At 43.0% G+C, this 56,463-nt stretch carries 71 protein-coding genes and 2 other annotated features (1 of these 73 only partly in view); of the genes, 70 read left to right on the forward strand and 1 reads right to left on the reverse strand.

The genetic code is table 11. From position 1 onward, the window contains the following. Window positions 1-349 precede the first annotated feature (349 nt). From KR50_RS02950 to KR50_RS03290, 70 genes are all read left to right on the forward strand, one after another. Complete coding sequence (locus KR50_RS02950) at window positions 350-811, forward strand: CtsR family transcriptional regulator (protein ID WP_041054608.1); 462 nt, start codon at window positions 350-352, stop codon at window positions 809-811. A 14-nt stretch (window positions 812-825) separates the two neighbouring features. Further along, a complete protein-coding gene (locus tag KR50_RS02955) occupies window positions 826-1,374 on the forward strand; it encodes a UvrB/UvrC motif-containing protein (RefSeq protein ID WP_041054610.1) in 549 nt (182 codons plus the stop codon). Then, complete coding sequence (locus KR50_RS02960; RefSeq protein WP_041054613.1) at window positions 1,371-2,450, forward strand: protein arginine kinase; 1,080 nt, start codon at window positions 1,371-1,373, stop codon at window positions 2,448-2,450. The genes KR50_RS02955 and KR50_RS02960 overlap by 4 nt, the downstream gene beginning before the upstream one ends. Next, complete coding sequence (gene clpC / locus KR50_RS02965; RefSeq protein ID WP_041054616.1) at window positions 2,447-4,891, forward strand: ATP-dependent protease ATP-binding subunit ClpC; 2,445 nt, start codon at window positions 2,447-2,449, stop codon at window positions 4,889-4,891. Before KR50_RS02960 ends, clpC begins: the two co-directional genes overlap by 4 nt. Before the next feature lie 103 nt (window positions 4,892-4,994). Continuing rightward, window positions 4,995-6,371, forward strand: coding sequence for a DNA repair protein RadA (gene radA / locus KR50_RS02970; protein WP_041054617.1), 1,377 nt, complete (start codon window positions 4,995-4,997; stop codon window positions 6,369-6,371). 3 nt (window positions 6,372-6,374) lie between these two features. Continuing rightward, window positions 6,375-7,445, forward strand: coding sequence for a DNA integrity scanning diadenylate cyclase DisA (gene disA / locus KR50_RS02975; protein ID WP_041054619.1), 1,071 nt, complete (start codon window positions 6,375-6,377; stop codon window positions 7,443-7,445). A gap of 198 nt (window positions 7,446-7,643) precedes the next feature. Beyond that, window positions 7,644-8,744 (forward strand): PIN/TRAM domain-containing protein, encoded by a 1,101-nt coding sequence (locus KR50_RS02980; protein WP_041054621.1) that lies wholly within the window; start codon window positions 7,644-7,646, stop codon window positions 8,742-8,744. 24 nt (window positions 8,745-8,768) lie between these two features. Continuing rightward, window positions 8,769-9,461 carry a 2-C-methyl-D-erythritol 4-phosphate cytidylyltransferase gene (gene ispD / locus KR50_RS02985; protein ID WP_041054623.1) on the forward strand — a complete coding sequence of 231 codons (693 nt, stop codon included), beginning with the start codon at window positions 8,769-8,771 and terminating at the stop codon, window positions 9,459-9,461. A gap of 46 nt (window positions 9,462-9,507) precedes the next feature. Further along, complete coding sequence (gene ispF, locus KR50_RS02990) at window positions 9,508-9,984, forward strand: 2-C-methyl-D-erythritol 2,4-cyclodiphosphate synthase (RefSeq protein WP_041054625.1); 477 nt, start codon at window positions 9,508-9,510, stop codon at window positions 9,982-9,984. Between the two features lie 28 nt (window positions 9,985-10,012). Continuing rightward, the gene (gene gltX, locus KR50_RS02995; protein ID WP_041054627.1) at window positions 10,013-11,470 is read left to right on the forward strand and encodes a glutamate--tRNA ligase; all 1,458 of its coding nucleotides are present in this window, start codon (window positions 10,013-10,015) and stop codon (window positions 11,468-11,470) included. Window positions 11,471-11,536: 66 nt separating this feature from the next. Then, window positions 11,537-11,757, forward strand: a binding site (T-box leader). Window positions 11,758-11,860: 103 nt separating this feature from the next. Further along, a complete protein-coding gene (gene cysE / locus KR50_RS03000; protein ID WP_041054629.1) occupies window positions 11,861-12,526 on the forward strand; it encodes a serine O-acetyltransferase in 666 nt (221 codons plus the stop codon). Beyond that, window positions 12,507-13,907, forward strand: a complete 1,401-nt coding sequence (cysS, locus tag KR50_RS03005) for a cysteine--tRNA ligase (RefSeq protein ID WP_041054631.1) — start codon at window positions 12,507-12,509, stop codon at window positions 13,905-13,907. The genes cysE and cysS overlap by 20 nt, the downstream gene beginning before the upstream one ends. Window positions 13,908-13,910: 3 nt before the next feature. Then, window positions 13,911-14,339: a Mini-ribonuclease 3 gene (locus KR50_RS03010; RefSeq protein ID WP_041054633.1), complete on the forward strand. Its 429-nt coding sequence runs from the start codon at window positions 13,911-13,913 to the stop codon at window positions 14,337-14,339. Beyond that, window positions 14,336-15,079, forward strand: coding sequence for a 23S rRNA (guanosine(2251)-2'-O)-methyltransferase RlmB (gene rlmB, locus KR50_RS03015; RefSeq protein WP_041054635.1), 744 nt, complete (start codon window positions 14,336-14,338; stop codon window positions 15,077-15,079). The genes KR50_RS03010 and rlmB overlap by 4 nt, the downstream gene beginning before the upstream one ends. A gap of 4 nt (window positions 15,080-15,083) precedes the next feature. Next, window positions 15,084-15,596, forward strand: a complete 513-nt coding sequence (locus KR50_RS03020) for an NYN domain-containing protein (protein ID WP_041054636.1) — start codon at window positions 15,084-15,086, stop codon at window positions 15,594-15,596. 105 nt (window positions 15,597-15,701) lie between these two features. Next, a complete protein-coding gene (gene sigH, locus KR50_RS03025) occupies window positions 15,702-16,322 on the forward strand; it encodes an RNA polymerase sporulation sigma factor SigH (RefSeq protein WP_052476733.1) in 621 nt (206 codons plus the stop codon). A gap of 208 nt (window positions 16,323-16,530) precedes the next feature. Beyond that, entirely contained in the window at window positions 16,531-16,680 is a 150-nt protein-coding gene (rpmG, locus tag KR50_RS18175) for a 50S ribosomal protein L33 (protein WP_198134223.1), read from the forward strand. Between the two features lie 71 nt (window positions 16,681-16,751). After that, window positions 16,752-16,931, forward strand: a complete 180-nt coding sequence (gene secE, locus KR50_RS03030; RefSeq protein ID WP_041054639.1) for a preprotein translocase subunit SecE — start codon at window positions 16,752-16,754, stop codon at window positions 16,929-16,931. Window positions 16,932-17,381: 450 nt separating this feature from the next. Beyond that, window positions 17,382-17,915, forward strand: a complete 534-nt coding sequence (gene nusG, locus KR50_RS03035) for a transcription termination/antitermination protein NusG (RefSeq protein ID WP_041054640.1) — start codon at window positions 17,382-17,384, stop codon at window positions 17,913-17,915. 170 nt (window positions 17,916-18,085) lie between these two features. Beyond that, window positions 18,086-18,511 (forward strand): 50S ribosomal protein L11, encoded by a 426-nt coding sequence (gene rplK, locus KR50_RS03040; RefSeq protein ID WP_041054642.1) that lies wholly within the window; start codon window positions 18,086-18,088, stop codon window positions 18,509-18,511. Window positions 18,512-18,620: 109 nt separating this feature from the next. Continuing rightward, the gene (gene rplA, locus KR50_RS03045; protein ID WP_041054643.1) at window positions 18,621-19,319 is read left to right on the forward strand and encodes a 50S ribosomal protein L1; all 699 of its coding nucleotides are present in this window, start codon (window positions 18,621-18,623) and stop codon (window positions 19,317-19,319) included. 62 nt (window positions 19,320-19,381) lie between these two features. Next, window positions 19,382-19,526: a sequence feature (ribosomal protein L10 leader region), on the forward strand. Window positions 19,527-19,570: 44 nt separating this feature from the next. Then, window positions 19,571-20,071: a 50S ribosomal protein L10 gene (gene rplJ, locus KR50_RS03050; protein WP_041054645.1), complete on the forward strand. Its 501-nt coding sequence runs from the start codon at window positions 19,571-19,573 to the stop codon at window positions 20,069-20,071. A gap of 73 nt (window positions 20,072-20,144) precedes the next feature. After that, a complete protein-coding gene (gene rplL, locus KR50_RS03055) occupies window positions 20,145-20,507 on the forward strand; it encodes a 50S ribosomal protein L7/L12 (RefSeq protein ID WP_041054647.1) in 363 nt (120 codons plus the stop codon). A gap of 105 nt (window positions 20,508-20,612) precedes the next feature. After that, window positions 20,613-21,215, forward strand: a complete 603-nt coding sequence (locus KR50_RS03060) for a class I SAM-dependent methyltransferase (RefSeq protein ID WP_041054649.1) — start codon at window positions 20,613-20,615, stop codon at window positions 21,213-21,215. Between the two features lie 228 nt (window positions 21,216-21,443). Beyond that, entirely contained in the window at window positions 21,444-25,004 is a 3,561-nt protein-coding gene (rpoB, locus tag KR50_RS03065) for a DNA-directed RNA polymerase subunit beta (RefSeq protein WP_041054651.1), read from the forward strand. Window positions 25,005-25,070: 66 nt separating this feature from the next. After that, complete coding sequence (gene rpoC / locus KR50_RS03070; RefSeq protein WP_041054652.1) at window positions 25,071-28,670, forward strand: DNA-directed RNA polymerase subunit beta'; 3,600 nt, start codon at window positions 25,071-25,073, stop codon at window positions 28,668-28,670. Between the two features lie 192 nt (window positions 28,671-28,862). Beyond that, entirely contained in the window at window positions 28,863-29,111 is a 249-nt protein-coding gene (locus KR50_RS03075; protein WP_041054653.1) for a 50S ribosomal protein L7ae-like protein, read from the forward strand. Between the two features lie 102 nt (window positions 29,112-29,213). Beyond that, window positions 29,214-29,636, forward strand: coding sequence for a 30S ribosomal protein S12 (gene rpsL, locus KR50_RS03080; protein WP_041054655.1), 423 nt, complete (start codon window positions 29,214-29,216; stop codon window positions 29,634-29,636). Between the two features lie 41 nt (window positions 29,637-29,677). Continuing rightward, on the forward strand, window positions 29,678-30,148 hold the full coding sequence (rpsG, locus tag KR50_RS03085) for a 30S ribosomal protein S7 (protein WP_041054656.1): 471 nt from the start codon (window positions 29,678-29,680) through the stop codon (window positions 30,146-30,148). 50 nt (window positions 30,149-30,198) lie between these two features. Next, window positions 30,199-32,277 (forward strand): elongation factor G, encoded by a 2,079-nt coding sequence (fusA, locus tag KR50_RS03090; protein ID WP_041054657.1) that lies wholly within the window; start codon window positions 30,199-30,201, stop codon window positions 32,275-32,277. 126 nt (window positions 32,278-32,403) lie between these two features. Next, window positions 32,404-33,594 carry an elongation factor Tu gene (gene tuf / locus KR50_RS03095; protein ID WP_041054659.1) on the forward strand — a complete coding sequence of 397 codons (1,191 nt, stop codon included), beginning with the start codon at window positions 32,404-32,406 and terminating at the stop codon, window positions 33,592-33,594. 706 nt (window positions 33,595-34,300) lie between these two features. After that, window positions 34,301-34,609, forward strand: a complete 309-nt coding sequence (rpsJ, locus tag KR50_RS03100; protein WP_041054661.1) for a 30S ribosomal protein S10 — start codon at window positions 34,301-34,303, stop codon at window positions 34,607-34,609. A 43-nt stretch (window positions 34,610-34,652) separates the two neighbouring features. Continuing rightward, a complete protein-coding gene (gene rplC, locus KR50_RS03105; RefSeq protein ID WP_041054664.1) occupies window positions 34,653-35,282 on the forward strand; it encodes a 50S ribosomal protein L3 in 630 nt (209 codons plus the stop codon). A gap of 29 nt (window positions 35,283-35,311) precedes the next feature. Next, window positions 35,312-35,935: a 50S ribosomal protein L4 gene (rplD, locus tag KR50_RS03110; RefSeq protein WP_041054666.1), complete on the forward strand. Its 624-nt coding sequence runs from the start codon at window positions 35,312-35,314 to the stop codon at window positions 35,933-35,935. Then, on the forward strand, window positions 35,935-36,219 hold the full coding sequence (gene rplW / locus KR50_RS03115) for a 50S ribosomal protein L23 (protein ID WP_041054668.1): 285 nt from the start codon (window positions 35,935-35,937) through the stop codon (window positions 36,217-36,219). The genes rplD and rplW overlap by 1 nt, the downstream gene beginning before the upstream one ends. A 33-nt stretch (window positions 36,220-36,252) precedes the next feature. Beyond that, a complete protein-coding gene (gene rplB / locus KR50_RS03120; protein WP_041054671.1) occupies window positions 36,253-37,083 on the forward strand; it encodes a 50S ribosomal protein L2 in 831 nt (276 codons plus the stop codon). Between the two features lie 60 nt (window positions 37,084-37,143). Beyond that, the gene (gene rpsS, locus KR50_RS03125; RefSeq protein ID WP_041054675.1) at window positions 37,144-37,422 is read left to right on the forward strand and encodes a 30S ribosomal protein S19; all 279 of its coding nucleotides are present in this window, start codon (window positions 37,144-37,146) and stop codon (window positions 37,420-37,422) included. 19 nt (window positions 37,423-37,441) lie between these two features. Then, window positions 37,442-37,783, forward strand: a complete 342-nt coding sequence (rplV, locus tag KR50_RS03130) for a 50S ribosomal protein L22 (protein WP_041054677.1) — start codon at window positions 37,442-37,444, stop codon at window positions 37,781-37,783. A 3-nt stretch (window positions 37,784-37,786) separates the two neighbouring features. Continuing rightward, entirely contained in the window at window positions 37,787-38,449 is a 663-nt protein-coding gene (gene rpsC, locus KR50_RS03135; RefSeq protein ID WP_041054682.1) for a 30S ribosomal protein S3, read from the forward strand. A gap of 2 nt (window positions 38,450-38,451) precedes the next feature. Next, window positions 38,452-38,886 carry a 50S ribosomal protein L16 gene (rplP, locus tag KR50_RS03140; protein WP_041054687.1) on the forward strand — a complete coding sequence of 145 codons (435 nt, stop codon included), beginning with the start codon at window positions 38,452-38,454 and terminating at the stop codon, window positions 38,884-38,886. Next, window positions 38,876-39,076 (forward strand): 50S ribosomal protein L29, encoded by a 201-nt coding sequence (gene rpmC / locus KR50_RS03145; protein WP_041054688.1) that lies wholly within the window; start codon window positions 38,876-38,878, stop codon window positions 39,074-39,076. Before rplP ends, rpmC begins: the two co-directional genes overlap by 11 nt. Window positions 39,077-39,098: 22 nt before the next feature. Further along, window positions 39,099-39,362 (forward strand): 30S ribosomal protein S17, encoded by a 264-nt coding sequence (gene rpsQ / locus KR50_RS03150; RefSeq protein WP_041054695.1) that lies wholly within the window; start codon window positions 39,099-39,101, stop codon window positions 39,360-39,362. Between the two features lie 42 nt (window positions 39,363-39,404). Beyond that, entirely contained in the window at window positions 39,405-39,773 is a 369-nt protein-coding gene (gene rplN, locus KR50_RS03155; protein ID WP_041054699.1) for a 50S ribosomal protein L14, read from the forward strand. 37 nt (window positions 39,774-39,810) lie between these two features. Then, window positions 39,811-40,122 (forward strand): 50S ribosomal protein L24, encoded by a 312-nt coding sequence (rplX, locus tag KR50_RS03160; RefSeq protein ID WP_041054703.1) that lies wholly within the window; start codon window positions 39,811-39,813, stop codon window positions 40,120-40,122. 26 nt (window positions 40,123-40,148) lie between these two features. Next, window positions 40,149-40,688, forward strand: a complete 540-nt coding sequence (rplE, locus tag KR50_RS03165) for a 50S ribosomal protein L5 (RefSeq protein ID WP_041054706.1) — start codon at window positions 40,149-40,151, stop codon at window positions 40,686-40,688. Between the two features lie 24 nt (window positions 40,689-40,712). Next, window positions 40,713-40,898 carry a 30S ribosomal protein S14 gene (gene rpsN / locus KR50_RS03170; RefSeq protein ID WP_010285078.1) on the forward strand — a complete coding sequence of 62 codons (186 nt, stop codon included), beginning with the start codon at window positions 40,713-40,715 and terminating at the stop codon, window positions 40,896-40,898. 30 nt (window positions 40,899-40,928) lie between these two features. After that, window positions 40,929-41,327 carry a 30S ribosomal protein S8 gene (rpsH, locus tag KR50_RS03175; protein WP_041054714.1) on the forward strand — a complete coding sequence of 133 codons (399 nt, stop codon included), beginning with the start codon at window positions 40,929-40,931 and terminating at the stop codon, window positions 41,325-41,327. Between the two features lie 30 nt (window positions 41,328-41,357). Next, a complete protein-coding gene (gene rplF, locus KR50_RS03180) occupies window positions 41,358-41,894 on the forward strand; it encodes a 50S ribosomal protein L6 (RefSeq protein ID WP_041054717.1) in 537 nt (178 codons plus the stop codon). Window positions 41,895-41,927: 33 nt separating this feature from the next. After that, window positions 41,928-42,290, forward strand: coding sequence for a 50S ribosomal protein L18 (gene rplR, locus KR50_RS03185; RefSeq protein WP_041054719.1), 363 nt, complete (start codon window positions 41,928-41,930; stop codon window positions 42,288-42,290). Window positions 42,291-42,313: 23 nt separating this feature from the next. After that, window positions 42,314-42,814, forward strand: a complete 501-nt coding sequence (rpsE, locus tag KR50_RS03190) for a 30S ribosomal protein S5 (RefSeq protein WP_041054722.1) — start codon at window positions 42,314-42,316, stop codon at window positions 42,812-42,814. Window positions 42,815-42,827: 13 nt separating this feature from the next. Then, a complete protein-coding gene (rpmD, locus tag KR50_RS03195) occupies window positions 42,828-43,010 on the forward strand; it encodes a 50S ribosomal protein L30 (protein WP_041054725.1) in 183 nt (60 codons plus the stop codon). A 30-nt stretch (window positions 43,011-43,040) separates the two neighbouring features. Continuing rightward, window positions 43,041-43,481 (forward strand): 50S ribosomal protein L15, encoded by a 441-nt coding sequence (gene rplO / locus KR50_RS03200; protein WP_041054727.1) that lies wholly within the window; start codon window positions 43,041-43,043, stop codon window positions 43,479-43,481. Then, on the forward strand, window positions 43,481-44,779 hold the full coding sequence (gene secY, locus KR50_RS03205; protein ID WP_041054729.1) for a preprotein translocase subunit SecY: 1,299 nt from the start codon (window positions 43,481-43,483) through the stop codon (window positions 44,777-44,779). The genes rplO and secY overlap by 1 nt, the downstream gene beginning before the upstream one ends. 55 nt (window positions 44,780-44,834) lie before the next feature. Continuing rightward, complete coding sequence (locus tag KR50_RS03210) at window positions 44,835-45,485, forward strand: adenylate kinase (protein ID WP_041054732.1); 651 nt, start codon at window positions 44,835-44,837, stop codon at window positions 45,483-45,485. Then, entirely contained in the window at window positions 45,485-46,231 is a 747-nt protein-coding gene (map, locus tag KR50_RS03215; protein WP_041054735.1) for a type I methionyl aminopeptidase, read from the forward strand. The genes KR50_RS03210 and map overlap by 1 nt, the downstream gene beginning before the upstream one ends. Before the next feature lie 16 nt (window positions 46,232-46,247). Then, entirely contained in the window at window positions 46,248-46,541 is a 294-nt protein-coding gene (locus KR50_RS03220; RefSeq protein WP_041054737.1) for a KOW domain-containing RNA-binding protein, read from the forward strand. Window positions 46,542-46,562: 21 nt separating this feature from the next. Continuing rightward, complete coding sequence (gene infA, locus KR50_RS03225; RefSeq protein ID WP_041054740.1) at window positions 46,563-46,781, forward strand: translation initiation factor IF-1; 219 nt, start codon at window positions 46,563-46,565, stop codon at window positions 46,779-46,781. Window positions 46,782-46,819: 38 nt separating this feature from the next. Then, window positions 46,820-46,933 carry a 50S ribosomal protein L36 gene (rpmJ, locus tag KR50_RS03230; protein WP_000868344.1) on the forward strand — a complete coding sequence of 38 codons (114 nt, stop codon included), beginning with the start codon at window positions 46,820-46,822 and terminating at the stop codon, window positions 46,931-46,933. A 22-nt stretch (window positions 46,934-46,955) separates the two neighbouring features. Then, window positions 46,956-47,321, forward strand: coding sequence for a 30S ribosomal protein S13 (rpsM, locus tag KR50_RS03235; RefSeq protein WP_041054866.1), 366 nt, complete (start codon window positions 46,956-46,958; stop codon window positions 47,319-47,321). 25 nt (window positions 47,322-47,346) lie between these two features. Then, on the forward strand, window positions 47,347-47,736 hold the full coding sequence (rpsK, locus tag KR50_RS03240; RefSeq protein ID WP_041054868.1) for a 30S ribosomal protein S11: 390 nt from the start codon (window positions 47,347-47,349) through the stop codon (window positions 47,734-47,736). A 171-nt stretch (window positions 47,737-47,907) separates the two neighbouring features. After that, window positions 47,908-48,852, forward strand: a complete 945-nt coding sequence (locus KR50_RS03245; protein WP_041054869.1) for a DNA-directed RNA polymerase subunit alpha — start codon at window positions 47,908-47,910, stop codon at window positions 48,850-48,852. 62 nt (window positions 48,853-48,914) lie between these two features. Continuing rightward, window positions 48,915-49,307, forward strand: a complete 393-nt coding sequence (gene rplQ / locus KR50_RS03250) for a 50S ribosomal protein L17 (RefSeq protein WP_041054870.1) — start codon at window positions 48,915-48,917, stop codon at window positions 49,305-49,307. Window positions 49,308-49,668: 361 nt separating this feature from the next. Beyond that, entirely contained in the window at window positions 49,669-50,508 is an 840-nt protein-coding gene (locus KR50_RS03255; protein WP_041054872.1) for an energy-coupling factor ABC transporter ATP-binding protein, read from the forward strand. Further along, on the forward strand, window positions 50,484-51,350 hold the full coding sequence (locus KR50_RS03260; RefSeq protein WP_041054874.1) for an energy-coupling factor ABC transporter ATP-binding protein: 867 nt from the start codon (window positions 50,484-50,486) through the stop codon (window positions 51,348-51,350). The genes KR50_RS03255 and KR50_RS03260 overlap by 25 nt, the downstream gene beginning before the upstream one ends. Further along, complete coding sequence (locus KR50_RS03265) at window positions 51,347-52,150, forward strand: energy-coupling factor transporter transmembrane component T family protein (protein WP_041054875.1); 804 nt, start codon at window positions 51,347-51,349, stop codon at window positions 52,148-52,150. Before KR50_RS03260 ends, KR50_RS03265 begins: the two co-directional genes overlap by 4 nt. A gap of 12 nt (window positions 52,151-52,162) precedes the next feature. After that, a complete protein-coding gene (truA, locus tag KR50_RS03270) occupies window positions 52,163-52,915 on the forward strand; it encodes a tRNA pseudouridine(38-40) synthase TruA (protein ID WP_041054877.1) in 753 nt (250 codons plus the stop codon). Between the two features lie 207 nt (window positions 52,916-53,122). After that, window positions 53,123-53,560: a 50S ribosomal protein L13 gene (rplM, locus tag KR50_RS03275; protein WP_041054879.1), complete on the forward strand. Its 438-nt coding sequence runs from the start codon at window positions 53,123-53,125 to the stop codon at window positions 53,558-53,560. Window positions 53,561-53,586: 26 nt separating this feature from the next. After that, on the forward strand, window positions 53,587-53,979 hold the full coding sequence (gene rpsI, locus KR50_RS03280; RefSeq protein ID WP_041054880.1) for a 30S ribosomal protein S9: 393 nt from the start codon (window positions 53,587-53,589) through the stop codon (window positions 53,977-53,979). 140 nt (window positions 53,980-54,119) lie between these two features. Beyond that, window positions 54,120-54,839 (forward strand): N-acetylmuramoyl-L-alanine amidase CwlD, encoded by a 720-nt coding sequence (cwlD, locus tag KR50_RS03285; protein ID WP_041054881.1) that lies wholly within the window; start codon window positions 54,120-54,122, stop codon window positions 54,837-54,839. 96 nt (window positions 54,840-54,935) lie between these two features. Continuing rightward, a complete protein-coding gene (locus KR50_RS03290) occupies window positions 54,936-55,988 on the forward strand; it encodes a P-loop NTPase (RefSeq protein ID WP_232304233.1) in 1,053 nt (350 codons plus the stop codon). A gap of 48 nt (window positions 55,989-56,036) precedes the next feature. Here the strand turns inward: KR50_RS03290 and gerD are convergent, their stop codons facing one another. Continuing rightward, on the reverse strand, window positions 56,037-56,463 hold the 3' portion of the coding sequence (gene gerD / locus KR50_RS03295; protein WP_041054885.1) for a spore germination lipoprotein GerD. Its footprint extends 233 nt past the window's final position; the window shows 427 of its 660 coding nt (coding positions 234-660); its start codon lies beyond the right edge, outside the window; the stop codon is at window positions 56,037-56,039.

Consider the following 56,463-nt stretch of genomic DNA (forward strand, 5'->3'; position numbering starts at 1 on the left):
CAGTTAAGCTCTTCAGCGCCGATGGTAGTTGGGGGTCTCCCCCTGTGAGAGTAGGACGTCGCTAGGCACAAAAAAAAGAGTCATTCCCATTGGGAATGGCCTTTTTTGTGCTTTCTTTTATCTAACTAAATGAGATTTTAAGTGGTTATTAATCCAGGTGTCGAATTCAATTCTATTTTTAGATTAGACAAGATGCCTCGAATAAGTAGCATTTTTGTATACTTTACATGCTAGAACTGATATGAAAAAGTTTTTTTACTTCAGCTGAATTCACCCTATTTGCAAAAGGATCGAAGCGTATTGTATAATTTATGTCAAAGATAGTCAAAGTCAAAGGGGGGTGGGGGTTGTGAAAAACATTTCAGATGTAATTGAAAAGTATCTTAAGAAGGTTTTAGAAGGCAGTGGCAGTGAAATAGTGGAAATAAAGAGGAGCGAAATTGCAGATAAATTTCAGTGTGTGCCTTCTCAAATTAATTATGTAATTAACACCCGTTTTACTGTAGAGCGCGGATATGTAGTTGAAAGTAAGCGTGGCGGTGGAGGATATATTCGCATTATCAAAGTTAAAAGCCATGATCAGTCCCATTTAATTGATCAGGTATCAGAACTGCTTCAATCTCATATTGCTCAGGCTACAGCAGAAGATGTAATTTATCGGCTTCTAAATGAAGAATGTATTTCCAAAAGAGAGGCAAAGCTGATGTTAAGTGCAATGGAGCGAGCAACGCTTAAAATACCATTGCCTCTGCGAGATGAAATTCGAGCAAGAATATTAACTGCTATGTTAAGAACATTAAAATATAAATAAATGAGGTGAGAGGGATGGTTTGTCAAGAATGCCAGCAGCGTCCCGCAGCATTGCATTTTACGAAAGTAGTAAACGGAGAGAAAACAGAGGTTCACTTATGTGAGGTGTGTGCACAAGATAAAGGTGATGCTTTTTTAGCTAGTGATGCGAGTGCATTTTCATTCAATAATTTACTTGCCGGCCTTTTAAATATAACGCCTGTTGTTCAACAGCCAAACCAATCACAGCATTCAGATAAAGAAACCATCCGTTGTAAGGAATGCGAGTTAACCTTCCCGCAATTTTTGAAAATCGGGAAATTCGGATGCCCATCCTGTTACGAATCTTTTCGAGAAGAGCTTCCCCCCATTTTAAAAAGGCTTCACAGCGGCAATGCAATCCATCAGGGGAAACTTCCTGAGCGTGAGGGCGGGAGCATTCATGTGAAGAGAAAAATCAGTGAGCTAAGGACTGAATTAAAGGAATTGGTGAAGGAAGAAGAGTTTGAAAAAGCAGCAGGGGTACGCGACCATATTCGCTCGCTTGAAAAAGATATCGATCAGCAAGGAGGTGACCAGCCTTGACACTTGAAAAATTTTTGACGAAGGCTGTTACTTCCTGGATGAATGAAGAAGGACCATATTCAGAAATTGTTTTATCTAGTCGAATACGATTAGCCAGAAACAGTAAACATCATTCTTTTCCGACAGTATTCACGGAGAAGGAGGCAGCAGATGTTTCTCAAAAAGTAAAAGATAGCATGCAAAAGGCAGGAGAATCGCTTGAACTGCTGGAAATGAAAGAATTGCAGGAGCTGCAAAAACGTGTACTGGTTGAAAAGCATTTGATCAGCCCGAATCTAGCGGAAGATTCTGCTTCATCTGCTGTCTGGCTGTCTGATGAAGAAGATATAAGTATTATGGTGAACGAAGAAGATCACCTTCGCATTCAATGTTTGTATCCAGGGCTGCAATTAAAGGAAGGACTGCGAAAGGCAAATGAACTCGACGATGCAATTGAAGAGCATTTTGATTATGCATTTGATGAGCAGCTTGGCTATTTGACCACATGCCCCACAAATGTTGGCACAGGCTTGCGGGCATCTGTTATGATGCACTTACCAGGTTTGATGATGACGAACCAAATGAATAGAATTATTCCGGCAATTGGACAATTTGGTCTTGTCGCAAGAGGAATTTACGGGGAAGGCAGCGAAGCTTTAGGTAACATCTTTCAAATTTCTAATCAGACCACGCTGGGGAAATCTGAGGAAGACATTGTAGAAGATCTTTTACGGGTAGTTCACCAAATTATTGCTCAGGAGAAAGCAGCACGAGAAGCATTGGTTCAAACTTCAGGTGTTCAGCTTGAAGATCGGGTTTTAAGGTCCTATGGTGTTTTAAGGTATAGTCGTATCATAGAATCTATAGAAGCGGCTAAATGTTTGTCAGATGTGCGTTTAGGAATTGATCTGGGGTATATAAAGGATGTACCTAGGACGATTTTAAATGAACTGATGATACTTACTCAGCCAGGTTTTCTTCAACAATACGCGGGAGGGTTTTTACGTCCTTTTGAGCGTGATTTGCGAAGAGCCTCGTTAATACGTGAACGATTAGAAATGGATGATTCACAGCTAAAAGGAGGAACAGACCTATGATGTTTGGACGGTTTACCGAGAGAGCACAGAAAGTATTGGCGTTAGCACAGGAAGAGGCAATTCGTCTTTCCCATTCAAATATTGGCACTGAACATATTTTGCTTGGGCTTGTTCGTGAAGGAGAAGGTATTGCTGCCAAAGCATTAAAAAGCCTTAATCTGAGCACAGAAAAGATCCAGGAAGAAGTAGAGGAACTGATTGGCAAAGGGACTGAGCAGTCACCAAGCGTTCATTATACACCGCGAGCAAAAAAAGTAATTGAGCTTTCTATGGACGAAGCGCGTAAATTAGGGCATTCATATGTAGGCACTGAACATATCCTTCTGGGGTTAATCCGCGAAGGAGAAGGTGTTGCAGCCCGGGTATTAAGTAATCTGGGTGTTAGTTTAAATAAAGCAAGACAGCAAGTGCTGCAGCTGTTGGGAAGCAATGAAGCAAGCGGTCACCAAGGCAGTTCAAATGCCAACGCGAGTACACCAACGCTCGACGGATTGGCAAGAGACCTCACTGTAATTGCACGGGAAGGAAGTCTTGATCCTGTTATTGGAAGAAGCAAAGAAATTCAGCGTGTCATTGAAGTGTTGAGCCGCCGGACAAAAAATAATCCTGTTTTAATTGGGGAGCCAGGTGTCGGTAAAACGGCGATTGCAGAAGGACTTGCACAGCAAATTGTGCAAAATGAAGTGCCGGAAATTTTACGTGATAAGCGCGTCATGACATTAGATATGGGTACAGTTGTTGCGGGTACGAAATACCGTGGGGAATTTGAAGACCGCCTTAAAAAAGTAATGGATGAGATTCGTCAAGCAGGCAACATAATCTTGTTCATCGATGAGCTTCATACGCTGATTGGGGCAGGAGGAGCAGAGGGTGCGATTGACGCTTCAAATATTTTAAAACCATCACTTGCCCGCGGTGAACTTCAATGTATTGGTGCTACTACGCTCGATGAATATAGAAAATACATTGAAAAAGATGCAGCATTAGAGCGCCGTTTTCAACCGATACAAGTAGATGAGCCAACCGCAGAAGAATCTGTTCAAATATTGAAGGGACTGCGTGACCGATATGAAGCGCATCACCGTGTATCCATTACAGATGCGGCAATTCACGCGGCAGTTAAGTTATCAGACCGCTATATATCGGATCGCTTTCTACCGGATAAAGCCATTGATTTAATAGATGAAGCAGGCTCAAAAGTGCGGCTGCGTTCTTATACAACGCCTCCTAATTTAAAAGAGCTTGAGGCGAAATTAGATGGCATACGGAATGAGAAAGATGCAGCAGTTCAAAGTCAGGAATTTGAAAAAGCTGCTTCATTACGTGATTCTGAACAAAAAACAAAAGAAAAATTAGATGAAACCAAAAAAATCTGGAAAGAAAAACAAGGTCAGGAGAATACGGAAGTAACCGTTGAAGATATCGCTCATGTGGTATCATCCTGGACGGGCGTACCGGTTTCACGTTTGGCAGAAACTGAAACGCACAAACTGTTAAAACTGGAAGATACACTGCATGATCGTGTCATTGGACAGGGAGATGCGGTTACTGCGATTGCTAAAGCCGTTAGACGTGCAAGAGCCGGCTTAAAAGACCCTAAGCGTCCAATTGGTTCGTTTATTTTCCTCGGACCTACAGGTGTCGGTAAAACAGAACTTGCCAGAGCCTTAGCGGAATCCATGTTTGGTGATGAAGATTCCATGATCCGGATTGATATGTCTGAATACATGGAAAAACATTCGACATCCCGTCTTGTCGGTTCACCTCCAGGGTATGTGGGATATGAAGAAGGCGGTCAGTTAACAGAGAAAGTGCGACGCAAGCCTTATTCTGTAGTCCTGCTGGATGAGATTGAAAAAGCGCATCCTGATGTATTCAATATTCTCCTTCAAGTGCTTGAGGATGGCCGGTTAACAGATTCTAAAGGACGAACGGTTGATTTTCGTAATGTCGTGTTGATTATGACATCAAATGTTGGAGCAGATGCATTGAAATTCAATAAAAATGTTGGCTTCAATATTCAGGACTCTAAACAGGATTATAAAGACATGAAGGGCCAAGTGCTGGAAGAGTTAAAACGCGCATTCCGACCTGAGTTCTTAAACAGAATCGATGAGATGATTGTTTTCCACTCACTCGAAAAACACCACCTCAAAGAAATCGTCACTTTAATGGCTAATGAGCTGGTTAATCGCTTAAAAGAGCAGGATATAGAGCTTTCGATTACAGAAGCTGCAAAAGAAAAAATTGCAGATGAAGGATATAATCCTGAGTATGGAGCTAGGCCCCTGCGCCGTGCGATTCAAAAGCATGTTGAGGATCGATTGTCTGAAGAGTTGTTAAAAGGCAAGGTACTGGCAGGATATACGATAGAAATTGACGTAGAAAACAATGAATTTGTAGTAAACCGCAAAGAAGAAGCAGGTTCTACTGCTAAGTAATGCCTGATGCCAGGCATCTGTAAATCATTAGATTAGTGCACGTGTGTTAGCCTCGCAACACGTGCACTATTTTTTATTAACTTTTCAAGGAGATGGAATAAGAGTGGCAAAAAAGAAAACAAAATTTATGTGCCAGTCTTGTGGCTATGAATCTGCAAAATGGATGGGAAAATGTCCCGGCTGCGGTGAATGGAATACAATGGTTGAAGACGTATCCATTACAGGGAAACAGCCAAGAAAAACATTTACTCATACGCCTGAAGGAAGTTCGGTTAAAGCAACTCCTCTTGTATCGGTTGAATCCATCCAAGAGCCGAGAGTTGAAACGAAAAGCGGGGAATTAAACCGTGTTCTTGGCGGTGGTGTCGTTCCAGGTTCACTTATTTTAATCGGTGGAGATCCAGGTATAGGAAAATCCACTTTGCTTTTACAAGTTTCCTCACAGCTGGCTGAACTAAAGAATAAAGTGCTGTACATTTCCGGAGAAGAATCGGTGAAACAGACGAAATTGCGCTCTGACCGGTTGAACGTTACCTCCGAAGACTTATACGTGTATGCTGAAACAAATTTAGAATCCATTCATCATTCAATCGAACAATTGTCTCCGGATTTTGTAGTCATTGATTCGATACAAACCGTCTACCATCCTGAAGTCACTTCCGCCCCAGGGAGTGTCACACAAGTACGTGAATGTACAGCTGAATTAATGCGCATCGCAAAAATGAAAAATATTGCGATCTTTATTGTAGGCCATGTAACAAAAGAAGGCTCCATTGCAGGCCCTCGTATATTAGAGCATATGGTTGATACGGTTTTGTATTTTGAAGGAGAGCGCCACCACACGTACCGCATTTTACGCGCAGTAAAAAATCGTTTCGGCTCGACAAATGAGATGGGTATTTTTGAAATGAAGGAATCGGGTTTAGAAGAAGTGTTAAATCCTTCAGAGATTTTTCTTGAAGAAAGATCCCAAGGTGCTGCGGGCTCTACTGTTGTAGCCTCTATGGAAGGCACAAGACCGGTCCTTGTAGAAATTCAGGCGCTTGTTACACCTACAAGCTTTAATAATCCTCGGCGTATGGCTACCGGAGTGGATCAAAGCAGAGTATCTCTTTTAATGGCCGTACTTGAAAAAAGAGTCGGTTTGCTTTTACAGCAGCAGGATGCCTACTTAAAAGTAGCTGGCGGAGTGCGCTTGGATGAACCGGCGATTGATTTAGCGGTTGCCATCAGCATCGCTTCCAGCTTTAAAGATAAGCCTTCAAATGCCTTTGACTGCATCATTGGTGAAGTTGGCCTGACCGGAGAAATCCGAAGAGTATCGCGGATTGAACAGCGTGTTCAGGAAGCTGCAAAGCTTGGATTTAAAAGAGTCATCATTCCTTCAAATAATATTGGAGGGTGGAAATTCCCTGAGGATATTCAAATTATTGGGGTATCTGATGTGAATGAAGCGCTAAAGAAAGTATTGGGGGATTAACACATGGAAGAAAAAAGAAAGCAGGAACGTGTCGTTGACATCGTCCAGCTCGTAGCACCAGGCACCCCATTTCGGGAAGGGCTTGATAATGTTCTGCGTGCAGGGACCGGCGGATTGATCGTAGTTGGATACAACGAGAAAATGAAGTCCATTGTAGATGGAGGCTTTCAGATTCATTGTCCGTTCTCCCCTACATTTTTATATGAACTTGCCAAGATGGACGGAGCGATAATATTAAATGAAACAGGTAATAAAATATTAATTGCCAACGCTCAGCTTGCCCCGAGTCCGATGATTCCTTCTTCGGAAACCGGTATGCGGCATCGTACGGCAGAGCGTGTAGCACGCGAAACGAATACACTGGTGATTGCTATTTCCCAGAGAAGAAACGTCATCACTTTATACAAAGGAACATTTCGCTATGCACTAAAAGAAATTGCGGTCATTCTTGCGAAAGCAAATCAAGCGGTTCAAACGCTGGAAAAATACCGTGTGGTGCTTGATCAAAGCATTTCTCATTTAACGCTGTTGGAATTCGAGGAAATGGTAACCTTCGGAGATGTCCTTCAGGTGCTGCATCGCTTTGAAATGGTTCTCCGTATAAAAAATGAGCTTTTAGTTTATTTAAATGAATTGGGAACTGAAGGCAGGTTAGTACGGCTGCAAATGAATGAACTGATAGCTGATATGGAAGAAGAGGCCATGATGATTATGCGGGATTATGCAAAAGACAGACATATAAAATCCTTCGAGCTTCTTAACCGGTTTCAAGAAATGGTTTCATCTGAAGTACTCGAAGATGGTGCACTTTTAAAGCTTCTGGGACACAATGGCTATACGCCAGGGGAAGATCTGACAGAACCAAGAGGGTACCGTGTACTGAGTAAAATTCCCCGTCTGCCTATAATGATTATTGAAAACTTAATAAACGAGTTTTCGTACCTAAATCAGATGGTCAAAGCTTCTGTTCAAATGCTGGACGATGTGGAAGGCATTGGAGAAGTCAGAGCTAAAAAGATTAAAGAAGGACTGCGCCTGATTAAAGATCAATCGATTGCAGATAATCAACTGTGAAATAATGGATTGAAAGCTTTGTAGATATATGATATGATATGTCGTTTTGTATAAATTGACTTTATAATGAAATTCATGCTACGCTTTTTAAAATAGAGACGCAGAATTTATTTATTGTGCTAAAGTTTTCAATTTTATAGTCTACTGCAAGGTTTGAAATGCTTAAATTGGTAAATAATGAAACAAGGAGGTGAAGGGATGTTAAGAAAAATTGTTCAAATATGTTTTTTGATTCTAGGTGGAACACTCGGTGTGTTCTTAATCCCAGATTTAGTATTTGGCCCTTTGAATGTAGACAACGCACTTATTAATAATCCATATGTAACTGCTATTTTAGGAGCTATTATTTTTTATATTATCTTATTTTGGCTGATTGATCACGTAGTGGATTTCCTTAAGTGGTGCGAGGACAGACTGATAGAGGCGCCGGTGACGGACCTGCTTTTTGGAACACTTGGTCTGATTATCGGGCTGATCGTAGCGTTCCTGCTTGGTGTTGCGATTAATGATATTCAAATTTTGATCGTGAATACGGTGGCGCCAATATTACTGACGCTTATCTTAGGTTATTTAGGCTTTCGGGTAGGATTTACAAAACGGGATGAATTAATCCAGCTGTTCACGAAAAGTCCAGCTAAAAAAACGCTTGATATTAATGGACAGCAGCAGATGGTAGACCCCCCTGTATCCAAGCGTCATAAAATTCTTGATACAAGTGTCATCATTGATGGGCGAATTGCGGACATTTGCCAGACCGGTTTTTTAGATGGAGAGATTGTCATTCCTCAATTTGTTTTGGGAGAACTTCAGCATATTGCTGACTCTTCAGATGCACTAAAACGAAATCGCGGACGCCGGGGATTAGATATTCTTAAACGGATTCAGCGGGATATTCCGATCCAGGTCACCATCTATGAAGGGGATTTTGAAGAAATCCATGAAGTAGACAGCAAGCTTGTCAAACTTGCTAAGGTATTAAACGGCATTGTCGTGACCAATGACTTTAATTTAAATAAAGTTTGTGATTTGCAGGATGTTCAGGTGCTGAATATTAATGATTTGGCGAATGCGGTGAAACCAGTCGTATTGCCCGGGGAAGAACTTCACGTTCAAATGATTAAAGATGGCAAGGAACAAAATCAGGGAATTGCGTATCTTGATGACGGCACGATGATTGTCGTAGAAGACGGGAAAAACTATATCGGCAAGCATATAGACGTAGTCGTAACAAGTGTTCTTCAAACATCAGCAGGAAGAATGATTTTTGCGAAACCGAAAGCATACGAAAAAGCGCTGTAATCGCATAGAACAGGAGTTAATGCAATGGAGTATGAAGTGATCATCCCAGCTGCCGGAAAAGGGAAAAGGATGGGGGCAGATCGAAATAAACTGCTGCTTGAAATAGACGGGAAACCGATTATTGTTCATACACTTCAAGTATTTGAAGACGACCCTCTGTGTAAGGGGATTATTCTCTCTGTGAGCCCTTATGATCGATTAGAGCTTGAAAACTGGCTTGTAAAGCATTCGATTTTTAAAGTAGTCGCTATGGCAGAAGGCGGCAAAGAGCGGCAGCAAAGTGTCTATAATGCTTTAATGTACGCAACGGCTCCTATTGTAATGGTACACGACGGGGCCAGACCTTTTATTCAGCAGGCTGCGATACATGAATTGGCTGAACAGGCTGCACAAACAGGTGCCGCTATAGCAGGAGTGCCGGTTAAGGATACGATGAAAGTGATCCGTGAAGGAACAGTGGAGCACACCATAGATCGTTCAAGCTTGTGGTCAATTCAGACGCCACAGGCTTTTCGTCTTTCCTTATTACGTAAGGCAAATGAAGAAGCAGTGAAAACAGGTTTCATTGGAACCGATGATGCATCATTAGTTGAACAAATCGGTGAAAAAATTCAAGTCGTAGAGGCAGATTATGATAATATAAAGCTGACGACAAAAGAAGACCTTTTTTTTGCTGAAGCAATTCTGACAAAAAGAAAAAGCGGATATGAAAAATAGAAGAGATAATCGGCTTTAAAACAAAGGCGAAAAACGAGGTGAAAGTATGTTTCGAATAGGACAAGGCTATGATGTTCATCAATTAACTGAAGGCAGACCGCTTATTCTTGGAGGGATACACATTCCTCATGAAAAAGGGCTGCTTGGCCACTCAGATGCGGATGTGCTGCTTCATGTAATAGCAGATGCAGCCCTTGGCGCAATTGCTGCTGGAGACATAGGCAAACACTTTCCAGATACAGATCCCGCTTTTAAAGGAGCCGATTCCGGTAAATTACTTGAGCATGTATGGGCCCTGGTAAAAAAAGAAGGGTATACATTAGGCAACATTGATTGTACGATCATCGCACAGCGCCCTAAAATGGCTCCTCATATAGAAGAGATGAGAGAGCGTATCGCCGGGCTTCTTGAAGCGTCCAAAGAACAGGTAAATGTAAAAGCAACCACAACAGAAAAGCTTGGATTTGCAGGACGGGAAGAAGGAATTGCCGCACAAGCGACGATTTTATTACAGACAAAATAACAAGAAACACAAAATAGGAGGATTACGTATGTCAACAGAAGTTCGAGTGCGTTATGCACCAAGTCCAACCGGTCACTTACATATAGGGAATGCACGTACAGCCTTATTTAATTATTTATTTGCTAAAAACCTGGGCGGGAAATTTATCATTCGTATTGAAGACACAGATTCAAAACGGAATATCGAAACAGGGGAAGAGTCACAGCTGCGCTATTTAAAATGGCTTGGAATCGAGTGGGATGAAAGCATTGATGTAGGTGGGGAGTACGGACCTTACCGCCAGTCAGAGCGAAATGATCTCTATGAAAAGCACTATAATGAATTACTTCAAAAAGGTCTTGCCTATAAGTGCTACTGTACTTCAGAGGAGCTTGAAGCAGAACGGGAAGCGCAAAGTGCGAGAGGAGAAATGCCGAGGTACAGCGGGAAGTGCCGCAATTTATCGGATGAAGAACGTGCCGCTTTAGAAGCAGAAGGACGCGAGCCGAGCATACGCTTTGCAGTGCCTGCCGGTAAGACGTATACGTTCAACGATATGGTAAAAGATGATGTATCCTTTGAAAGTGACGGCATCGGTGATTATGTAATCGTCAAGAAGGACGGTATTCCGACGTATAACTTTGCTGTTGCAGTGGATGATCATTTCATGAAGATTTCTCACGTACTGCGCGGAGACGACCATATTTCAAATACACCGAAACAAATGATGATTTTCGAAGCGTTTGGCTGGGATGCACCTGTATTCGGTCATATGACCCTGATCGTCAATGAAAACCGAAAAAAATTAAGTAAACGGGATGAATCAATTATCCAATTCATTGAGCAATATAAAGACCTTGGCTATCAGCCGGATGCATTATTTAACTTTATTGCCCTGCTTGGCTGGTCACCAAAAGGCGAAGAAGAAATTTTTTCTAAAGAACAATTTATTGAAATTTTCGATGCGGACCGCCTATCTAAATCACCAGCAGTTTTTGATTCACAAAAGCTCGTTTGGATGAACAATCAGTATTTGAAAAATCTTGATCTAGATCAAGTCGTGCAGCTTGCTGTTCCTCATCTTGAAGAAGCAGGACGTATTTCAACTGACCGCACGGCCGAAGAAGAAGAGTGGGTGCGCAGTCTTGTCGCTCTTTATCAGGAGCAAATGAGTTTCGGAGCAGAAATTGTTGCTCTATCAGAACTGTTTTTCAAAGAAGAGATTGCCTACGATGAAGAGGCAAGTGCAGTCCTTTCAGAAGAGCAGGTCCCTGAAGTAATGGGAGAGCTTGCAAATCAACTAAGTGCTCTTGAAACCTTTGAATCAGCGGAAATTAAAAAAGCGATTAAAGCGGTTCAAAAAGAAACGGGTCATAAAGGGAAAAAATTATTTATGCCGATTCGTGTAGCCGTTACAGGCCAGACTCATGGACCTGAGCTTCCAAACGCGATGGAAGTGTTGGGGAAAGAAAGAGTTCTTGCACGCGTAAGCAAGCTTTCAAATTAACATTTTTCATTAAATGGTATATAGTATATTTATAAGCATAAAATGAATACATTTAAAAGATATATGAGTAAAGCACAGATGAGGAAAAGTAAGAAAAGGAAGCCGATAAGAGAGAACCATCACCCGGCTGAGAGTGGTTCAGGAGATTCCTTTTCCCAAAATGCACCTCAGAGCCTTTTGCTGAAACATAAGTAGGCCAAAGCGGCACGGACCGTTATTCCGATTAAGTGGGGAGCCCGTTTTATAGGCTTCAAACAGAGTGGAACCGCGCATAAAGCGTCTCTGTCAATTGACAGAGGCGTTTTTTTTGTTTTTATAACATTTCCAATAAGATAAGTCGGTTATAGAATACGCATAGTTCAGTTAGTGCGATCTAAAGGGGGGAAAGCAATGTTTAAACGAATCAGGGAAGATATTGAAACGGTTTTTGATCAAGATCCGGCAGCAAGGTCCGCTTTCGAAATTATTTTAACGTATTCCGGCCTGCATGCGATTTGGGGATATCGGGTTGCTCATGTCTTTTACCGTCGGAAATTGTATTTTATTGCCCGGGTAATATCTCAGATCGCGCGATTTTTTACCGGGATCGAAATCCATCCTGCAGCTAAGATCGGCAGGCGATTCTTCATAGACCATGGCATGGGGGTCGTGATTGGTGAAACATGCGAAATCGGGGATAATGTTACGGTATTCCAGGGAGTCACCCTCGGAGGAACAGGCAAGGAAAAAGGCAAGCGTCACCCCACCCTCGAAGATAATGTGCTGGTTGCAACAGGAGCAAAAGTGCTTGGTTCTATCACAATCGGGGAAAACTCAAAAGTGGGAGCAGGCTCTGTTGTCCTGCATAATGTGCCGGCCAATTCCACCGTTGTCGGTATTCCGGGTAAAGTAGTTGTACGCAATGGAGTAAAATGCCGCCGGGATTTAAACCATCAGGATATGCCCGATCCGATCTGGGACCGCATGCGGCACCTGGAAACGGAATTAGCGTTTGTTAAAGATCAGCTGAAGAAAGAAAGAGAGAGGAGCTCTACCAATGAGCATTCAACTTTATAATACAGTCACACGAAAAAAAGAACTATTTACTCCGCAGGAAGAAGGACGGGTGTCCATGTATGTATGCGGCCCTACTGTCTACAATTATATCCATATCGGAAATGCGCGTCCTGCCATCGTATTCGATGCGGTTCGACGTCACCTCGAATACCGGGGCTACGATGTAAACTTCGTGTCGAATTTTACCGATGTAGATGACAAATTGATTCGTGCCGCTAATGACCTTGGGGAGGATGTTCCGACAGTAGCTGAACGGTTTATCCAAGCCTATTTTGAAGATGTTGAAGCGCTTGGATGCAAAAGAGGGACAGTTCACCCTCGAGTGACCGAAAATATTGAGTTAATTATCGAGTTTATTCAGGCATTGATTGAAAAAGGATATGCGTATGAATCAGCAGGAGACGTGTATTACCGAACCCGCAAATTCAAAGGGTACGGTAAACTTTCTCACCAATCGATAGATGAGCTCAGAATCGGTGCGAGAATTGAATCAGACGAACGAAAAGATGATGCATTGGATTTTGTTTTATGGAAAGCAGCTAAGGAAAGCGAAATTTCCTGGGAAAGCCCTTGGGGAGCTGGACGACCAGGCTGGCATATTGAATGCTCAGCGATGGCTCGAAAATATCTTGGAGATACAATCGATATCCATGCGGGAGGCCAGGATCTTGCTTTTCCTCATCATGAAAATGAAATTGCGCAGTCAGAAGCATTGACAGGAAAGTCCTTTGCGAATTACTGGATGCATAATGGGTACATCAATATAGATAACGAAAAAATGTCCAAATCTCTCGGCAACTTTGTTCTTGTGAATGACATATTGAAAGAACATGATCCTCAAGTGCTTCGGTTCTTTATGCTGTCGGTTCACTATCGCCATCCGATTAACTACAATTTGGAGTTGCTGAATGCAGCAAAAGCAGGTCTTGACAGAATCCGCACTTCATATGAAAATCTGCTTCACCGTAAAGAAGCAAGTGCCAATTTAGCGGAAAATAATGACCAATGGCTGAGTGAAATAGACAATACCAAACAAACGTTCGGCAAAGCGATGGATGATGACTTTAATACAGCCAATGCCATATCGGTACTATTTGATTTATCACGACAGGCAAACCTTTATTTAAGAGAGAAAAATACATCTGTAGAGATTATCGAGGCGTTTACAGCAGCATTCGACGAACTTGCAGGAGTTCTTGGTTTTTCAATGAACCAGGAAAAGGAATTGCTCGATCAGGACATTGATAACCTGATAAAAAAACGTGAACAGGCACGAAAAGACCGTGATTTTAAAACAGCAGATGCCATTCGTGATCAGTTGAAAGAACTCAATATCATTCTTGAAGATACCGCTCAGGGCATCCGTTGGAGAAGAGGCTAATAAATGAGTACTGACAACCAAATTACACTCGACCCTAAACAACTAAATGCCCTTGCCCTTGCCTATATGGGAGATGCTGTCTATGAGCAATACGTGAGACACCATCTTCTCCTGCAAGGAACGGTAAGACCTAACTTTTTGCAAAAGGCATCCATTCAATATGTATCTGCTAAAGGACAAGCCTTTGCTTTACGTGCATTGGTGCAACAATCGTTTTTTTCTGAAACAGAAGAAGCGATCATCCGCAGAGGAAGAAATGCAAAATCAGGAACAGTGCCGAAAAATGTCGATGTTCAAACGTATCGTTACAGCACAGCTTTTGAAGCATTAATCGGATATTTGTATCTAACAGAGCAGCAAACGCGTCTAGACGAGGTAGTTTCAACATCAATTACGATCATGATGGACAAGCTGAAAGGAGAATCAAAATGAGCGAGGAATTTATAGGCGGTAAAAATCCGGTCATTGAAGCGTTAAAAGCCGGCCGTGAAATCAATAAAGTCTGGATTGCCGAGGGTTCCCAAAAGGGGCAGATGCAGCAGGTCATTCATTTAGCAAAAGAAGCGGGCATTCTAGTGCAGTTTGTTCCTAAGAAAAAAGTAGATCAGCTTTTAGAAGGACAGCATCAGGGTGTGGTCGCTTCTGTAGCGGCCTATCAATATGCTGAAGTGGACGATATGATTGCACTGGCTAAAAGCCGTAACGAGGATCCGTTTATTCTGATTCTGGATGAACTGGAGGACCCTCATAATCTTGGTTCCATTATGCGTACTGCAGATGCTACCGGTGCTCACGGGATCATCATTCCAAAGCGCCGCGCAGTAGGTCTGACTGCTACAGTAGCAAAAGCTTCAACTGGCGCAATAGAACATATTCCGGTGGCACGCGTAACGAATCTTTCCCGTACAATTGATGATTTAAAGGAGCAGGGTTTGTGGATTACAGGAACAGATGCCAAAGAAAGTCAGGATTATCGGCGCTTTGATGCGACTATGCCGCTTGGTTTAGTTATTGGCAGCGAAGGAAAGGGAATGGGCAGGTTAATCAGAGAAAAATGTGATTTTCTAGTTCATTTACCAATGTCGGGCCATGTCACATCATTGAATGCTTCCGTTGCAGCGAGTATTCTGATGTACGAAATTTATCGAAAACGGCATCCTTTGGAAAGCTAATCTTATGAACAATGTTCTTCTCGTCGATGGGTACAATATCATCGGCGCATGGCCGGAACTAAATCAATTAAAATCCCATAATCTCGCTGCAGCTCGAGACCGATTAATTGAAACGATGGCTGAATATCAAGGCTACACAGGGTACCGGGTCATCATCGTATTTGATGCTCAATTTGTTCAGGGGATTGCAAAAAAGCATAAACACTACAACATTGATGTGTTTTTTACAAAAGAAAACGAAACAGCAGATGAACGAATCGAAAAACTGGCGATTGAATTGAACGACATAAAAACACAGGTTATCGTAGCAACAAGTGACTTCACAGAGCAGTGGGTGATTTTTGCACAAGGAGCCCTGAGAAAATCTGCCAGAGAATTATTAATTGAATCAAAACAAATTGAAAAGAAAATTGAAAAAAGAGTCCGTAAAATCCAGGAACAACGCCCTTCTTCCAATATACCGCTTTCAGAAGAAGTAGCCGAAATATTCGAAAAATGGCGTAGAGGGGACAAATGAGTGGTTGACGCTTCAAAATAGTGTACTGTATAATATTTCTATCTATTGTTTTGAGCGGTCGGGGGGATCCATTTGAACGATTATAAGCGGGTGACAGTTGATCGAATGAATTTTCAGATGCTGGAAGATGATCAGGTTATTGCTCTTGTGCACACTGGTAATACGGAAGCATTAGACTACTTAATCACAAAGTATCGTAATTTTGTAAGAGCAAAAGCAAGGTCTTATTTTTTGATTGGTGCCGATAAGGAAGACATTATCCAGGAAGGCATGATTGGCCTATACAAAGCGATACGAGATTACAAGGGAGAAAAACTCACCTCTTTTAAAGCATTTGCGGAACTTTGCATCACCCGGCAAATTATCACGGCAATAAAAACGGCTACTCGTCAAAAGCATATTCCTCTTAATTCATATGTCTCACTTGATAAACCGATCTATGATGAAGAATCAGACCGGACGCTTATGGACGTAATTTCCGGTGCGAAATCCACTGATCCAGAAGCGTTGATTATTCATAGAGAAGAATTTAGTAAAATAGAAGATAAAATGGCAGAACTGCTTAGCGATCTTGAACGGCAGGTCCTGTCTTTATACCTTGATGGCCAGTCGTATCAGGAAATATCTGCATTGCTCGACCGGCATGTGAAGTCAATTGATAACGCACTGCAGCGTGTAAAACGCAAGCTGGAGCGTTATTTAGAAGCGCATGAACTTATGTTTTAATTGCCTGGTCCTGTTGACAGTCTGGAATCCAGGTGTTATTTTTTAAGGTGTTGGGAAAAGAGAAAATGGATAAAGTATGTCTTGTAATTGCTGTGTCATTCAGCAGTTGGTTCTAGCAAAATGACAGGTTTTCTTTATGTTCTGAGAGAATTTAGTCACTTATGCGAACGTTTTCTAACAAGTATTTTCCCTAAAAGGAATGACCATCGTGAGTAAAAAGTTAACACTTGCTTGTGCAGCTTGCGGTTCGCGGAACTATTCCGTGCCTCAGGGGAAAGACAAGCGTTCCGATAGATTAGAAATTAAAAAGTTTTGTCGCCATTGCCAAGCTCACACGTCACATAAGCAGACGATTTAAGGTGAGCTGTCCTTTCGCTGACATCAAGGGAACGGGCTACTGAAATAACATTTGTTGGAGGGTACATCAGCATGGGTAAAATAAGCAGCTTTTTTCGTAACGTTTCTTCTGAAATGCGAAAGGTCAGCTGGCCAAAGCGTAAAGAATTAACACGTTACACAATTACAGTTCTTTCGACTGTAGTTTTTGTCGCTCTATTCTTTTTCGTAATCGATTTAGGTATTACGGCTGTCATTGACTGGATTTTATAATGAGGGATGGGAAATCTCTTCGTACACGCAAGTAATTTCGTGTACAATAGAAATAGAAATGCAGAGGCCCGTTTAACGGGTTTTTTCATTGGGCAAAAATAAGACGCATAAGAAATTATTTTATATAGTTGCATGCTTCTGGTGCTGCTGGCGCTGCTTGTGCCCGCGAACAGTCTGCACTTTTTACTGGAGTTAGAGTTTGGCGGGCAGCTCCCCGGGGTCATAAGCAGCTTCCCCAATCAGACAAAATGCGCCTGAGTGGAGAATCCGCTTGTGCCAGTCGGAGCTAGACGCTCACCTGCACTTTTAATGGTATCCAGTTCCGGTGAGCAGCTCCTCGGGTCATAAGCAGCTTCCCCAAACAGGCAAAAAGCGCCTGAGTGGTGAATCTTCTTATGCCTGTCGGAGCTAGACGCTCACCTGCACTTTTAATTTAAGGAGGGAATTTTTTTGGAGAAGAATTGGTATGTTGTTCATACGTATTCAGGCTATGAGAATAAAGTGAAAATGAATTTAGAAAAGCGTGTTGAATCCATGGGGATGTCTGATAAGATTTTCCGAGTGGTTATTCCGGAAGAGGAAGAAACCGAGATTAAAGACGGCAAAGCGAAAACAGTGAAGCGGAAAACGTTTCCTGGGTATGTGCTTGTAGAAATTGTGATGACGGATGATTCGTGGTACGTGGTCCGTAATACCCCTGGAGTAACAGGCTTTGTTGGCTCATCTGGCGGCGGATCGAAGCCTACTCCGCTGCTTCCTGAGGAAGTTACTCAGCTTCTTAAAAGCATGGGAATGCAGGAGCGGACGGTTGAGGTGGACTTCGAAGTTGGAGAGAGCGTCACGGTTAATGAAGGACCATTTGCTAATTTTGTCGGCGTAATTGAAGGCATTGATACAGCGAAAGGAAAAGTCAAAGTATTGGTTAATATGTTCGGCAGAGAAACACCTGTAGAGCTTGACTTTATGCAGATTAACAAAATATAATTAGAAACATCTTGAATTCTGATTCCAAAGGTGGTAACATCTTTTAAGTCAGTATGTCTCAATAGAGAGACTGAACTAACATTTACGTTCTTTATATAAAAGAATTGGATTATTGAGTGGGAGGGTATCAAGCCCTATTACCACATCACGGACTTAAGGAGGTGTGTCTCGTGGCTAAAAAAGTTATTAAATTGGTAAAGCTTCAAATCCCAGCTGGGAAAGCTAATCCAGCTCCGCCGGTAGGTCCTGCATTGGGTCAAGCTGGTGTCAACATCATGGGATTCTGTAAAGAGTTCAACGCTCGTACAGCTGATCAAGCTGGTCTTATTATCCCTGTTGAAATTACGGTTTTTGAAGACCGTTCATTTACATTCATCACTAAAACTCCCCCTGCTGCCGTTCTTCTTAAGAAAGCAGCTGGTATCGAGTCAGGTTCTGGTGAACCTAACCGCAACAAAGTAGCGACTGTCAAACGTGACAAGGTGCGTGAAATCGCGGAAACAAAAATGCCTGATCTAAACGCAGCAGATGTAGAATCAGCTATGCGAATGGTTGAAGGTACGGCTCGCAGCATGGGTATTACGATTGAAGATTAATTGATGCATGTCTTGGACGAGGTTGCGAAGTTGAAAAGTATTTTCACTCGCAACCTTTATTCGTGGGAGGTTATTCCGCTAAAACCACAATCGAGGAGGAAACAAAGAAATGGCTAAAAAAGGTAAAAAATACGTTGAAGCTGCAAAGCAGGTAGACCGTACAACTAATTATGGCGTCGTTGAAGCAATCGAGCTTGCGAAAAAAACAAGCGTTGTTAAATTTGATGCAACAGTAGAAGTAGCGTTCCGTCTTGGAATCGATACGCGTAAAAACGATCAGCAGATCCGTGGAGCAGTCGTTCTTCCGAACGGTACTGGTAAAACGCAAAGTGTTCTTGTATTCGCTAAAGGCGAAAAAGCAAAAGAAGCTGAAGCTGCTGGTGCTGACTTCGTTGGAGAAGGTGACCTTGTTCAAAAGATTCAAGGCGGCTGGTTCGATTTTGACGTAATCGTAGCTACACCTGATATGATGGGTGAAGTTGGTAAACTTGGACGTGTCCTTGGACCAAAAGGTTTAATGCCAAACCCTAAAACAGGTACTGTAACATTTGATGTTGAAAAAGCTGTTAAAGAAATCAAGGCTGGTAAAGTAGAATACCGCGCTGAAAAAGCAGGTATCATTCACGTGCCAATCGGTAAAGTTTCTTTCGAGACAGACAAGCTTGTTGAAAACTTCAATACGATTTTTGATACAGTGCAAAAAGCTAAGCCTGCTTCATCTAAGGGAACTTACATGAAGTCAGTTGCTGTAACGACAACGATGGGTCCTGGAATTAAAGTAGACTCTTCTTCCGTTTCTGCAAAGTAATCAACACTGAAAATATTATTGACAGTGCTATAACCATCTGATATGATGATTAGCGTTGTGTAAGTATATAACCATTTGTACCGCAGACAGCAGGTGTCCATTGGGCTTAATTCCCTGCCGAGGTCATGACGATAAAAGAATTTTCTTTTTATTGAAATGATACGCCTCAATGTCTGCAGCAGACATTGAGGCTTTTTGAATGTTCGAACGGTATAAATGAAGCTCCAGACAAACCAACAGGAGGTGTTAAGATGAGCAGCATTATCGAGCAAAAGAAACAACTCGTAACAGAAATCCAGGATAAACTTAAAACTAGTGTATCAACGGTTGTTGTAAACTACCGTGGACTATCTGTTGCAGAAGTAACTGAGCTGCGTAAATCACTTCGTGAGGCTGGTGTTGAGTTTAAAGTTTATAAAAACTCTATGACACGCCGAGCGGCTGAAGCGGCTGGTCTTGAAGGATTGAACGAAAATCTTACTGGACCAAATGCGATTGCTTTCTCTAACGAGGATGTAGTTGCACCTGCGAAGATCATCAATGAATTCGCTAAAAAACATGAAGCGCTTGAAATCAAAGCTGGTATCATGGACGGTAATATCATCTCTGTTGATGAAGTGAAAGCACTTGCTGAACTTCCATCACGTGACGGACTTCTTTCTATGCTTCTTAGCGTGCTTCAAGCACCAATGCGCGGATTTGCCGTTGCAACTCAAGCAGTTGCAGATCAAAAAGAAGAACAAGGCGCTTAATTTTAAGCACTTGAACGCCGGATGACGATCATCCAAACAAAAATTAAAACATCCACTAAGGAGGAACTATATCATGACTAAAGAACAAATGATCGAAGCTATCAAAGAAATGACAGTTCTTGAACTGAACGACCTTGTTAAAGCAATCGAAGAAGAATTTGGCGTATCTGCTGCTGCTCCTGTAGCTGCTGCTGGTGCTGGTGGCGGAGAAGCTGCTGCTGAGCAAACTGAATTTGACGTAATCCTTACAAGTGCTGGATCTCAAAAAATCAAAGTTATCAAAGCAGTTCGTGAAATCACAGGTCTTGGCTTGAAAGAAGCTAAAGAAATGGTTGATAACACTCCTAAAGCTGTTAAAGAAGGCGCTACGAAAGAAGAAGCTGAAGAACTTAAAGCTAAGCTTGAAGAAGTTGGAGCTGGCGTAGAAGTTAAGTAATAACGGATTGAAAGGAAAGCTCGCTTGAATAGGCGGGCTTTTTTTTACCTCTTTTCTTGAAAACTACATGAAATGAATATGAACGAAATGGGAGGGTGATCTGAAATGTCAGATCATTATTATTCCAAAGCCCCGGGAACTGAAAGCAACCCGTTGTGGTGGGATTTTACATTGCGGGGACTTACGCTGCGTTTTAAAACAGACCAGGGAGTTTTTTCTAAAAAAGAAGTAGATTTTGGGTCCAGGGTTTTAATTGAAACCTTTATTGAACCTGAAATAGAGGGTCCGTTGCTGGATGTAGGATGCGGATATGGTCCGATCGGGCTGGCATTGGCGAAAAGCACTAAGAACAGGGATGTTCATCTTGTAGATGTCAACAATCGTGCGCTAGACCTAGCGCGAGAAAATGCTGTGCGAAATGACGTTTCTTTCGTAAAAGTATATGAGAGTGATTGCCTTGACCAAGTGACTACCCGGGAATTTGCTGCAATTCTCACAAATCCGCCGATTCGTGCAGGAAAAAAAACTGTACACCGAATCTTTGAGCAGAGTGCTGAACGACTGGCTCCCGGAGGAGAACTTTGGGTAGTTATTCAAAAAAAGCAGGGCGCTCCCTCGGCAAAAGACAAACTTGAGGAGCTCTTTGGCAATGTAGAAGTGGTTTTGAAGAATAAGGGCTACTTCATTTTGAGGGCAAAAAGAGTTTGACCCTCTAGTTTTCTTGTGATATTATTATAAGATGCAAAATTATTAACGTCAGTAAGTATGTCCATTTGCATAAATGGATCAGTTTATGGCAATAATGGTTTAAATATTGTTCTTTATGTAGAAAATGTGGTTAATAAAAGCCTCGTTTTCTATTTGTCTTATGTCCATTTTGTGATGACATTGAGCAAAATGGGTCTATTAAAACGCTTGATTTGAGGGGTGAATCAGTTGACAGGTCAACTAGTTCAGTATGGACGACACCGCCAGCGCAGAAGTTTTGCGCGTATCAGTGAAGTATTGGAACTTCCGAATCTGATTGAGATTCAGACAGCTTCCTATGAATGGTTTTTAGAAGAAGGATTGAGAGAGATGTTTCGCGACATTTCCCCGATCGAAGACTTCACTGGAAATCTTTCATTAGAATTTATTGATTACAGCCTTGGTGAGCCAAAGTATTCTGTAGATGAATCAAAAGAACGCGATGTAACGTATTCTGCACCGCTTCGTGTAAAGGTTCGACTATTGAATAAAGATACCGGAGAAGTAAAAGATCAAGATGTATTTATGGGAGATTTCCCTGTGATGACAGAAACAGGGACGTTCATCATTAATGGAGCTGAACGTGTTATTGTTTCCCAGCTTGTTCGATCGCCAAGTGTGTATTACCACGGTAAGATGGATAAAAACGGAAAAAGAGGCTTCGGGGCAACGGTAATTCCTAACCGCGGAGCATGGCTTGAGTATGAAACCGATGCAAAAGACGTTGTTCACGTTCGTATTGATCGTACTCGTAAGCTTCCTGTAACAGTTTTATTGCGTGCTCTTGGCTTTGGGACAGATCAAGAAATCATTGATTTGATCGGAGACAATGAATACATCCGTAATACGCTTGAAAAAGATAATACGGAAACGGTTGATAAAGCGTTGCTGGAAATCTATGAGCGGCTTCGCCCTGGTGAACCGCCGACTGTAGATAACGCAAAGAGTCTGTTAGAATCCCGATTCTTCGATCCGAAGCGATATGACCTGGCTAATGTAGGTCGATATAAAATGAATAAAAAGCTTAACATTAAGAACCGTCTGTTTGGACAAGTGCTGGCAGAAACTCTAGCAGATCCGGAAACTGGCGAGATTCTCGCAGAAAAAGGGACTACGCTTGATCGACGGAACCTTGATAAGCTTATTCCTTACCTTGAAAAAGGTGTTGGTTTTAAAACCATTAACCATTCAGGCAGTGTAATTGAAGAAGATTTAACCCTTCAATCAATTAAGATTCAAGTTCCAAACGCAGATAGTGACAAAGAAATCCTGGTAACCGGAAATGCTTATGTGGATGATAGTGTGAAAAACATTACAGCCGCAGATATCATCTCTTCTATCAGTTATTTCTTTAATCTATTACACGGTGTAGGTTTAACAGATGATATCGATCATCTTGGAAATCGTCGACTGCGTTCTGTGGGTGAGCTTCTGCAAAATCAGTTCCGTATTGGTCTTTCCCGTATGGAGCGTGTGGTTCGTGAAAGAATGTCCATTCAGGACACAAACACAATTACACCACAGCAGCTAATTAACATTCGCCCTGTCATTGCATCTATTAAAGAGTTTTTCGGCAGCTCCCAGTTATCTCAATTTATGGACCAGACAAATCCGTTAGCTGAATTGACGCATAAACGCCGTCTATCAGCACTTGGACCCGGTGGTTTAACACGTGAGCGTGCGGGCTTTGAAGTACGTGACGTTCATTACTCCCACTACGGCCGCATGTGTCCGATTGAGACTCCTGAGGGTCCGAATATCGGACTGATCAACTCCCTGTCAAGTTTCGCAAAGGTAAACCGTTTCGGATTTATTGAAACGCCTTATCGCCGTGTAGACCCTGATACAGGTAAAGTTACAGACCGTATAGACTATTTAACTGCAGATGAAGAAGATAATTATGTTGTCGCACAAGCTAATGCCCGTCTAGGTGATGACGGCTCGTTCCTTGATGATGAAGTAGTATCGCGTTTCCGCGGTGAAAATACCGTAATTAGACGTGATCGACTGGATTACATGGACGTATCACCAAAACAGGTAGTATCTGCTGCAACAGCATGTATTCCTTTCTTGGAAAATGATGACTCCAACCGTGCACTAATGGGTGCGAACATGCAGCGTCAAGCGGTGCCTTTGCTAAATCCTGAAGCGCCATTTGTGGGTACAGGAATGGAGCATGTTTCAGCTAAAGATTCAGGTGCTGCTGTCATTAATAAACATGAAGGTATTGTTGAGCGCGTTCAAGCGAGTCAGGTTTGGGTTCGCAGACTTGTCGACATCGACGGCAATGAAACAGAAGGCGATCTTGATAAATACAGAATGCAAAAATTCGTTCGTTCAAATCAGGGGACCTGCTATAATCAGCGCCCGATCGTTTCTGTAGGAGATCGTGTTGTAAAAGGTGAGATCCTTGCAGACGGTCCATCTATGGAATTAGGCGAACTCGCTTTAGGCCGTAACGTACTAGTCGGCTTTATGACTTGGGACGGTTACAACTATGAGGATGCTGTCATCATGAGTGAGCGTTTGGTAAAAGACGATGTTTACACGTCGATCCATATTGAAGAATATGAATCAGAGTCACGTGATACAAAGCTTGGACCTGAAGAGATCACGCGTGATATTCCAAACGTCGGGGAAGATGCACTCCGCAATCTTGATGAGCGTGGAATCATTCGAATCGGTGCGGAAGTAAAAGACGGGGACATTCTTGTTGGGAAAGTAACGCCTAAAGGTGTAACGGAACTGACAGCGGAAGAACGGCTGCTTCATGCCATCTTCGGCGAGAAGGCCCGCGAAGTCAGAGATACATCGCTACGGGTTCCGCATGGTGCCGGAGGAATTATTCTTGATGTGAAGATTTTCAACCGTGAAGACGGAGATGAGCTTCCACCGGGAGTTAACCAGCTGGTTCGTGCTTATATCGTTCAAAAGAGAAAAATCTCTGTTGGGGATAAAATGGCAGGCCGCCACGGGAATAAAGGTGTAATTTCAAGAATTCTTCCAGAAGAAGATATGCCGTATATGCCTGACGGAACACCGATTGACATTATGTTAAACCCTCTTGGTGTACCATCACGTATGAATATCGGACAAGTGCTGGAAATGCATATGGGCATGGCTGCACGCGCAATGGGTATTCATATTGCAACACCGGTATTTGATGGTGCGAACGAGGAAGATGTGTGGGCTACTATTGAAGAAGCCGGCATGTCTCGAGACGGAAAAACCGTTTTATATGACGGCAGATCCGGAGATCCGTTTGATAACCGTGTATCAGTTGGCGTCATGTACATGATCAAGCTTGCTCACATGGTTGATGATAAACTTCACGCTCGTTCAACAGGTCCTTACTCACTTGTTACTCAGCAGCCGCTGGGTGGTAAAGCGCAGTTTGGCGGACAGCGTTTTGGTGAGATGGAAGTATGGGCTCTTGAAGCATATGGAGCTGCTTACACGCTGCAGGAAATTTTGACTGTGAAGTCGGATGATGTTGTAGGACGTGTTAAAACATACGAAGCCATCGTCAAAGGCGACAGTGTACCTGAACCGGGTGTACCTGAATCATTCAAAGTATTGATTAAAGAGCTTCAAAGCTTAGGTATGGACGTGAAGATGCTGTCAAGCAATGACGAAGAAATTGAAATGCGTGACGTTGATGATGAAGAAGATATTCATCAGGCAGATGCATTAAATATTGCACCGGAAACCGATGTACTGACATCAGAAACCGTTGCGGCAAAAGAATGATAAATATAATTGTGCAGATAACCGACAAAAGGGCAAAACCTGTAAACGAAAAGGGAGGTAGGCTCCTTGATAGATGTTAATAATTTCGAGTATATGAAAATTGGTTTGGCTGCTCCGGATAAAATCCGTTCATGGTCTTTCGGAGAAGTCAAAAAACCAGAAACCATTAACTATCGTACGTTAAAGCCTGAAAAGGATGGTCTATTCTGTGAGCGTATTTTTGGTCCTCAAAAAGACTGGGAATGCCATTGTGGTAAATACAAACGCGTCCGCTACAAGGGCGTTGTTTGTGACCGCTGCGGAGTAGAAGTTACACGTGCCAAAGTGCGCCGTGAACGAATGGGGCACATCGAATTGGCTGCGCCTGTTTCACACATCTGGTACTTCAAAGGAATTCCAAGCCGTATGGGACTTGTTCTTGACATGTCACCGCGTGCGCTGGAAGAAGTTATTTACTTCGCTTCTTATGTTGTAACTGAATCAGGGGATACAGCGCTTGAGAAAAAACAGCTGCTATCTGAAAAAGAATATCGTGCATATCGCGATAAATACAGCAATAAATTCCAGGCCGCAATGGGTGCAGAAGCCATTAAAAAGCTTCTTCAGGACCTTGATCTGGACAAAGAGGCAGAAATGCTGAAGGAAGAACTGAAAACTGCTCAGGGCCAGCGTCGTACACGTGCGATTAAACGTCTGGAAGTAGTGGAATCTTTCCGTAACTCGGGTAACTATCCGGATTGGATGATTCTTGATGTGCTACCTGTCATTCCGCCGGAACTTCGTCCGATGGTCCAACTTGACGGTGGTCGTTTTGCTACATCAGATTTAAATGATCTGTATCGCCGTGTGATAAACCGGAACAATCGATTGAAACGCCTTCTGGATCTTGGTGCACCAAGCATCATCGTTCAGAATGAAAAGCGTATGCTTCAAGAAGCTGTAGATGCACTGATTGATAATGGCCGTCGAGGCCGTCCTGTAACAGGGCCGGGTAATCGTCCATTGAAATCACTTTCTCACATGCTGAAAGGTAAGCAGGGCCGTTTCCGTCAAAATCTTCTTGGTAAACGTGTGGACTATTCAGGCCGTTCCGTTATCGTAGTAGGTCCAAACTTGAAAATGTATCAGTGTGGACTTCCGAAAGAAATGGCGCTTGAACTATTTAAGCCGTTTGTTATGAAGGAACTGGTTGAACGCGGGCTCGCTCATAACATTAAAAGTGCGAAGCGCAAGATAGAACGTGTACACAGTGAAGTGTGGGACGTGCTTGAGGATGTAATCAAGGAACACCCTGTATTGTTAAACCGGGCACCGACTCTTCACCGTCTTGGAATTCAAGCGTTTGAACCGACGCTTGTAGAAGGCCGTGCAATCCGTCTGCATCCTCTTGTATGTACTGCATACAATGCTGACTTTGATGGTGACCAAATGGCAGTTCACGTTCCGCTTTCATCCGAAGCTCAAGCCGAGGCACGCCTGCTTATGCTGGCTGCACAAAACATCTTGAATCCTAAAGATGGTAAACCTGTAGTAACGCCGTCTCAGGATATGGTATTAGGTAACTACTACCTGACTCTTGAACGTAAAGATGCTATAGGAGAAGGTAAAGTATTCAGAGATGCCGATGAAGTACTTCTTGCGTATCAAAATGGATATGTCCACCTTCATAGCCGCATAGCTATTCATGCAAGCGCGGTGAAAAAGGATAACTTTACAGAAGAGCAAAGCAAACAACTATTGCTAACAACTCCTGGGAAGATTATCTTTAACGAAATTCTTCCTAAGTCGTTCCCTTACATCAATGAGCCGACTATGGATAACTTGGAAGTGGCAACACCTGACAAGTTCTTCGTTGCACCGACGACAGATGTAAAAGAATATTTCAAATCAAGTGAGTTAATCTCACCATTTAAAAAGAAATATCTTGGTAATGTCATCGCTGAAGTATTCAAGCGATTCCATATCACAGATACGTCAAGAATGCTCGACAGCATGAAAAACCTGGGCTTTAAGCACTCTACTCGCGCCGGTATAACGATCGGTATCGCTGATATCGTTGTATTACCTGAGAAGCAAGTGGTCTTGAAAGATGCACAGGAAAGAGTTGATAAAGTTACGAAACAGTTCCGACGCGGTTTAATTACTGAAGAAGAACGCTACGACCGTGTTATCTCGATCTGGAGTGCGGCAAAAGACGTCATTCAAGATAAGCTAATGCTGACGCTTGATAGTCTGAACCCTATCTACATGATGAGTGACTCAGGTGCACGTGGTAACGCATCTAACTTTACGCAGCTGGCTGGTATGCGTGGTCTGATGGCCAATCCGGCTGGACGTATCATTGAGCTTCCAATCAAATCAAGTTTCCGTGAAGGACTGACAGTTCTCGAGTACTTTATCTCTACTCACGGTGCTCGTAAAGGTCTTGCCGATACAGCACTTAAGACGGCTGACTCAGGTTACCTTACTCGTCGTCTTGTTGATGTGGCTCAAGATGTAATTGTGCGGGAAGAAGATTGTGGAACAGATCGCGGACTTCGCGTAAGTGCGCTGAAAGATGGAACAGAAACGATTGAACCTCTTGATGAGCGCTTAGAAGGACGTTATTCGAACCAGACAGTCAGACACCCTGAAAATGGTAAAGTGTTTGTAAAACGCAACGAGCTGATTACAGAAGATATCGCGCGTCAAATTATCGAAGCAGGTATTGAAGAAGTTTCTATTCGTTCTGCATTTACATGCAACACACGTCATGGCGTATGTGAGAAATGTTATGGTAAGAACCTTGCAACTGGAGAAAAGGTTGAAGTGGGAGAAGCAGTTGGAATTATTGCAGCTCAATCAATCGGAGAACCAGGAACACAGCTTACTATGCGTACTTTCCATACAGGCGGGGTAGCAGGAGACGATATTACCCAAGGTCTTCCACGTATCCAGGAAATCTTCGAGGCTCGTAATCCGAAAGGACAAGCGGTGATCTCAGAGATTGATGGTGTCGTAACGGCAGTCAGCGAAGGCAAAGATCGTCAGCAGGAAATCACTGTTAAGGGTGATGTTGAAACAAGAAGCTATACAGCTCCTTATACAGCGCGCTTAAAAGTGGGCATTGATGACGTGATTGCTCGCGGGCAGGAACTGACTGAAGGTTCTATCGATCCGAAAGAATTAATTAAAATCCGGGACGTTTCTGCTGTTCAGGAATACTTGCTGAAAGAAGTTCAGAAAGTATACCGCATGCAGGGCGTTGAGATCGGTGATAAGCACGTAGAGGTAATGGTACGCCAGATGCTTCGTAAAGTCCGTGTCATTGAAGCCGGTCAAACAGAATTGCTGCCTGGTTCTTTACTTGATGTCCACCAATTTATGGAGGCCAACAAAAAAGTACTGTTGACAGGTAAGAAACCGGCAACGGGACGTCCATTGATTCTTGGAATCACGAAGGCTTCTCTTGAAACCGAATCCTTCTTATCTGCAGCATCCTTCCAGGAAACAACTCGTGTTCTTACGGATGCAGCAATCAAAGGCAAGCGTGATGAACTTCTAGGTCTTAAAGAGAATGTTATCATCGGTAAACTTGTTCCAGCAGGAACAGGAATGCAGCGTTATCGCCAGGCTGAAATCGACTCAGAAGACAAAACGGCAGAAGAGGCAGTTACAGTCGACTAAGATCGGTATATGATCAGATTTAGTACCGGTCAGAATCAAAATTGGCCGGCTGAAGAAAGAAAAGAGAATGCGGTACTGGATTAAGTACCGCATTCTCAATTTCTTTTATATAATGTTGACATCAACTAGATGAGATGATAATATATTCAAGGTTGCTCCTATTCGTAACCTGTTACTTTGGAGGATATGAAGATGTCTTATGAAAAAGTATCACAGGCTGAACACATCATTGTAGGATCCAAACAAGTCGTAAAGGCCCTCAAGGCAGGTTCAATCCGAGAGGTGATCATCGCTGATGATGCGGATGTCCATGTGATTGATAAAATCATAAACACCGCTAAAGATATGAACGTGTCAGTTTCCCATGTAGACTCTATGAAGAAGCTGGGGAAAGCATGCGGGATCGAAGTCGGTGCTGCTGCGGTAGCCATTACTGTTTAAAGATGTTTTTGTAGTGTAGTACTACAAAGGCTTTGTTTTTACCTAAAAATGAACCACCAGGATGTGTGGGCTTACACCAATTTTGAAGGGAGGAAAAAACTCATGCCAACTATTAACCAATTAGTGCGCAAGCCGCGTCAATCTAAAGGCACGAAGTCAACTTCACCAGCACTTAACAAGGGATACAACAGCTTTAAAAAGAAAGCAACTGATGTATCTTCTCCGCAAAAACGTGGTGTATGTACTCGTGTTGGTACAATGACACCGAAGAAACCGAACTCGGCTCTTCGTAAATATGCACGTGTACGTTTGACAAACATGATCGAAGTAACGGCTTATATTCCAGGTATCGGACACAATCTGCAAGAGCACAGTGTAGTGCTTATTCGCGGAGGACGTGTAAAAGATTTACCAGGGGTACGTTACCACATCGTTCGTGGTGCTCTTGATACTGCTGGTGTAGACGGACGCCGTCAAGGACGTTCTCTATACGGTACTAAGAGACCAAAAGAAAAGAAATCCTAAATTGATTTTAAATAGATTTTCTCGTGAAAGGAGGAACACACATGCCTCGTAAAGGTGCAGTAGCAAAACGTGACGTGTTGCCAGATCCAATTTATAATTCGAAACTGGTTACTCGTTTAATCAACAAAATTATGGTAGACGGTAAAAGAGGTACAGCTCAAAAAATTCTTTATTCAGCGTTTAATGTCATTCAGGAACGCAGCGGTAAAGATGCTCTTGAGGTGTTTGATCAAGCTCTTAAAAACATCATGCCAGTTCTTGAAGTTCGCGCACGCCGTGTTGGTGGAGCTAACTATCAGGTACCGGTTGAAGTACGTCCTGAGCGTCGTACAACTCTTGGTCTTCGCTGGTTGGTAGATCATTCACGTAAACGTGGAGAAAAAACTATGCAAGAACGTCTAGCTAACGAAATTCTTGATGCAGCAAACAATACTGGAGCTGCAGTTAAGAAACGTGAAGATACTCATAAAATGGCAGAAGCTAATAAAGCATTTGCTCATTATCGCTGGTAAGATTGAACGCAGTTTCGACTATATTACCATCTTAGGAAGGAGAAAGACCCATGCCTAGAGAGTTCTCCTTATTTAACACTCGTAATATCGGTATCATGGCTCATATTGATGCTGGTAAAACGACTGCGACGGAGCGTATCCTTTATTACACCGGCCGTATCCATAAAATCGGCGAAACACATGAAGGTGCATCACAAATGGACTGGATGGAGCAGGAGCAAGAGCGTGGAATCACAATCACATCTGCTGCTACAACAGCTTCATGGAAAAACCACCGTGTTAACATCATCGATACACCTGGACACGTAGACTTCACAGTAGAAGTTGAACGTTCACTTCGTGTACTTGATGGAGCAGTAGGCGTACTTGATGCCCAATCGGGTGTAGAGCCCCAAACTGAAACGGTATGGCGTCAAGCAACAACTTACGGAGTACCGCGTATTGTGTTCGTTAATAAAATGGACAAAATCGGTGCAGATTTCCTATACTCTGTAGGAACATTGCATGACCGCTTGCAAGCTAATGCTCATCCAATCCAGCTTCCAATTGGTGCTGAAGATGAGTTTGAAGGAATCATTGATCTTGTTGATATGGTAGCCTATTACTATGAAGACGATTTAGGAACTCGTACTGATCAGCGCGAGATTCCTGAAGAGTACAAAGAGCAGGCAGAAGAGTACCGCGGGAAATTAATCGAAGCGGTTGCTGACCTTGATGAAGATCTTATGATGAAATACCTTGAGGGTGAAGAATTCACTACAGAAGAACTTAAAGCAGCGATCCGTAAAGGAACTGTAAATGTTGAGTTTTATCCTGTAATTTGTGGTTCTGCTTTCAAAAACAAAGGTGTTCAGCTTCTGCTGGATGCTGTTATCGACTACCTTCCGTCACCTTTGGATGTTGAGTCTATCAAAGGACATATTCCTGATAGTGAAGAAGAAGTTTCTCGTCCGCCAAGTGACGATCAGCCCTTCTCTGCTCTAGCATTTAAAGTAATGACAGATCCGTATGTTGGTAAATTAACGTTCTTCCGTGTTTACTCGGGAGTACTTCAATCCGGCTCATATGTTCAGAATGCTTCAAAAGGGAAGCGTGAACGCGTAGGACGTATCCTGCAAATGCACGCCAACTCACGTGAAGAAATTGCTGAAGTATATGCGGGTGATATCGCGGCTGCTGTTGGTCTTAAAGATACAACAACAGGTGATACTCTATGTGATGAAAAGAGTCTTGTTATTCTTGAATCTATGGAATTCCCTGAACCGGTTATCTCTGTTGCGATCGAACCTAAGTCGAAAGCTGACCAAGACAAAATGGGTCAAGCTCTTCAAAAGCTTCAGGAAGAAGATCCAACTTTCCACGCGCACACTGACACTGAAACAGGTCAAACGATCATTGCAGGTATGGGTGAACTTCACCTTGATATCCTGGTTGACCGTATGCGTCGTGAGTTTAAAGTAGAAGCTAACGTTGGTGCTCCTCAGGTATCTTACCGTGAGACATTCCGCGGCTCTGCACAAGTTGAAGGAAAATTCGTACGCCAATCTGGTGGACGTGGACAATTTGGACACGTTAAAATCGAATTCTCTCCAAATGAAGAGGGTAAAGGCTTTGAATTCGAAAATGGTATCGTAGGTGGTACGGTTCCTCGTGAATACATTCCTGCTGTTCAAGCTGGTCTAGAAGATTCATTAGATAACGGTGTTCTTGCCGGATACCCATTGATCGATATCAAAGCTCGTCTATATGATGGTTCTTACCATGATGTTGACTCCTCTGAAATGGCATTTAAAATTGCTGCATCAATGGCATTGAAAAATGCAGTAGCTAAATGTAACCCTGTACTGCTTGAACCGCTTATGCGTGTTGAAGTTATGATTCCTGAAGAGTACATGGGAGATATCATGGGAGATATCACATCTCGCCGTGGTCGAGTAGAAGGTATGGCAGCTCGCGGTAACGCGCAAATTGTTAAAGCATTCGTTCCATTATCCGAAATGTTCGGATATGCAACGTCACTTCGCTCGAATACTCAAGGACGCGGAACATTCTCAATGTTCTTCGATCATTATGAAGAAGTACCTAAATCAATCTCCGAAGAAATCATTAAGAAAAATAAAGGGGAATAATTGATTTAGCACTTTTAATAAAGTATAACTACTATGTAAGGGATGAGAGAAAGAGGTTCATCTGTTCCTCTTTCTCTCATAACAATAAAAAATAAATTTTTTACTATCCAAAGGAGGATTTCGCAAATGGCTAAGGAAAAATTCGACCGTTCGAAAACCCATGCTAACATCGGTACAATCGGACACGTTGACCATGGTAAAACAACTCTAACTGCTGCAATCACAACTGTACTTCACAAGAAATATGGTCGTGGAACAGCTATGGCATATGATCAAATTGATGGTGCTCCAGAAGAGCGCGAGCGCGGAATCACAATTTCAACTGCACACGTTGAGTATGAAACTGACACTCGTCACTATGCACACGTTGATTGCCCAGGACACGCTGACTATGTTAAAAACATGATCACTGGTGCTGCACAAATGGACGGAGGAATCTTAGTAGTATCTGCTGCTGACGGTCCAATGCCACAAACTCGTGAGCACATCCTTCTTTCTCGTCAAGTAGGTGTTCCTTACCTAGTTGTATTCATGAACAAATGCGACATGGTAGACGATGAAGAGCTTCTTGAACTAGTTGAAATGGAAATCCGTGATCTTCTTTCAGACTACGACTTCCCTGGCGACGATGTTCCAGTAATCAAAGGTTCTGCTCTTAAAGCTCTTGAAGGAGATGCTGAGTGGGAAGAAAAAATCTATGAGCTTATGGAAGCTGTAGATAGCTACATCCCAACTCCTGAGCGTGACACTGATAAGCCATTCATGATGCCTGTTGAGGATGTTTTCTCAATCACTGGCCGTGGTACTGTTGCTACTGGACGTGTTGAGCGTGGACAAGTTAAAGTCGGAGACGTAGTTGACATCATCGGTTTCACTGATGAGCCAAAATCAACAACAATCACTGGCGTTGAAATGTTCCGTAAACTTCTTGACTATGCAGAAGCTGGCGATAACATTGGAGCACTACTTCGTGGTGTTTCACGTGATGACATCAACCGTGGACAAGTTCTTGCTAAGCCAAAAACTATCACTCCACACACAAACTTCAAAGCTGAAGTTTATGTTCTTTCAAAAGAAGAAGGTGGACGTCACACTCCATTCTTCACTAACTACCGCCCTCAGTTCTACTTCCGTACAACTGACGTAACTGGCGTATGTAACCTTCCTGAAGGAGTAGAAATGGTTATGCCTGGCGACAACATCGAAATGACTGTTGAGCTAATCTCTCCTATCGCGATCGAAGAAGGAACTAAGTTCTCTATTCGTGAAGGTGGACGTACAGTAGGCGCTGGCGTAGTTGCTACTATCCAGAAGTAATTTCTGCTGACGAATAAGATAACCCCTGAACCCTCTAATGGGTTCAGGGGTTTTTTGATTTGACTAAGTTGCCGGAAGTGAAGAAATATCATTCTCCTGACTACAGAATTTACTAGCTCATAGCCTCCTTTGAGAAGTTACTTGCGGATCGCAGTGCAGGATAAAGTAAGTGAACGGATAAATTGACGAAAAGATTAAGAAGGTTAATGAAGGATTTTTTGCTCAGCAGATAGTAATCGAAAGATAAAATCAAATTGCACGTAGACTTTTTGAATGGGGCAGTCAGATACAAGGGCTGCATGAAAGACAATAGCTACGAGAAAGAGGTTAGTACTGAACTAATCTTATGGACCAATACTGTTTAACAAAATAATAGAAGAAACACGAATTTTTTAAACGTTATTTCTTCAAGGATCTAGTTAAATAACCTGATGTAAGTAGGATAAAAGCTGTGAATTTTCTGCCTATTTTCATATCACTTGAAACATGATTCAATCCCTCGTATAATAAAGAAAGTGTGTTAGAAAGTTATTTCGGAAAAAGACTTGCGTAATTCCTATATTATCTGTATAATATTTAATGTTGGTCTTTGACTGCGATGAAGCGGGAGGTTGCCGACACACCAGGCCGCTTTGCCATGGCTGATGTGTGGGAAATTTTCGCGGAGAATGTCTATTCCTAAATAGGCGATAAAGGAGGGAAAATAATGGCAAAACAAAAAATTCGTATTCGTTTGAAGGCGTATGATCACAGAATCCTTGATCAGTCCGCAGAGAAAATCGTTGAAACTGCAAAACGTTCAGGTGCTAGTGTATCGGGTCCAATTCCGTTGCCGACTGAAAAAACAATTTATACGATTCTTCGTGCGGTGCACAAGTACAAGGATGCTCGTGAGCAGTTTGAAATGCGCACGCACAAGCGTCTAGTTGATATTGTGAACCCAACACCACAAACGGTAGATGCTCTAATGCGTCTTGACTTACCGTCTGGCGTTGACATCGAAATCAAACTTTAATGCAAACAAATAAATTATAAAAACAAATTAGGAGGTGTGACTAATGACCAAAGGAATCTTAGGTAGAAAGATTGGAATGACTCAAGTTTTTGCTGAGAATGGTGACTTGATCCCTGTAACTGTAATCCAAGCAACTCCAAACGTTGTTCTTCAAAAGAAGGCAGTTGATACAGATGGATACGAGGCTATCCAAATTGGTTTTGAAGACAAGCGCGCTAAGCTTGCTAACAAACCAGAAGGCGGCCATGCTGCTAAAGCAGAAACTGCTCCTAAGCGCTTCGTCCGTGAAATACGCGGTGTAGAACTTGGTGAGTATGAGGTTGGTCAAGAAGTCAAGGTTGATATTTTCGCAGAAGGCGATGTAATAGATGTGACAGGAATTTCGAAGGGTAAAGGTTTCCAAGGCGCGATCAAGCGTCATAACCAATCCCGCGGACCAATGTCCCATGGTTCTCGTTACCACCGTCGTCCCGGTTCAATGGGTCCTGTAGATCCAAACCGTGTATTCAAAGGTAAACTATTACCTGGACGTATGGGTGGAGAAAGAGTAACAGTTCAAAACCTTTCAATTGTTAAGGTTGATGTTGAACGTAACTTACTTCTTGTTAAGGGCAACGTTCCTGGTCCTAACAAGACAATGATTCAAGTAAATAGTGCGGTTAAAGCTAACTAATAGACACTATCGGAAAGGAGGAAACAGGAATGCCTAAAGTATCTCTTCACAAACAAGATGGTTCATCAGCTGGTGAATTCGAGCTTAGCGAATCAATCTTCGGTATCGAGCCAAACAACGCAGTGATGTTTGAGGCAGTAGTAATGCAGCGCGCATCACTTCGCCAAGGATCACACAAAGTAAAAAACCGTTCTGCAGTACGCGGCGGTGGACGTAAACCATGGCGTCAAAAAGGTACGGGTCGTGCTCGTCAAGGGTCAATCCGCTCACCACAATGGCGTGGAGGTGGCGTAGTCTTCGGACCGACACCACGCAGCTACAGCTACAAGCTTCCTAAAAAAGTTCGTCGCTTAGCAATTAAATCTGCTCTTTCTTCCAAAGTGGTTGAAGAGAATTTCCTAGTACTAGAGGCGTTGTCATTTGATACGCCAAAAACAAAGGAATTTGCATCAGTTCTTAAAAACCTTTCAGTAGACAAAAAAGTCCTAGTAGTGACTGACGGTCTTGACGAAAATGTTTCTCTAGCTGGTCGTAATATTCCTGGAGTAACAATCGTATCTGCAAATGGAATCAGTGTTCTTGACGTGCTTGGTCACGACAAGTTAATCATGACGAAGGATGCAGTTCAAAAAGTAGAGGAGGTGCTTGTATAATGGAAGCTCGTGATATCATTAAGCGCCCCGTAATTACTGAACGTTCTTCAGACCTTATGGGTGAGAAGAAATATACGTTTGAAGTGAACACTCGTGCAAATAAAACACAAGTAAAACATGCTATTGAAGAAGTTTTCGGTGTGGATGTTGCAAAAGTTAACATTATGAATTATAAAGGGAAATACAAGCGCATGGGACGTTATGCTGGTTACACGAACAAGCGTCGCAAAGCAATTGTAACTCTTACTGAAGCAAGCAAAGAAATCGAATTTTTCGAAGCTTAATACTAACTGAAATATAGAAGAGGAGGGAACAGAATGGCGATTAAAAAGTACAAACCTACCTCCAATGGTCGTCGCGGCATGACAAGTTCTGATTTTGCTGAGATTACAACAAGCACTCCAGAAAAATCGCTTCTTGCGCCAGTTAAGCGCAAAGGTGGTCGTAACAACCAAGGTAAGTTAACCGTTCGTCATCAAGGTGGCGGTCATAAGCGTCAGTACCGCATCATCGACTTTAAACGTAACAAAGATGGCATTCCTGGTCGCGTTGCCACAATCGAATATGATCCAAACCGTTCAGCTAATATTGCCTTAATCAATTATGCTGATGGAGAAAAACGTTACATCCTAGCTCCTAAAGGACTAGTAGTGGGTATGGAAGTTATGGCTGGTCCGGAAGCGGATATCAAAACAGGTAACTCACTTCCACTAATCAACATTCCGGTTGGTACGATCATCCACAATATCGAGATGAAGCCTGGTAAAGGTGGTCAGCTAGTACGTTCAGCTGGAACATCAGCTCAGGTACTTGGTAAAGAAGGTAAGTACGTACTTGTGCGTCTTAACTCTGGTGAAACTCGTATGATCCTTGCTACTTGCCGCGCTACAGTAGGTCAAGTAGGGAATGAACAGCACGAACTTATCAACATTGGTAAAGCAGGACGTTCTCGTTGGTTAGGTAAGCGCCCAACTGTACGTGGTTCTGTAATGAACCCTAACGATCACCCACACGGTGGTGGTGAAGGTAAAGCTCCAATTGGACGTAAGTCACCTATGTCACCTTGGGGTAAACCAACTCTTGGTTACAAGACTCGTAAGAAATCCAATAAATCCGATAAATTTATCGTACGTCGCCGTAAAAAATAACGGGATTGAGCTACGGTTCACTAGACGAGCCGTAGGGCAATCACGAAGGGAGGTTCCAATATGGGTCGCAGCTTGAAAAAAGGACCTTTTGTGGACGATCATTTAATGGTTAAAGTTGAGAAGCTTAATGAAGCAGACAAGAAACAAGTTGTTAAAACTTGGTCTCGTCGTTCAACAATCTTCCCAACATTCATCGGTCACACAATCGCAGTATACGACGGACGTAAACATGTTCCAGTATACGTCACAGAAGACATGGTAGGACACAAGCTTGGTGAATTTGCACCTAGCCGTATGTACAAAGGCCATGGCAACGATGACAAGAAAACAAGACGCTAATTGAGAGGAGGCTATCCTAATGCAAGCTAAAGCTGTTGCGAGAACAGTTCGTATTGCTCCTCGTAAAGTACGCCTAGTAGCAGATTTGATCCGAGGTAAGCAGGTAGGCGAGGCGGTTGCAATTTTAAACCACACTCCACGTTCTGCTTCACCCGTTGTTGAAAAGGTATTGAAATCTGCTGTAGCGAACGCTGAGCATAACTACGATATGGACATCAATAATCTAGTGATTACCGAGGCCTATGTAAATGAAGGTCCAACACTTAAACGTTTCCGTCCACGTGCGATGGGCCGTGCAAGTGCAATCAACAAACGTACTAGCCACATTACAATCGTGGTATCTGAAAAAAAGGAGGGGTAACGCGTGGGTCAAAAAATACATCCAATAGGACTTAGAATTGGTATTATTCGTGACTGGGATTCTAAATGGTTCGCAGGTAAAGACTATGCAGATCTTTTGCACGAAGACCTAAGAGTCCGTGACTATATCGAAGGACGCCTTAAAGAAGCATCAGTTTCTAGGGTTGAAATCGAACGTGCGGCAAACCGCATTAACATTACAATTCACACTGCTAAGCCTGGTATGGTAATTGGTAAAGGTGGTACTGAAGTAGAAACACTTCGTAAAGACCTTAACAAAATTACTAACAAGCGTGTTCACATCAACATCGTTGAAATCAAAAGAGCGGATCTTGATGCGAAACTTGTAGGTGAAAATATTGCACGTCAACTGGAAAACCGCGTGTCTTTCCGTCGTGCACAAAAACAATCAATTCAACGCACTATGCGTGCTGGCGCTAAAGGGATCAAAACACAAGTTTCTGGTCGTCTAGGCGGAGCAGACATCGCTCGTGCTGAACATTACAGTGAAGGTACTGTTCCACTTCATACCCTTCGTGCTGACATCGATTACGCTCACGTTGAAGCGGATACTACGTATGGTAAGCTCGGAGTTAAAGTATGGATCTATCGTGGAGAAGTTCTTCCTACTAAGAACAAGAAGAATGCCGAGGAAGGAGGAAACTAATCATGTTATTGCCTAAGCGCGTTAAATATCGTCGTGTACACCGTGGAAAAATGCGCGGTCAAGCGAAAGGCGGTACAGAAGTAAGCTTCGGTGATTATGGTCTTCAAGCAGTAGATGCTAGCTGGATCACAAATCGTCAAATCGAATCTGCTCGTATTGCAATGACTCGTTACATGAAACGTGGAGGTAAAGTTTGGATTAAGATTTTCCCACACAAACCTTACACGAAAAAACCTCTTGAAGTCCGAATGGGTTCTGGTAAAGGTGCTCCTGAAGGATGGGTAGCGGTTGTAAAACCTGGCAAGATTATGTTTGAAATTGCAGGAGTATCTGAAGAGGTTGCACGAGAAGCTCTTCGCCTTGCAGCGCACAAACTTCCAATCAAATGTAAGTTTGTAAAACGTGAAGAAATTGGTGGTGAATCAAATGAAAGCTAATGAAATTCGTGACCTTACCACTGCTGAAATAGAACAAAAGGTTAAATCACTTAAAGAAGAGCTTTTTAATCTGCGTTTCCAACTTGCAACAGGGCAATTGGAAAACACAGCCCGTATTCGTGAAGTACGCAAAGCCATTGCTCGCATGAAAACCGTGATTCGTGCAAGAGAAATCGGCGCTAACAACTGATAACTGAGAGGAGGTTTGCAGCATGAGTGAACGCAACCAGCGTAAAGTCTACACCGGCCGTGTAGTGTCTGATAAAATGGACAAAACTATCACAGTTTTGGTTGAGACACAAAAGAAACATTCACTTTATGGCAAACGAGTAAAATACTCTAAAAAGTACAAAGCTCACGACGAACAAAATGAAGCCAAAATTGGCGACGTAGTTCGTGTAATGGAAACTCGCCCGCTTTCAGCAACTAAACGTTTCCGTCTATTGGAAGTCGTAGAAAAAGCGGTTATTATCTAATATATTGTTCGGATATTCATATTCCGAAGGGAGGTAACCTACATGATTCAACAAGAATCCCGTTTAAAAGTAGCTGACAATTCTGGCGCACGTGAAGTATTAACCATTAAAGTACTAGGTGGCTCTGGCCGCAAAACTGCTAATATTGGTGATGTAATCGTCTGCACAGTGAAACAAGCAACACCAGGAGGCGTTGTTAAAAAAGGTGAAGTTGTGAGAGCTGTAGTGGTTCGCACAAAGAGTGGAGTACGCCGCGTTGATGGAACATACATCAAATTCGACGAAAACGCTTGTGTCATCATCAAAGACGACAAGAGCCCTCGTGGAACACGTATCTTTGGACCGGTTGCTCGTGAACTTCGTGACAACAGCTTCATGAAGATCGTTTCTCTTGCACCAGAAGTTCTTTAATTGAACAACAACCACCGTATCAAGGAGGTGCGATAGGATGCACGTTAAAAAAGGCGACAATGTTATGGTTATTTCGGGCAAAGACAAAGGTAAGACTGGAACAATTCTTGCTGCTTTCCCTAAAAAAGACCGCGTGCTTGTTGAAGGTGTAAACATCGTCAAGAAGCACTCAAAACCTTCACAAATGAATCCACAAGGTGGAATCACAAACATGGAGGCAGCAATTCACGTATCAAACGTGATGCTAATCGATCCGAAAACAAATGAACCAACACGCGTTGGTTATAAAATTGAGGACGGTAAAAAAGTACGTATTGCAAAAAAATCAGGTGAATCTTTAGATAAATAGTTCAAGAAGAAGGGAGGTACTCAAGAATGAACCGCCTAAAAGAAAAGTTCAATAACGAAATCACACCTGCTCTAGTTAGCAAATTTAACTACACATCAGTTATGCAGGTACCAAAAATCGACAAAATCGTAATCAACATGGGTGTTGGTGACGCAGTTCAAAACACTAAATCTCTTGATACAGCTGTTGAGGAATTAGCTACAATTACTGGTCAAAAACCATTAGTAACAAAAGCTAAAAAATCAATCGCTGGATTCCGTCTACGTGAAGGTATGCCAATCGGTGCGAAAGTAACACTTCGCGGAGAGCGTATGTACGAATTCCTAGACAAGTTAATCTCTGTATCTCTACCACGTGTACGTGACTTCCGTGGAATTTCTAAGAAGTCATTTGATGGTCGTGGAAATTACACTCTTGGTGTTAAAGAGCAGCTTATCTTCCCAGAGATCGATTATGATAAAGTATCCAAGGTTCGTGGCATGGACATCGTAATTGTAACAACAGCGGGTTCTGATGAAGAATCTCGTGAATTGCTTACACAATTCGGTATGCCATTCCAAAAGTAATCTCTATAAAAGGGAGGCGTAAACGTGGCTAAAAAATCAATGATTGCGAAACAAAAACGCACACAAAAATTCAAGGTACAAGAGTACACTCGCTGCGAACGTTGCGGACGACCACACTCAGTATTACGTAAATTCAAGCTTTGCCGTATTTGTTTCCGTGAACTAGCATATAAGGGTCAAATTCCTGGCGTTAAGAAAGCCAGCTGGTAACACCCGATTTTGGGAAGGAGGTAAAATAATATGACAATGACAGATCCAATCGCAGATTTGTTGACTCGCATTCGTAATGCGAACCAAGTTCGTCACGAGAAGCTAGAGGTTCCTGCTTCCAACATTAAAAAAGAAATTGCAGAAATCCTTAAGCGTGAAGGTTTTATCCGTGATGTAGAATACATCGAGGACAGCAAGCAGGGGATTATTCGTATCTTCTTGAAATATGGATCGAATAATGAACGTGTTATCACTGGCCTTAAACGTATCTCTAAGCCTGGTCTTCGTGTATATGCGAAAGCTGACGAAGTTCCACGTGTATTGAACGGTTTAGGTATCGCACTAGTGTCAACTTCCAACGGTGTATTTACGGACAAGGAAGCCCGCTCTAAACAAGTTGGCGGAGAAGTTCTAGCATACGTTTGGTAATATTTTCGATAAGAATGGAGGTGCAACAGAATGTCTCGTGTAGGTAAAAAACCAATTGAGGTACCTTCTGATGTAACGCTTACTTTTAACGGTTCAACCGTTACAGCTAAAGGACCAAAAGGTGAATTATCATTCACTTTCAATTCAGAAATGAAATTTGAGCAAGAAGATACTACACTTACTGTAGTTCGCCCGTCTGATTCAAAAGATCACCGTACGATCCACGGTACAACCCGTGCGATCTTGAACAACATGGTTCAAGGTGTATCTAAAGGATTCGAACGCGGCCTTGAATTAGTAGGGGTTGGGTATCGTGCTCAAAAACAAGGAAACAAACTGATCCTAAACGTTGGATACTCTCACCCAGTTGAGATGACGCCAGAAGACGGAATCGAAGTTGAAGTTCCTTCAAACACAAAAATCATCATTAAAGGTGCTAGCAAAGAGCGCGTAGGTGCACTTGCTGCTAACATCCGTGCTGTACGTCCTCCAGAGCCGTACAAAGGCAAAGGAATTCGATATGAAGGCGAACAAGTTCGTCGCAAAGAAGGTAAAACAGGTAAATAATGCCGCTTAGGCGCATGAAAGGAGTGACCTTGATTGATTACAAAAGCTAATAAGAATGCGGTACGTAAAAAACGTCATGCTCGTGTTCGTTCTAGAATTACTGGAACAGAGTCACGTCCACGTTTGAACATCTTCCGCTCTAACAAGCATATCTATGCTCAACTAATCGATGATGTGAATGGCGTTACACTTGCTAGTGCTTCTACATCTGACAAGGAGCTTGGCATTGATGCTGGCGGAAACGCTGAAGCTGCAGTTAAAGTCGGCGAACTAATCGCTAAACGCGCAGTAGAAAAAGGCATGAAATCAGTCGTATTTGACCGTGGAGGATATTTGTACCACGGACGTGTAAAAGCTCTTGCAGATGCTGCACGTGAAAACGGACTTGAATTTTAATAGAAGAAGGAGGGACAATCCAGATGCGTCGCATTGATCCAAACAAACTCGAACTTGAAGAACGCGTAGTTACGATTAACCGTGTCGCTAAGGTTGTTAAAGGTGGACGCCGCTTCCGTTTTACTGCTCTTGTAGTAGTAGGCGACAAGAACGGCCACGTAGGATTCGGAACAGGAAAAGCCCAAGAGGTTCCTGATGCGATCCGTAAAGCAATCGAAGACGCGAAGAAAAATCTAATTGAAGTGCCTATGGTAGGAGGAACTACTCCTCACCTTGTAACAGGTCACTTTGGAGCAGGTTCAATCCTGATCAAACCAGCATCTCCTGGTACAGGAATTATTGCTGGTGGACCAGTTCGTGCGGTACTTGAGCTTGCAGGTGTCGCTGACATTCTGTCTAAGTCTCTAGGATCTAACACACCAATCAACATGGTTCGTGCCACTATTAACGGTCTTACGCAGCTTAAGCGTGCTGAAGACGTCGCGAAGCTTCGTGGTAAAACAGTGGAAGAACTGTTAGGATAAGGAGGGAAATTTGATGGCGAATAAACTAGCAATTACCCTCACTCGTAGCTTGATCGGCCGTAATAAAGATCAACGCAAAACAGTTGAAGCACTAGGTTTGCGCAAAACAAACCAAACGGTTGAGCAACAAGATAATGCTGCGATCCGTGGTATGATTAACAAAGTTTCTCATTTGGTATCAGTAAAAGAACTTTAATATAATGTCTATCAACAAGGAGGTGCCACTATGAAACTTCATGAGTTAAAACCTGCAGAAGGTTCTCGTAAGGAACGTAATCGCGTTGGTCGCGGTATCGGTTCTGGTAACGGTAAAACTTCTGGTAAAGGTCATAAAGGTCAAAACGCCCGCTCAGGCGGCGGAGTTCGTCCTGGCTTCGAGGGTGGTCAAAATCCACTAGCACGTCGTCTTCCTAAGCGCGGATTTACAAATATCCACCGCAAGGAATATGCAGTTGTTAACCTTGACGCACTTAATCGTTTTGACGAAGGTACAGAAGTAACACCGGAACTTCTTATCGAATCAGGTGTTGTAAGCAATGAAAGAGCAGGTATCAAGATTCTTGCAAAAGGGAACATCGAGAAGAAACTAACTGTTAAAGCTCAAAAATTCTCTTCTGCTGCAAAAGATGCGATCGAAGCTGCTGGCGGAACAACTGAGGTGCTATAATGTTTCGTACCCTCTCCAATTTTATGCGCGTGGGTGATATAAGAAATAAAATTATTTTCACCCTTTTAATGTTGGTGGTATTTCGAATTGGAACATTTATCCCTGTTCCAGGTGTAGACGCACAGGTTCTTCAGGCGCAGGATGAAATGTCCGGTCTGATCGGCTTTATGAATACATTTGGCGGTGGAGCACTGATCAACTTCTCAATTCTTGCGATGGGAATCATGCCATACATTACGGCATCCATCATCGTTCAACTCCTGCAAATGGACGTAGTACCGAAGTTTGCGGAATGGGCGAAGCAAGGAGATGTTGGCCGTCGAAAGTTAACACAGTTTACAAGATATTTCACAATTGTCCTTGGTTTTGTCCAGGCGATCGGAATGTCTTACGGGTTTAACCGGATGTATGGAGGAACATTGATTCCGGATACATCAGTAGGCACGTATTTGCTAATCGCAATCGTTCTTACGGCGGGTACAGCCTTCTTAATGTGGTTAGGAGAGCAAATCACGGCAAAGGGAGTTGGAAATGGGATTTCCATTATCATCTTTGCAGGTATCGTGGCAGCTATTCCTAACGCCGTTAATCAGATTTACGTACAGCAAATTCAAGGAGCTGGAGAACAGCTTTTCTTGAATATTGTGATCATGCTATTACTTTTACTGGCAGTTGTTGCGATTACAGTCGGGGTTATCTTTGTTCAGCAGGCGCTGCGTAAAATCCCTGTACAGTACGCAAAACGTGTAGGCGGCAAAAATGCTCCTGCAGGCGGTCAATCGACCCATCTTCCTTTAAAAGTGAATGCAGCGGGTGTAATTCCGGTTATCTTTGCGATTTCCTTTATCATCACTCCGCAAACGTTAGTCACTTTCTTTGGATCAAACAACATTACTACGACGATCCAGCAAGTGTTCGATCATACTCAGCCGATCGGTATGACCATTTATGTTGGCTTAATTATTGCGTTTACGTACTTTTATGCCTTCATACAAGTGAATCCCGAAAATATGGCTGAAAACCTTAAAAAGCAAGGCGGCTATATCCCAGGTATTCGCCCGGGCAGAGCAACTCAGGATTACCTGACGAGCGTCCTTTACCGATTAACGTTTGTGGGAGCAATCTTCTTATCGATTGTTGCGATTCTACCAATTTTCTTTATTAATTTAGCTGGACTTCCTCAGTCTGTTCAAATTGGCGGAACAAGCCTTTTGATCATCGTAGGGGTTGCGCTTGAGACGATGAAGCAATTGGAAGCACAGCTTGTGAAACGTAATTACAAAGGATTTATGAGATAGTCACTGGTTTTGGGGTCACAACCCCGGAGCCCATCAAGACCGAGGGGGCTTACTTGTGAATATTGTTTTAATGGGTTTGCCTGGTGCCGGAAAAGGTACTCAGGCAGAACAAATCGTTGAAAAATACAAGATTCCTCATATTTCTACAGGAGATATGTTCCGTGCAGCCATTAAAAATGGCACGGAATTAGGCTTAGAAGCTAAATCGTTCATGGATCAAGGCGACTTGGTTCCTGATGAAGTAACCATCGGAATTGTACGAGAACGGCTTAGCCAGGATGATTGTCAAAATGGATTTTTACTCGATGGATTCCCAAGAACAGTTGCTCAGGCAGATGCGCTTGATGCGTTACTGACTGATCTTGGCAAAAAATTAGACTATGTTCTAAACATTAAGGTGGAAAAAGAAGAACTGATTAAGCGTCTTACAGGCCGCTGGATTTGCACAGTCTGTGGGGCAACTTATCATACAATCTTTAATCCTCCTGCAGTGGAAGGAATTTGTGATAAAGACGGTGGGGAATTGTACCAGCGTGAAGATGACAAACCTGAGACTGTTAAAAATCGTTTAGGTGTTAATATGAAACAAACGCAGCCACTTCTTGATTTCTATGGTCAAAAGGGCGTGTTAAAGGACATTGATGGTCAACAGGATATTAAGAAAGTATTCGTTGACATCGATGAACTGCTCGGGGGCCTTCGCTAATGATCATTTGCAAGACTCCTCGAGAGCTCGAGATCATGCGCGAAGCAGGCAAGATTGTTGCGTTAACCCATCAGGAGATGCAAAAGCATATTGCGCCTGGGATCACGACGAAGGAACTTGATGACATTGCTGATCGGTTTATCCGTAAGCATGACGCTGTTCCATCCTTCAAAGGATACAATGGTTTTAGCGGAAGTATCTGTGCATCGGTGAATGAAGAGCTTGTCCATGGTATACCGGGCAGCCGGAAATTGAAGGATGGCGACATTATCAGCATTGATATTGGCGCTTACTTCAAGGGCTATCATGGCGATTCAGCTTGGACTTATCCTGTCGGCAGCATTTCAGCCGGCACACAGAAACTGCTTGATGTCACGGAAGAATCTCTTTTCCTTGGCCTTAAAGAAGCAAAACCGGGTGTTCGTCTTTCGAACATTTCTCATGCTATTCAAACGTACGTGGAAGATAATCGTCTTTCAATTGTACGTGAGTATGTAGGGCACGGAGTTGGGCAAGACTTGCATGAGGCACCACAAATTCCTCATTTCGGTCCACCCAACAAAGGGCCACGCCTGAAGCCCGGCATGGTACTAGCCATTGAACCAATGGTGAATGCAGGAAGTCGTTATGTGAAAACTCTTTCTGATAACTGGACAGTAGTAACCGTAGATGGTAAGATGTGTGCTCATTTCGAACACACGATTGCGATCACTGAGGACGGTTATGAAATCCTGACAAAAGCCTAAGTGAAGGTGATCCTAATTGTTTGAATCCGATTCGCCCCCCGGGATAGGGCAGATTGTGCAGGTGAACAAGGGCCGTGATATAGGAGTATACGCGGTTGTCATTCATCGGTTGGATGATACGTTTGTTTTGATTGCGGATGGAGAGAGCCGGAAGTTCGACCGTCCCAAGAAGAAAAACATTCAGCATTTGACTTCATGTGATTATATATCCCCTGCGGTTCAAAGCAGTATATCCGAAACTGGGCGTGTGACAAATGGGAAGCTGCGTCATGCAGTTCACTCGTATGTCCATGAGACCCTGAAAGCTTGATAAAGAAGGGAGACATGTTCGATGGCGAAAGACGATGTTATCGAGATTGAAGGAACCGTAGTTGAGACTTTGCCTAACGCAATGTTTAAGGTAGAATTAGAGAATGGTCACAATGTGCTTGCACATGTATCCGGTAAAATTCGTATGCATTTTATTCGAATCCTACCAGGCGACCGAGTAACAGTGGAGCTATCTCCATATGACTTGACGCGTGGCCGTATCACTTACCGTTACAAATAATCTTTTGCACTCCGACCCACTAAGGAGGTTTAGATAAGATGAAAGTCAGACCATCTGTTAAGCCGATCTGCGAAAAGTGTAAAGTAATCCGCAGACGCGGCAAAGTAATGGTGATTTGCGAAAATCCAAAGCATAAACAAAAACAAGGCTAATAAAGAAGGAGGTGCTCTTTGAATGGCACGTATTGCTGGTGTAGACATTCCGCGTGACAAGCGCGTTGTGATCTCTCTAACGTATATTTTTGGTATTGGAAAATCAACAGCTGAAAAAATTCTTACTGATGCAGGCGTATCTCAGGAAACTCGCGTTCGCGACCTTACTGAAGATGAGCTAAACAAAATCCGTGAAATCGTAGACAGCTTAAAAGTTGAAGGTGACCTTCGCCGTGAAGTATCCCTAAACATCAAACGTCTAATGGAAATCGGTTCATACCGTGGCCTTCGTCACCGTCGTGGACTTCCTGTTCGCGGACAGCACACGAAGAACAATGCACGTACACGTAAAGGTCCTCGTAAGACCGTAGCTAACAAGAAAAAATAATTAGTAAAGGAGGTTTCTTCTTAACATGGCACGTAAACAACAAACTCGTAAGCGTCGTGTGAAAAAGAATATCGAAGCTGGTATTGCTCACATTCGCTCAACTTTCAACAATACAATCGTGATGATTACAGACACTCATGGTAATGCAATTGCATGGTCAAGTGCTGGTTCACTTGGTTTCAGAGGATCTCGTAAATCAACTCCATTCGCAGCTCAAATGGCAGCTGAAACAGCAGCTAAAGCTTCAATGGAACATGGTTTGAGAACTCTTGAAGTAACAGTAAAAGGTCCTGGTGCAGGTCGTGAAGCTGCGATCCGTGCACTTCAAGCTGCAGGTCTTGACGTAACGGCAATTAAAGACGTTACTCCAGTTCCTCATAATGGCTGCCGCCCACCGAAACGTCGTCGTGTTTAATTTTTCTGTATAAAATCTGGATCCTTGTCGATAATGGATCATAGATTCCTTCGTGCAGAAATGAAAGATCCGGTTGTAAAGCACAATGGGTATGATAGACATGGGGAATTTCGGAATGATTCATAGAATCTATATCCGGAGTTTCGACGTTTTGAAGGAGGGTAAACTTGAATGATCGAAATTGAAAAGCCAAAAATCGAGACGGTTGAGATCAGCGATGATGCCAAATACGGAAAATTCGTTGTAGAGCCACTTGAGCGTGGATATGGTACAACATTGGGTAACTCCTTGCGTCGTATCCTATTATCCTCACTTCCTGGTGCTGCGATCACTTCTATTCAAATTGACAGTGTTCTTCACGAATTTTCAACTATTGAAGGTGTCGTAGAAGATGTTACAACAATCATTTTGAATATCAAGAAGCTTGCATTAAAGATCTATTCAGATGAAGAAAAAACACTTGAAATCGATGTACAAGGTGACGGTGTCATCACAGCTGGCGATATTACGCATGACAGTGACGTTGAGATTCTCAATCCTGATCTGTATCTTGCGACGATCGGCAAAAATGGACATCTTCGTATGCGTTTAAGTGCGTCTCGCGGTCGTGGTTACACACCTGCAGACCAAAACAAACGTGAAGATCTTCCAATTGGTGTGATTCCAATCGATTCAATCTATACACCTGTTTCACGTGTGAACTATCAAGTTGAAAACACTCGTGTTGGTCAAATGACGAATTTCGATAAGCTTTCACTTGATGTCTGGACAGATGGAAGCATTGGTCCTAAAGAAGCAGTAGCTTTAGGTTCTAAGATTCTAACTGAACACCTTAATATTTTTGTAGGATTAACGAATGAAGCGCAGAATGCTGAAATCATGGTAGAAAAAGAAGAAGATCAGAAAGAAAAAGTTCTTGAAATGACAATTGAGGAACTGGATCTGTCCGTTCGTTCTTATAACTGCCTGAAACGAGCAGGAATCAACACAGTCCAGGAGCTGGCGAATAAGTCAGAAGAGGACATGATGAAGGTGCGTAACCTCGGCCGTAAATCTCTTGAAGAAGTTAAGGCAAAACTAGATGATCTTGGATTAGGTCTCCGCAGAGAAGACTGATTCATTTTATGAAGAATAAAACATTAAGATAGACACAATTTCAACAAAGGAGGGAACCCTTCATGGCTTACAGAAAGTTAGGACGTACAAGTTCTCAACGTAAAGCACTTCTACGTGACCTTACAACGGACTTGATCATGAACGAACGTATTGAGACTACTGAAACACGCGCGAAAGAACTTCGCTCTGTTGCAGAAAAAATGATCACTCTTGGAAAGAAAGGTGACTTGCACGCTCGTCGTCAAGCAGCATCTTATATCCGTCGTGATCACGAAGTAAGAACAAAAACAAATGATAAAGGCGAAGAGAAAGAAGTAAACTTCTACGCTCTGCAAAAACTATTTGACGAAGTAGCACCACGCTACGCAGAACGTCAAGGTGGTTACACACGCATCATGAAAGTTGGTCCTCGTCGCGGAGACGGCGCACCAATGGTAATCATCGAGTTAGTTTAATTTAATTCGTACATCACAGAGGGCGGAACAGTTAGAGCCTAACTGCTCTCGCCCTCTTTCTTTAAAGCTATAAGATTAATACGACGACAAAGCAAAAAGCAGAGTGTTATGATGAGCAGACTTTATGGGCTGTCTCGTCTAGCTCTTAGCACCTCATTCATCCATCGTCACAATGGATAGGAACGTTATACTTTTTTAATTAAGCGAGCGCATTTCCTTGAATGAGGTGCGCGCTTTTTTTGTATAAAAAAGGGTATCTAGATGAGAAGAGAATAGGCAGGACATAGAGAGAGAATCTAGCAGGAGATAGATTTCCTTCATAAATGAGGATTCTGCTGCTATTTAGGCAGGAGGCTTAAAGATGGCGCGCGAAATTATTTCACTAAACTCCATCACATTCCGTTATCCAGGCGGAGACCATGACGTGTTAAAAAACGTTTCTTTTTCAGTACAAGAAGGGGAATGGGTCGCGATTGTTGGCCATAACGGATCAGGCAAATCGACCCTCGCTAAATTAATGAATGGACTATATTTCCCAGATAAAGGAAGTATTCAAATTGTTGGTATTTCACTTGAAAAGGATACAGTTTGGGAGACGAGAAAGCATATAGGAATGGTTTTTCAAAATCCGGATAATCAGTTTGTCGGCACAACCGTTCAAGATGATGTGGCTTTTGGCTTGGAGAACCATGGCGTACCGCATGAAGAGATGGTTAAGCGTGTGAACCGTGCCCTCAAACAGGTGAAAATGGACGATTTTCTAAATCAAGAGCCACATCATCTTTCAGGCGGACAAAAGCAGCGCGTTGCCATGGCTAGTGTACTTGCCCTCAGACCGGATATTATTATCCTTGATGAAGCAACATCCATGCTTGATCCAACTGGACGGCAAGAGGTGATTGGGCTGGTCCGGTCACTTAAGGAAGAACAGGAAATGACCGTGCTTTCCATCACACATGACTTAGAAGAAGCAGCAAAGGCAGATCGTATGATTGTGATGAATCAAGGTGAGGTTTACCGCACAGGAACACCACGGGAAATTTTTGAATTGGGTGATGAACTGGTTCAGCTGGGACTGGATCTCCCGTTCTACCTAAAAATGGGCAACGCTCTAAAAGCGCAGGGTGTTCAGCTTTCAGGACAGCATTTAACAGAAGAAGAGTTGGTGAATGAGTTATGGACATCTCACTGCAAAAAGTAGAATACCGGTATGCAGCAGGATCACCCTTTGAAAAAAAAGCGATAGAAGATATATCGTTTACGATTCCAAGTGGACAATGCGTAGCGATTATTGGTCATACGGGATCAGGTAAATCAACCCTTTTACTGCATCTAAATGCACTCTTAAAACCAACTTCAGGCTCTGTCGTGATTGGTGATCGAACGGTAAAAGCGGGCCGGAAGGAGAAAGACCTAAAGCCGATTCGTCAAAAAGTCGGCATTGTTTTTCAGTTTCCCGAACAGCAGTTATTTGAAGAAAACGTGATGAAGGACATTTGCTATGGTCCGATGAATTTCGGTGTCTCTGAAGAAGAAGCAAAAAAACGGGCAAGATACTGGATTGAACAAGTAGGGCTTTCCCAAGAAATTTTAGAGGACTCCCCTTTTGATTTATCAGGCGGTCAAATGAGGCGTGTGGCGATTGCAGGCGTGCTGGCGATGGAGCCAGAGGTTCTTGTATTAGATGAGCCGACTGCTGGACTGGACCCCCGAGGCCGAAAAGAAATCATGGATATGTTTTATCAATTGCATAAAAAACGGAACCTGACTTTGATCCTCGTTACACACAGTATGGAGGATGCAGCTGAGTATGCTGATCAGGTAGTTGTGCTGAATAAAGGCCGGAAAGTGCATGAAGGGACGCCGCGAGACCTGTTCGCTGATGCTGAAAGGCTGGCTGAATGGGGACTTGGCGTGCCGGAAGTTGTTCGGTTCCAGCGTCTTCTTGAAGAAAAAACAGGTCGCTCCCTTCCAGGTGTTTGCTTATCGATCGATGAACTTGCGGCAGCCTGGAATGAGCAGTCAGGAGGTCCTGCCGTATGATGGAAAAAATGATTTTCGGCCGTTATATTCCGGCAGACTCATTGGTTCACCGGATGGACCCTCGGGCTAAACTTGTTTTTGTATTTGCATTTATTGCGATTATCTTTTTAGCTGATAATGTCTGGGCTTACGCGCTTGCGGCTATTTTTACGCTTGCCTCTATCTGGCTTTCAGGAATTACGGTCCGATTTCTTATCAGCGGATTAAAGCCTGTCATGATTTTAATTGCTTTTACCTTTGTCCTCCAGCTGTTTTTCGCCAGGGAAGGGCAAGTGATTCTGGATTTAGGTCTGTTTACGATTTATGAAGAAGGTGTGCGGCAGGCTCTGATGATTTCCACCCAGTTTTTACTGCTGGTTTTCATGACATCTTTGCTTACGTTAACGACGACGCCTATCTCCATTACAGATGGACTGGAAAGCTTACTGAACCCGTTGAAAAAAATTCGATTTCCCGCTCATGAGCTTGCCTTGATGATGTCCATTGCGCTTCGATTTATTCCTACTTTAATGGATGAAACGGATAAGATCATGAAGGCGCAAATGGCAAGAGGGTCAGATATGTCAAGCGGTCCTGTAAAAGACCGGATTAAAGCTGTGGTGCCGCTCATGATCCCTTTATTCGTCAACGCATTTAAACGTGCGGAAGATTTAGCTACTGCTATGGAGGTCCGGGGATACCGGGGTGGAGAAGGGCGAACAAAATACCGCCTTTTGCAATGGCACCTGCGCGATACACTTGCGCTGTTTTCTCTTGTTCTATTGGCAGGACTATTAGGGTCTTTAAGAATTTGGCTGTAAGGAGGGCTTGAAGTGCCCAGGTTTAAATGTGTTATTTCATATGATGGAGCAGCCTTCTTTGGTTATCAGGTTCAGCCAGGCATGCGTACTGTTCAAGGAGAGCTTGAAAGAGCGCTGACAGAGGTGCATAAGGGGATGAAGACCCGGGTGTCAGCCAGTGGCCGTACAGATGCACGTGTGCACGCTGTGGGGCAGGTTATTCATTTTGACACAGAGAGCCGAATTCCGGCTGAGCGCTGGCCGGCTGTCTTAAATCAAAAGCTGCCAAATGACGTGGTGGTAAAAAATGCAGAGCAGGTAGAAGATGATTTTCACGCCCGCTTTTGGACCAAAAGCAAGGAATACCGCTACATTATTGAGAGGGGACCGCACCAAACCCCTTTCAGAAGGCACTATGCGGTTCATCATCCCCTTACCATTGATATTCAACAGATGAAAGCAGCTGCCGCTCACTTCTTAGGCGAGCATGATTTTACCAGCTTCTCCGTGGCGAAATCGGCTGTTGTAGATCGAGTCCGGACGATTGAACGATTTGACATTATCGAGCAAGGAAACGAATGGATCTTTATTGTGAAGGGCAATGGCTTTTTATACAATATGGTGCGCATCATGGTAGGCACTCTCCTTGAAGTAGGCAGCGGCAAATATAAGCCAGAGGATATACCTGTTATGCTTGAGGCGACAGATCGAAGCGCAGCAGGAAAAACAGCACCTCCTCATGGCCTTTATTTATGGGAGGTTGCCTACAGAAATAAGCAGGACTGATTTCTTTTCAAGACGAAATAAAAAAAGTTCTTAAAACAACTCGACCTGGTGTAACATTCTCTTGACATACAGGTTGAAACGTTATAATATAGCCTATGGTATGTATTTCACCCTTTGATGAGACCCGGACCTCATCAATGCGAAGTGTACAAATACGGCTCAAAAGAATAGATGAAACAATTTAAACTTTAATTAGGAGGTAAACTCATGCGTACAACATTTATGGCTAAAGGTCACGAAGTAGAGCGCAAGTGGCTCGTAGTAGATGCTGAGGGTAAAACTCTTGGACGTCTTGCTAGTGAAGTTGCTGCAATCCTGCGTGGTAAAAATAAACCGACATTCACTCCTCACGTTGACACAGGTGATCATGTGATCATCATCAACGCTGAAAAAATTCACCTTACAGGTAAAAAGCTTACGGATAAGATCTACTACCGTCACAGCTTGCACCCAGGTGGTTTGAAACAGCGTACTGCATTAGAAATGCGTACAAACTACCCTACAAAAATGCTTGAATTAGCGATCAAAGGAATGCTTCCGAAGAATTCTCTTGGACGTCAAATTTTCAAGAAGCTTCACGTATATGCTGGAGCAGAACACCCACACGCAGCACAACAGCCAGTAGCTTACGAGCTGCGCGGTTAATTTAAATTAAAGAGGAGGGAATTATCTTGGCACAAGTACAATATATCGCAACAGGTCGTCGTAAAAGTTCTACTGCCCGTGTACGTCTAGTACCAGGTGACGGACAAATCGTAATCAACGGACGCGAAGTAGAAAACTACATTCCGTTCGCAGCATTGCGCGAAGTAATTAAACAACCCCTTAACATTACTGAAACTCTTGGCAACTACAATATTTTCGTAAATGTTAATGGTGGTGGATACACTGGACAAGCAGGAGCAATCCGTCACGGAATTTCACGTGCATTGCTTCATGTTGACCCGGAATACCGTGGAGCACTAAAGAGCGCGGGTCTATTAACTCGTGACTCACGTATGAAAGAGCGTAAGAAGCCAGGTCTTAAAGGCGCTCGTCGTGCACCTCAGTTCTCAAAACGTTAATCTGTCTTTTCCAAAGCTCTCAGCCTCAGCGGCCGAGAGCTTTTTTGTGTGTAAAATACACCAAATCTTCCGCTTCCCTTCTACAGATGCCAAGACAAGCATATAGTAATGCATCATTCTATATGACAGGTGGGCGTTGGATGAAAAAAAAGGTCGTTTTCCTTATTATGTTCATACTCTTAACAGCAGTTGTTCTCGGATGGCGTGTAGACAGGATCGTAATCAGTGCGCTTGAGGAATGGCGCATGCCTTTATCAGGAAAAGTCATCGTCCTCGATCCTGGTCACGGAGGAGCAGACGGAGGAGCAAATTACGAAACCATTTTAGAAAAAAATTTAACGCTTAAAATTACAAAGAAACTGAGAGCTTATTTAGAAGAACAAGGTGCGATTGTCCGAATGACTCGAGAAAAGGATATGGATTTAGCGAGTGAGGCAACTAAAGGCTACCGCGATCGAAAAAGAGAGGATCTGAAGAAACGCTTAGATCTTGTTAATGATAAAGACAATGATTTATTTATCAGTATCCATCTTAACGCTATCCCGCAGACGCAATGGAGCGGCGCTCAAACATTTTATACCACTTATCATGATGACAATGAGAGAATAGCGCGATTTGTTCAACACGAGCTTGTTCGTCATTTACCTAAAAACACCCGAAAAGCTAAAACGATTGATGGCATTTATGTACTGAGTCATGCAGAAACGCCAGGGGTTTTAGTAGAGGCTGGCTTTTTATCAAATCCTGAAGAGCGGTATTGGCTGCTGCAGGAGGAATACCAGCAGCGTATTGCGGCATCCATTTATTTTGGAATTCTGCGCCACTATTCAGAAGAAGACAGTCTTGAAGAAGAATTATAAGCACAAAACACAGTAAGCTCCATTCACAGACTTTCCATTTTTCCTATGTTATACTGACATAGGATGTAAACGAATACAGTGAAGGGGTGACTGCAATTGATGACAGAACAGCAAGTTCATGAACTCATCGGTTCAATGAATGATCCGATCCTACATACAACACTCGCTGAAACAGGCGGAATTGTTGAAGTTTCAATTAAAGAAGAGAAAAACCATGTCAGTGTAAAAATTGCGTTGGCTAAAACCGGGACAGCTGAGCAGATGCAGCTGCAAATGGCAGTAGTAGATGCATTAAAAGGTGCAGGTGCCGATTCTGTTGGGATTAGGTTTACTGAATTGCCTCCTGAAGCACTTGAACAATTCAGAGGACAGGCAGATGAATCGGTGGAAGATAATTTACTATCTCCGGGCAATAAAGTTCAGTTTATAGCTGTGGCAAGCGGTAAAGGCGGGGTTGGGAAATCAACAGTTTCCGTAAATCTTGCTGTAGCGCTTGCTCGTGCCGGAAAAAAAGTAGGGCTAATTGATGCGGATATATATGGCTTTAGTGTCCCAGATATGATGGGGATTAATAAACGGCCAGTAGTTAGGGATGAGCGCATTATTCCCGTAGACCGTTTTGGTGTTAAAGTTATTTCCATGGCATTCTTTGTAGAGGACAATGCTCCTGTAATCTGGCGCGGGCCTATGCTTGGAAAAATGCTAAACAGCTTCTTTACCGAAGTGGAGTGGGGAGAACTGGATTATTTGCTGCTGGATCTTCCGCCGGGTACAGGAGACATCGCTCTTGATGTACATGCGCTGCTCCCATCCAGCAAAGAAATTATCGTCACTACCCCTCATCCTACTGCAGCGTTTGTGGCAGCGAGAGCGGGAGCCATGGCGCTTCAAACAGACCACTCAATTTTGGGTGTCGTAGAAAATATGTCTTTTTATGAAAGTAAAAAAACAGGCGAACGCGAATATGTGTTTGGTCAGGGCGGAGGAGAGAAGCTAGCAGATGAGCTGCGTACCGATCTTCTAGGCAAACTCCCACTGCAGCAGCCTGATTGGGACGATAGTGATTTCGCACCGTCTGTTTATGGTGAAGACCATCGTTTAGGTAAAATTTACGCAGACATAGCACAACAAGTGATTGATAGAACATAAAAAAAAGGGTGGTCTCCTGATTGTTTCTGCAATCAGGAGACTGCCCTTTTAAGATCCGTTTCCGCTTTCTGTACCGCCGCCACCTTCACCGCCGCCCTGGCCTTCTCCTGATCCGCCGCCAGCTTCAGATGATCCCTCTGTGTTTTCGCCTCCAGAGCTGCCGCTTTCACTTTGTTCCCCCATTTTTTTGGCCGCCTCTAATAAGATATCCTGTAACTCTTTTTGAACAAGGGGACTTTCCATTACTTCAATCATTTGTTTTTTTGTTTCTTCCCGATACGCTTGACTGTTCATTAACGTCAATGTTTGTTCTTGTATCGAAGGGTCCTTAAGCAAATCAAGCATCATTCCCTGATATTCAGGATCCTGCATCAGCCCTTTGATTAATTCTTCATGCTCTTTATGCATGCTTTTTGCCAGTACTTCTGCAAAGGCAGGGTCTTTAAACGTTTCTTCCCAGAATTTCCGCCCGTCC

Source organism: Jeotgalibacillus campisalis (genome assembly GCF_000829515.1).
Lineage (GTDB): Bacteria > Bacillota > Bacilli > Bacillales > Jeotgalibacillaceae > Jeotgalibacillus > Jeotgalibacillus campisalis.

What these genes read in the sequence shown, in the direction of transcription:
- KR50_RS02955 (WP_041054610.1), top strand. Translation starts at nt 826, where the DNA reads ATGGTTTGTCAAGAATGCCAGCAGCGTCCCGCAGCATTGCATTTTACG.
- clpC (WP_041054616.1), top strand. Translation starts at nt 2,447, where the DNA reads ATGATGTTTGGACGGTTTACCGAGAGAGCACAGAAAGTATTGGCGTTA.
- disA (WP_041054619.1), top strand. Translation starts at nt 6,375, where the DNA reads ATGGAAGAAAAAAGAAAGCAGGAACGTGTCGTTGACATCGTCCAGCTC.
- KR50_RS02980 (WP_041054621.1), top strand. Translation starts at nt 7,644, where the DNA reads ATGTTAAGAAAAATTGTTCAAATATGTTTTTTGATTCTAGGTGGAACA.
- ispD (WP_041054623.1), top strand. Translation starts at nt 8,769, where the DNA reads ATGGAGTATGAAGTGATCATCCCAGCTGCCGGAAAAGGGAAAAGGATG.
- ispF (WP_041054625.1), top strand. Translation starts at nt 9,508, where the DNA reads ATGTTTCGAATAGGACAAGGCTATGATGTTCATCAATTAACTGAAGGC.
- gltX (WP_041054627.1), top strand. Translation starts at nt 10,013, where the DNA reads ATGTCAACAGAAGTTCGAGTGCGTTATGCACCAAGTCCAACCGGTCAC.
- cysE (WP_041054629.1), top strand. Translation starts at nt 11,861, where the DNA reads ATGTTTAAACGAATCAGGGAAGATATTGAAACGGTTTTTGATCAAGAT.
- cysS (WP_041054631.1), top strand. Translation starts at nt 12,507, where the DNA reads ATGAGCATTCAACTTTATAATACAGTCACACGAAAAAAAGAACTATTT.
- KR50_RS03010 (WP_041054633.1), top strand. Translation starts at nt 13,911, where the DNA reads ATGAGTACTGACAACCAAATTACACTCGACCCTAAACAACTAAATGCC.
- rlmB (WP_041054635.1), top strand. Translation starts at nt 14,336, where the DNA reads ATGAGCGAGGAATTTATAGGCGGTAAAAATCCGGTCATTGAAGCGTTA.
- KR50_RS03020 (WP_041054636.1), top strand. Translation starts at nt 15,084, where the DNA reads ATGAACAATGTTCTTCTCGTCGATGGGTACAATATCATCGGCGCATGG.
- sigH (WP_052476733.1), top strand. Translation starts at nt 15,702, where the DNA reads ATGAATTTTCAGATGCTGGAAGATGATCAGGTTATTGCTCTTGTGCAC.
- secE (WP_041054639.1), top strand. Translation starts at nt 16,752, where the DNA reads ATGGGTAAAATAAGCAGCTTTTTTCGTAACGTTTCTTCTGAAATGCGA.
- rplA (WP_041054643.1), top strand. Translation starts at nt 18,621, where the DNA reads ATGGCTAAAAAAGGTAAAAAATACGTTGAAGCTGCAAAGCAGGTAGAC.
- rplJ (WP_041054645.1), top strand. Translation starts at nt 19,571, where the DNA reads ATGAGCAGCATTATCGAGCAAAAGAAACAACTCGTAACAGAAATCCAG.
- rplL (WP_041054647.1), top strand. Translation starts at nt 20,145, where the DNA reads ATGACTAAAGAACAAATGATCGAAGCTATCAAAGAAATGACAGTTCTT.
- KR50_RS03060 (WP_041054649.1), top strand. Translation starts at nt 20,613, where the DNA reads ATGTCAGATCATTATTATTCCAAAGCCCCGGGAACTGAAAGCAACCCG.
- KR50_RS03075 (WP_041054653.1), top strand. Translation starts at nt 28,863, where the DNA reads ATGTCTTATGAAAAAGTATCACAGGCTGAACACATCATTGTAGGATCC.
- rpsL (WP_041054655.1), top strand. Translation starts at nt 29,214, where the DNA reads ATGCCAACTATTAACCAATTAGTGCGCAAGCCGCGTCAATCTAAAGGC.
- rpsG (WP_041054656.1), top strand. Translation starts at nt 29,678, where the DNA reads ATGCCTCGTAAAGGTGCAGTAGCAAAACGTGACGTGTTGCCAGATCCA.
- fusA (WP_041054657.1), top strand. Translation starts at nt 30,199, where the DNA reads ATGCCTAGAGAGTTCTCCTTATTTAACACTCGTAATATCGGTATCATG.
- tuf (WP_041054659.1), top strand. Translation starts at nt 32,404, where the DNA reads ATGGCTAAGGAAAAATTCGACCGTTCGAAAACCCATGCTAACATCGGT.
- rpsJ (WP_041054661.1), top strand. Translation starts at nt 34,301, where the DNA reads ATGGCAAAACAAAAAATTCGTATTCGTTTGAAGGCGTATGATCACAGA.
- rplC (WP_041054664.1), top strand. Translation starts at nt 34,653, where the DNA reads ATGACCAAAGGAATCTTAGGTAGAAAGATTGGAATGACTCAAGTTTTT.
- rplD (WP_041054666.1), top strand. Translation starts at nt 35,312, where the DNA reads ATGCCTAAAGTATCTCTTCACAAACAAGATGGTTCATCAGCTGGTGAA.
- rplW (WP_041054668.1), top strand. Translation starts at nt 35,935, where the DNA reads ATGGAAGCTCGTGATATCATTAAGCGCCCCGTAATTACTGAACGTTCT.
- rplB (WP_041054671.1), top strand. Translation starts at nt 36,253, where the DNA reads ATGGCGATTAAAAAGTACAAACCTACCTCCAATGGTCGTCGCGGCATG.
- rpsS (WP_041054675.1), top strand. Translation starts at nt 37,144, where the DNA reads ATGGGTCGCAGCTTGAAAAAAGGACCTTTTGTGGACGATCATTTAATG.
- rplV (WP_041054677.1), top strand. Translation starts at nt 37,442, where the DNA reads ATGCAAGCTAAAGCTGTTGCGAGAACAGTTCGTATTGCTCCTCGTAAA.
- rplP (WP_041054687.1), top strand. Translation starts at nt 38,452, where the DNA reads ATGTTATTGCCTAAGCGCGTTAAATATCGTCGTGTACACCGTGGAAAA.
- rpmC (WP_041054688.1), top strand. Translation starts at nt 38,876, where the DNA reads ATGAAAGCTAATGAAATTCGTGACCTTACCACTGCTGAAATAGAACAA.
- rpsQ (WP_041054695.1), top strand. Translation starts at nt 39,099, where the DNA reads ATGAGTGAACGCAACCAGCGTAAAGTCTACACCGGCCGTGTAGTGTCT.
- rplN (WP_041054699.1), top strand. Translation starts at nt 39,405, where the DNA reads ATGATTCAACAAGAATCCCGTTTAAAAGTAGCTGACAATTCTGGCGCA.
- rplX (WP_041054703.1), top strand. Translation starts at nt 39,811, where the DNA reads ATGCACGTTAAAAAAGGCGACAATGTTATGGTTATTTCGGGCAAAGAC.
- rplE (WP_041054706.1), top strand. Translation starts at nt 40,149, where the DNA reads ATGAACCGCCTAAAAGAAAAGTTCAATAACGAAATCACACCTGCTCTA.
- rpsH (WP_041054714.1), top strand. Translation starts at nt 40,929, where the DNA reads ATGACAATGACAGATCCAATCGCAGATTTGTTGACTCGCATTCGTAAT.
- rplF (WP_041054717.1), top strand. Translation starts at nt 41,358, where the DNA reads ATGTCTCGTGTAGGTAAAAAACCAATTGAGGTACCTTCTGATGTAACG.
- rpsE (WP_041054722.1), top strand. Translation starts at nt 42,314, where the DNA reads ATGCGTCGCATTGATCCAAACAAACTCGAACTTGAAGAACGCGTAGTT.
- rpmD (WP_041054725.1), top strand. Translation starts at nt 42,828, where the DNA reads ATGGCGAATAAACTAGCAATTACCCTCACTCGTAGCTTGATCGGCCGT.
- rplO (WP_041054727.1), top strand. Translation starts at nt 43,041, where the DNA reads ATGAAACTTCATGAGTTAAAACCTGCAGAAGGTTCTCGTAAGGAACGT.
- secY (WP_041054729.1), top strand. Translation starts at nt 43,481, where the DNA reads ATGTTTCGTACCCTCTCCAATTTTATGCGCGTGGGTGATATAAGAAAT.
- map (WP_041054735.1), top strand. Translation starts at nt 45,485, where the DNA reads ATGATCATTTGCAAGACTCCTCGAGAGCTCGAGATCATGCGCGAAGCA.
- infA (WP_041054740.1), top strand. Translation starts at nt 46,563, where the DNA reads ATGGCGAAAGACGATGTTATCGAGATTGAAGGAACCGTAGTTGAGACT.
- rpmJ (WP_000868344.1), top strand. Translation starts at nt 46,820, where the DNA reads ATGAAAGTCAGACCATCTGTTAAGCCGATCTGCGAAAAGTGTAAAGTA.
- rpsM (WP_041054866.1), top strand. Translation starts at nt 46,956, where the DNA reads ATGGCACGTATTGCTGGTGTAGACATTCCGCGTGACAAGCGCGTTGTG.
- rpsK (WP_041054868.1), top strand. Translation starts at nt 47,347, where the DNA reads ATGGCACGTAAACAACAAACTCGTAAGCGTCGTGTGAAAAAGAATATC.
- KR50_RS03245 (WP_041054869.1), top strand. Translation starts at nt 47,908, where the DNA reads ATGATCGAAATTGAAAAGCCAAAAATCGAGACGGTTGAGATCAGCGAT.
- rplQ (WP_041054870.1), top strand. Translation starts at nt 48,915, where the DNA reads ATGGCTTACAGAAAGTTAGGACGTACAAGTTCTCAACGTAAAGCACTT.
- KR50_RS03255 (WP_041054872.1), top strand. Translation starts at nt 49,669, where the DNA reads ATGGCGCGCGAAATTATTTCACTAAACTCCATCACATTCCGTTATCCA.
- KR50_RS03260 (WP_041054874.1), top strand. Translation starts at nt 50,484, where the DNA reads ATGGACATCTCACTGCAAAAAGTAGAATACCGGTATGCAGCAGGATCA.
- KR50_RS03265 (WP_041054875.1), top strand. Translation starts at nt 51,347, where the DNA reads ATGATGGAAAAAATGATTTTCGGCCGTTATATTCCGGCAGACTCATTG.
- rplM (WP_041054879.1), top strand. Translation starts at nt 53,123, where the DNA reads ATGCGTACAACATTTATGGCTAAAGGTCACGAAGTAGAGCGCAAGTGG.
- cwlD (WP_041054881.1), top strand. Translation starts at nt 54,120, where the DNA reads ATGAAAAAAAAGGTCGTTTTCCTTATTATGTTCATACTCTTAACAGCA.